At 61.4% G+C, this 52,625-nt stretch carries 44 protein-coding genes and 1 pseudogene; 24 read left to right on the forward strand and 21 right to left on the reverse strand.

What is annotated here, in order from left to right; all coding sequences use genetic code 11:
• Window positions 1-90: 90 nt before the first annotated feature.
• The 12 genes from N5D53_RS21600 to tssB all read right to left on the reverse strand — a co-directional run bounded on the left by N5D53_RS21600 (window position 91) and on the right by tssB (window position 12,693).
• Window positions 91-1,014 carry a DUF4123 domain-containing protein gene (locus N5D53_RS21600; protein ID WP_104961996.1) on the reverse strand — a complete coding sequence of 308 codons (924 nt, stop codon included), beginning with the start codon at window positions 1,012-1,014 and terminating at the stop codon, window positions 91-93.
• On the reverse strand, window positions 1,011-3,179 hold the full coding sequence (tssI, locus tag N5D53_RS21605) for a type VI secretion system tip protein TssI/VgrG (RefSeq protein ID WP_279840782.1): 2,169 nt from the start codon (window positions 3,177-3,179) through the stop codon (window positions 1,011-1,013). Before tssI ends, N5D53_RS21600 begins: the two co-directional genes overlap by 4 nt.
• A 74-nt stretch (window positions 3,180-3,253) precedes the next feature.
• Window positions 3,254-3,769 (reverse strand): Hcp family type VI secretion system effector, encoded by a 516-nt coding sequence (locus N5D53_RS21610; protein WP_064491555.1) that lies wholly within the window; start codon window positions 3,767-3,769, stop codon window positions 3,254-3,256.
• A gap of 131 nt (window positions 3,770-3,900) precedes the next feature.
• Window positions 3,901-4,770, reverse strand: coding sequence for a type IVB secretion system protein IcmH/DotU (icmH, locus tag N5D53_RS21615; RefSeq protein WP_279840784.1), 870 nt, complete (start codon window positions 4,768-4,770; stop codon window positions 3,901-3,903).
• A gap of 1 nt (window position 4,771) precedes the next feature.
• On the reverse strand, window positions 4,772-6,109 hold the full coding sequence (gene tssK / locus N5D53_RS21620; RefSeq protein WP_104961992.1) for a type VI secretion system baseplate subunit TssK: 1,338 nt from the start codon (window positions 6,107-6,109) through the stop codon (window positions 4,772-4,774).
• Between the two features lie 55 nt (window positions 6,110-6,164).
• Entirely contained in the window at window positions 6,165-6,962 is a 798-nt protein-coding gene (gene tssJ, locus N5D53_RS21625; RefSeq protein ID WP_190869453.1) for a type VI secretion system lipoprotein TssJ, read from the reverse strand.
• Entirely contained in the window at window positions 6,959-7,528 is a 570-nt protein-coding gene (locus N5D53_RS21630; RefSeq protein WP_064491558.1) for an FHA domain-containing protein, read from the reverse strand. The genes tssJ and N5D53_RS21630 overlap by 4 nt, the downstream gene beginning before the upstream one ends.
• Complete coding sequence (tssG, locus tag N5D53_RS21635; RefSeq protein WP_190869452.1) at window positions 7,525-8,541, reverse strand: type VI secretion system baseplate subunit TssG; 1,017 nt, start codon at window positions 8,539-8,541, stop codon at window positions 7,525-7,527. Before tssG ends, N5D53_RS21630 begins: the two co-directional genes overlap by 4 nt.
• Window positions 8,505-10,271, reverse strand: a complete 1,767-nt coding sequence (gene tssF / locus N5D53_RS21640) for a type VI secretion system baseplate subunit TssF (RefSeq protein ID WP_104961990.1) — start codon at window positions 10,269-10,271, stop codon at window positions 8,505-8,507. Before tssF ends, tssG begins: the two co-directional genes overlap by 37 nt.
• 3 nt (window positions 10,272-10,274) lie before the next feature.
• Window positions 10,275-10,685, reverse strand: coding sequence for a type VI secretion system baseplate subunit TssE (gene tssE / locus N5D53_RS21645; RefSeq protein ID WP_010953542.1), 411 nt, complete (start codon window positions 10,683-10,685; stop codon window positions 10,275-10,277).
• On the reverse strand, window positions 10,682-12,172 hold the full coding sequence (tssC, locus tag N5D53_RS21650; RefSeq protein WP_064491562.1) for a type VI secretion system contractile sheath large subunit: 1,491 nt from the start codon (window positions 12,170-12,172) through the stop codon (window positions 10,682-10,684). Before tssC ends, tssE begins: the two co-directional genes overlap by 4 nt.
• A 17-nt stretch (window positions 12,173-12,189) precedes the next feature.
• The gene (gene tssB / locus N5D53_RS21655; protein ID WP_104961989.1) at window positions 12,190-12,693 is read right to left on the reverse strand and encodes a type VI secretion system contractile sheath small subunit; all 504 of its coding nucleotides are present in this window, start codon (window positions 12,691-12,693) and stop codon (window positions 12,190-12,192) included.
• A 326-nt stretch (window positions 12,694-13,019) separates the two neighbouring features.
• Between tssB and vasI the strand changes: the two genes are divergently transcribed.
• From vasI to tssM, 3 genes are read left to right on the forward strand one after another with little or no spacing between them, the layout of a single operon-like run.
• Window positions 13,020-13,670, forward strand: coding sequence for a type VI secretion system-associated protein VasI (gene vasI, locus N5D53_RS21660; protein ID WP_177331243.1), 651 nt, complete (start codon window positions 13,020-13,022; stop codon window positions 13,668-13,670).
• Complete coding sequence (gene tssA, locus N5D53_RS21665) at window positions 13,658-15,121, forward strand: type VI secretion system protein TssA (protein ID WP_104961988.1); 1,464 nt, start codon at window positions 13,658-13,660, stop codon at window positions 15,119-15,121. The genes vasI and tssA overlap by 13 nt, the downstream gene beginning before the upstream one ends.
• Entirely contained in the window at window positions 15,118-18,738 is a 3,621-nt protein-coding gene (tssM, locus tag N5D53_RS21670; protein WP_190869451.1) for a type VI secretion system membrane subunit TssM, read from the forward strand. The genes tssA and tssM overlap by 4 nt, the downstream gene beginning before the upstream one ends.
• A 77-nt stretch (window positions 18,739-18,815) precedes the next feature.
• Here the strand turns inward: tssM and N5D53_RS21675 are convergent, their stop codons facing one another.
• Window positions 18,816-20,669, reverse strand: coding sequence for an ABC transporter ATP-binding protein (locus N5D53_RS21675; protein WP_190869450.1), 1,854 nt, complete (start codon window positions 20,667-20,669; stop codon window positions 18,816-18,818).
• Window positions 20,670-21,118: 449 nt separating this feature from the next.
• Here N5D53_RS21675 and dapA point away from each other — a divergent pair, with 449 nt between their 5' ends.
• Window positions 21,119-21,985: a 4-hydroxy-tetrahydrodipicolinate synthase gene (gene dapA / locus N5D53_RS21680; RefSeq protein ID WP_104961985.1), complete on the forward strand. Its 867-nt coding sequence runs from the start codon at window positions 21,119-21,121 to the stop codon at window positions 21,983-21,985.
• 153 nt (window positions 21,986-22,138) lie between these two features.
• Here the strand turns inward: dapA and N5D53_RS21685 are convergent, their stop codons facing one another.
• A complete protein-coding gene (locus tag N5D53_RS21685; RefSeq protein WP_104961984.1) occupies window positions 22,139-22,597 on the reverse strand; it encodes a GNAT family N-acetyltransferase in 459 nt (152 codons plus the stop codon).
• 72 nt (window positions 22,598-22,669) lie between these two features.
• Window positions 22,670-24,436, reverse strand: a complete 1,767-nt coding sequence (locus N5D53_RS21690) for an NAD(P)H dependent flavin oxidoreductase family protein (RefSeq protein ID WP_104961983.1) — start codon at window positions 24,434-24,436, stop codon at window positions 22,670-22,672.
• Here N5D53_RS21690 and N5D53_RS21695 point away from each other — a divergent pair.
• Both N5D53_RS21695 and N5D53_RS21700 read left to right on the forward strand, forming a co-directional pair.
• A pseudogene (locus N5D53_RS21695) lies at window positions 24,437-25,926 on the forward strand (PLP-dependent aminotransferase family protein).
• 248 nt (window positions 25,927-26,174) lie between these two features.
• Window positions 26,175-27,800: a methyl-accepting chemotaxis protein gene (locus N5D53_RS21700; protein WP_190869449.1), complete on the forward strand. Its 1,626-nt coding sequence runs from the start codon at window positions 26,175-26,177 to the stop codon at window positions 27,798-27,800.
• Between the two features lie 322 nt (window positions 27,801-28,122).
• Here the strand turns inward: N5D53_RS21700 and N5D53_RS21705 are convergent, their stop codons facing one another.
• Complete coding sequence (locus tag N5D53_RS21705) at window positions 28,123-28,245, reverse strand: hypothetical protein (RefSeq protein ID WP_254913451.1); 123 nt, start codon at window positions 28,243-28,245, stop codon at window positions 28,123-28,125.
• A 296-nt stretch (window positions 28,246-28,541) separates the two neighbouring features.
• On the opposite strand from N5D53_RS21705, the gene mgtA reads away from it, so the two are divergent.
• Window positions 28,542-31,256 carry a magnesium-translocating P-type ATPase gene (mgtA, locus tag N5D53_RS21710; RefSeq protein WP_279840787.1) on the forward strand — a complete coding sequence of 905 codons (2,715 nt, stop codon included), beginning with the start codon at window positions 28,542-28,544 and terminating at the stop codon, window positions 31,254-31,256.
• Window positions 31,257-31,277: 21 nt separating this feature from the next.
• A complete protein-coding gene (locus N5D53_RS21715; RefSeq protein WP_020192194.1) occupies window positions 31,278-31,655 on the forward strand; it encodes a DUF2493 domain-containing protein in 378 nt (125 codons plus the stop codon).
• A gap of 106 nt (window positions 31,656-31,761) precedes the next feature.
• On the opposite strand, the gene N5D53_RS21720 is transcribed toward N5D53_RS21715, so the two are convergent.
• Together N5D53_RS21720 and N5D53_RS21725 are read right to left on the reverse strand one after the other, a co-directional pair.
• A complete protein-coding gene (locus N5D53_RS21720) occupies window positions 31,762-32,988 on the reverse strand; it encodes an MFS transporter (protein WP_190869447.1) in 1,227 nt (408 codons plus the stop codon).
• 291 nt (window positions 32,989-33,279) lie between these two features.
• Entirely contained in the window at window positions 33,280-33,834 is a 555-nt protein-coding gene (locus tag N5D53_RS21725) for a GNAT family N-acetyltransferase (protein WP_104961978.1), read from the reverse strand.
• A gap of 151 nt (window positions 33,835-33,985) precedes the next feature.
• Here N5D53_RS21725 and N5D53_RS21730 point away from each other — a divergent pair, with 151 nt between their 5' ends.
• Window positions 33,986-34,840, forward strand: coding sequence for an AraC family transcriptional regulator (locus N5D53_RS21730; RefSeq protein ID WP_104962890.1), 855 nt, complete (start codon window positions 33,986-33,988; stop codon window positions 34,838-34,840).
• A gap of 59 nt (window positions 34,841-34,899) precedes the next feature.
• Here N5D53_RS21730 and N5D53_RS21735 read toward each other — a convergent pair whose 3' ends face one another.
• Together N5D53_RS21735 and N5D53_RS21740 are read right to left on the reverse strand one after the other, a co-directional pair.
• Window positions 34,900-35,775, reverse strand: coding sequence for a universal stress protein (locus tag N5D53_RS21735; protein ID WP_190869445.1), 876 nt, complete (start codon window positions 35,773-35,775; stop codon window positions 34,900-34,902).
• 288 nt (window positions 35,776-36,063) lie between these two features.
• Window positions 36,064-37,005: a LysR family transcriptional regulator gene (locus N5D53_RS21740; RefSeq protein ID WP_104961977.1), complete on the reverse strand. Its 942-nt coding sequence runs from the start codon at window positions 37,003-37,005 to the stop codon at window positions 36,064-36,066.
• Window positions 37,006-37,147: 142 nt separating this feature from the next.
• On the opposite strand from N5D53_RS21740, the gene N5D53_RS21745 reads away from it, so the two are divergent.
• The 3 genes from N5D53_RS21745 (at window position 37,148) to N5D53_RS21755 (ending at window position 40,602) form a co-directional block, all read left to right on the forward strand.
• Entirely contained in the window at window positions 37,148-38,290 is a 1,143-nt protein-coding gene (locus N5D53_RS21745) for an iron-containing alcohol dehydrogenase (RefSeq protein WP_190869444.1), read from the forward strand.
• 44 nt (window positions 38,291-38,334) lie between these two features.
• Window positions 38,335-39,678: an MFS transporter gene (locus N5D53_RS21750; RefSeq protein ID WP_064491585.1), complete on the forward strand. Its 1,344-nt coding sequence runs from the start codon at window positions 38,335-38,337 to the stop codon at window positions 39,676-39,678.
• A 138-nt stretch (window positions 39,679-39,816) separates the two neighbouring features.
• Window positions 39,817-40,602, forward strand: coding sequence for a fumarylacetoacetate hydrolase family protein (locus tag N5D53_RS21755; RefSeq protein ID WP_190869443.1), 786 nt, complete (start codon window positions 39,817-39,819; stop codon window positions 40,600-40,602).
• Here N5D53_RS21755 and N5D53_RS21760 read toward each other — a convergent pair.
• On the reverse strand, window positions 40,592-41,410 hold the full coding sequence (locus tag N5D53_RS21760; protein WP_010953573.1) for a helix-turn-helix domain-containing protein: 819 nt from the start codon (window positions 41,408-41,410) through the stop codon (window positions 40,592-40,594). The genes N5D53_RS21755 and N5D53_RS21760 overlap by 11 nt on opposite strands.
• A 106-nt stretch (window positions 41,411-41,516) precedes the next feature.
• Here N5D53_RS21760 and N5D53_RS21765 point away from each other — a divergent pair, with 106 nt between their 5' ends.
• The 12 genes from N5D53_RS21765 to N5D53_RS21820 all read left to right on the forward strand — a co-directional run.
• On the forward strand, window positions 41,517-41,831 hold the full coding sequence (locus N5D53_RS21765; RefSeq protein WP_279840790.1) for a DUF2834 domain-containing protein: 315 nt from the start codon (window positions 41,517-41,519) through the stop codon (window positions 41,829-41,831).
• The gene (locus N5D53_RS21770) at window positions 41,828-42,253 is read left to right on the forward strand and encodes an MAPEG family protein (RefSeq protein WP_279840791.1); all 426 of its coding nucleotides are present in this window, start codon (window positions 41,828-41,830) and stop codon (window positions 42,251-42,253) included. Before N5D53_RS21765 ends, N5D53_RS21770 begins: the two co-directional genes overlap by 4 nt.
• Window positions 42,254-42,324: 71 nt before the next feature.
• Complete coding sequence (locus N5D53_RS21775; protein ID WP_054889537.1) at window positions 42,325-42,558, forward strand: hypothetical protein; 234 nt, start codon at window positions 42,325-42,327, stop codon at window positions 42,556-42,558.
• 211 nt (window positions 42,559-42,769) lie between these two features.
• The gene (gene pstS, locus N5D53_RS21780) at window positions 42,770-43,801 is read left to right on the forward strand and encodes a phosphate ABC transporter substrate-binding protein PstS (protein ID WP_003254123.1); all 1,032 of its coding nucleotides are present in this window, start codon (window positions 42,770-42,772) and stop codon (window positions 43,799-43,801) included.
• A 70-nt stretch (window positions 43,802-43,871) separates the two neighbouring features.
• Window positions 43,872-44,840 carry a phosphate ABC transporter permease subunit PstC gene (gene pstC, locus N5D53_RS21785; RefSeq protein WP_004574212.1) on the forward strand — a complete coding sequence of 323 codons (969 nt, stop codon included), beginning with the start codon at window positions 43,872-43,874 and terminating at the stop codon, window positions 44,838-44,840.
• A complete protein-coding gene (gene pstA, locus N5D53_RS21790; protein ID WP_003254119.1) occupies window positions 44,837-45,730 on the forward strand; it encodes a phosphate ABC transporter permease PstA in 894 nt (297 codons plus the stop codon). Before pstC ends, pstA begins: the two co-directional genes overlap by 4 nt.
• 50 nt (window positions 45,731-45,780) lie before the next feature.
• On the forward strand, window positions 45,781-46,566 hold the full coding sequence (gene pstB / locus N5D53_RS21795) for a phosphate ABC transporter ATP-binding protein PstB (RefSeq protein ID WP_003254117.1): 786 nt from the start codon (window positions 45,781-45,783) through the stop codon (window positions 46,564-46,566).
• A 94-nt stretch (window positions 46,567-46,660) separates the two neighbouring features.
• The gene (locus N5D53_RS21800; protein ID WP_274140761.1) at window positions 46,661-47,359 is read left to right on the forward strand and encodes a hypothetical protein; all 699 of its coding nucleotides are present in this window, start codon (window positions 46,661-46,663) and stop codon (window positions 47,357-47,359) included.
• Window positions 47,359-47,958, forward strand: coding sequence for a hypothetical protein (locus N5D53_RS21805; RefSeq protein ID WP_104961971.1), 600 nt, complete (start codon window positions 47,359-47,361; stop codon window positions 47,956-47,958). Before N5D53_RS21800 ends, N5D53_RS21805 begins: the two co-directional genes overlap by 1 nt.
• Window positions 47,959-48,301: 343 nt before the next feature.
• Window positions 48,302-49,489: a porin gene (locus N5D53_RS21810; protein ID WP_274140758.1), complete on the forward strand. Its 1,188-nt coding sequence runs from the start codon at window positions 48,302-48,304 to the stop codon at window positions 49,487-49,489.
• A 140-nt stretch (window positions 49,490-49,629) separates the two neighbouring features.
• A complete protein-coding gene (nosP, locus tag N5D53_RS21815; RefSeq protein WP_014591394.1) occupies window positions 49,630-50,793 on the forward strand; it encodes a nitric oxide-sensing protein NosP in 1,164 nt (387 codons plus the stop codon).
• On the forward strand, window positions 50,762-52,625 hold a 1,864-nt coding region (locus N5D53_RS21820), incomplete at its 3' end, for a NahK/ErcS family hybrid sensor histidine kinase/response regulator (protein WP_279840792.1). The genes nosP and N5D53_RS21820, both read left to right, overlap by 32 nt.

Genomic DNA, 52,625 nt, shown 5'->3' on the forward strand with positions numbered 1-52,625 from the left:
GCGGTGCGGGGCACGATGGCGTAGCGCACCGGCAGGATGGGCACGCGTGCGCTGCAGGCAGGGCCGGAGGTGGCGCTGCTGACGGAGGCGTTAGTCATGGGCAGGCTCCTTGCTTTCGACCAGTGCCTGGAGCTCGCGAAGGCGGGCCTGGGGCGACTCTTCGAGGTTGGTATAGATTTTTCCCGCCTTGTCATTGCTCATCAGCCACATGTGCCCGGCTATCAGCCGAATGAATTGGCCCGCAACTTCCTCGCTCCGGAAATTGAGGGCTGTCAGTTGCGGCAGGAGTGTTTCTATCCATAGGCGTATGTCCGCCAAGGTATGGTTGGCATGGGGCGGCATGGCCAAGACCTCATGCGCCAATGAGAGGACAAAGTGCTCGTGCATGCCTGCTTGCAGCCGATCAAGTTCAAGCTGCTGGAGGGTCAAAGGCAGTTCTGATTTTGAGCGGGCAGCAATCGGCTTGTTTTCGTGTGTTTTCCACTCATGAGCCGGCCCCCAGTTGACTCGCCATGCCAACCGAGACACCGGGCCAAGCCAGGCCTTGCGATGGTCGTCGTCCAGCGCATTCAGCCAGGCTGCAAGATGGTCCGGTGTGACATGGTGAGTGGCAACGCTGTGGTCAGGGAGCACGACCTGCACCAGGCTGGTGAAGTGGTCTGCCAGCGCTGCCAGGCCAACCTCGGCATCCAGCGCGATGGCGCCACCGATAGGCATCCAGGTCGTGATTGCATGGGCAAGCAGCTCGTGAGCGTCTGCAACGTCCACCAGCAAAGGCCCAAACTCATGACGGTCATCCAGGGCGCTGTTCTTCCATAACCATGCCTTTTGAGTATTCCGGCTGACAGCGTTTATAAGGTCGAGTACCGATGGGGCATAAGCAGGAACCAGTTCACCCTCCTGCGGGATGGGCCGATAGGCCCAGTACTCGATTGCCCTGGTCATGAGCAGCAGAAAGCGGCAGTTATGAGCGAAGTCTTCGCTGCGCGGAGCAACTGATGACGGTGTAGTCATTGGACTGGCCCTCGGATACAGCGGCAATCGGGCAGGGGGCAGGAACCATCAGGGCGGCGCCCACACAAGCGCTCCAGAGGCTTGCCGGTGTTCGGTGCACTGCTGATGGAAAAGGGGCTTGTCGTCCCATTTGCCGACTTGAGCATCTGGCCGGTGATGCGAATCGTCGGGCTGTCCAGGGTGATGCCTGTTTCGTCGATTCGAATGGAGCCACCAGGGCCTTGGATGACCACGGCTTCCGATGCTCGAAGTTCATAACGGCGTGTACGTCTGCGGATATCCCCACGGGCTTCCAGATCGGCATGCCCTTCGACCCGTTGCTCGAAGTTGCCACCGATACGGGTGTGGTGATTGGCGGCGATCTGGTCGTGACGGTGATTGCCGATGTTTTCGACACGGTCCTTGGCGATCCTGATCGTGTGGTTTCTACCGATGTCGAGCGCGGCGTCCTGCCCAATGGTGACGCGCTCGTCATTGCCAACCGTTTCCGTACGGTCGTGGCCGATCAGGATCGATTCGTCGTGATCGACCTGCTCTTTGCGGTCATTGCCGACCTGCGTAGTCTCATCGTGCTTGACCACATTGTTCTGGTCCCTCTGGGCATGAATGAACACTTCCTCCTGGCCCAGTTCGTCTTCGAAGCGCAGCTCGTTGAAGCCATCGCCCTTGTGGGTCTGGCTCTTGATGGTCATGCGGGTCTTGTGGCGGGGAAGGTCGTAGGGTGGCAACTGGTTACCGCAGTAAGTACGGCCGGTGATCATCGGCTGATCGGGGTCGCCGTTGACGTAGTGGATGATCACGTCCTGGCCAATCCGTGGGATGGCCATCGAGCCCCAGCTGCCGCCGGCCCAGCCTTGGGATACGCGTACCCAGCAGGAGCTGAACGCGTTGTCCTGGCTTTCTCTGTCCCAGGGAAAGCTGACCTTGACCCGGCCCCATTCGTCGCAGTAGATCTCTTCACCGGGCGGCCCCACCACGGTGGCCATATGCGGGCCGTCAACGCGTGGTTTGGGCAATGGGGCTGGGCGCCACTCGGTTCTGCCTGGCACCAGTACCGCCTTTTGCTCGTAACGTGTGCCCTGGTCGGCCCCGGCAGTTTCTTCCTGCAGGCTGGTGAACTGGCTGCCTTCGTGGCGAACCGTGCTGACCCGCCAATGCACATTCAGGTCTTCGCGCGGGTGGCCGGTCAGGGTGAAGCTCAGGCCTGGTTGCAGGCGCACATCGTCGCCTTGGACTTGGGCAATACGCACGTCATGGCGCAAGCCGGTGATGCGGTTTTCGGTGAACGGCTTGCCAACGGCATCGCGTTTGTAACGGCCGGGGTAGTCGAAGCACTCATAGTCCGTGGACTGGTGCTCAAGATAGGGGCCCGAGGCCCTGTGTTCCTGACGATAGGCCGGGTGGGTGAAGGTGTAGTCGCGTTGAACCTGCCGTGCAGTACGCACTTGTTCGCTGTAGCGCAAGCGCCGTAGGCACGGTTGAGGCTGGTCGCCGCCGTGGTTGGAATGGTACAGCACGGTGTCCGGGGCTGACGGTTCACGCTCACGGTAGAAGCCTTCGGCGTCGTCCTCGTGTTTGATGACACCGTGACTTATCAGACCGAGTGACTGCAGTCTGTCGGTGATGATCAGCTTATGGCGTTTTTCGTTGTGCTCGAAGCGGTAGACAAAGCCTTCTTCGGCCGCGAGGCGGGCGATGAAGTCGAGGTCGGTTTCGCCGGCTTGTACGCAGAATTCGCGCACCTGGTGGTCCATGCTGGCGCGCAGTTCGTACTGGTCAATGCCCTGGCGCTTGAGCATCAGCTCGAGAATTTGCGGTACGGTCTTGTGCTGGAAGATGCGCCAGTTCGAGCGCAGGTTGGCCCGTGCCAGTTGGGGCTCGACCAGCGCGTGGTAGTAGGTGCGGTAGAAGCCGCTTTCAGCCTGGCTGAAACGGCTGACAAGGCCGTGCACGTACCGTACCGGGCGTTCGCCCTCCAGGATGGTGAAGAGCACGGGCTTGTCGAGCAAATGGCCGAAGTCGATGTCGTTTTCGAAGCTGATCAGTTTCAGCTCCAGTTCAAAGGGTGCGCTGATGCCCTCTCGGAGTTCGAACGACACCACCTCGAATTCAGCTTTGCCAACGAGTGCCTCAAAGCTGTAGCGCAAATCAGATTGGCTAGGCATAAAAGATCCTTGTCCGCCGTCTGAATCAACACAAAGCCTGGGCGGGCATGGCCTGCCCAGGGCATTTGCACAGGTCAGGCGGCAGGTGCGCGCCAGTCGTCAGAGCCTTCGGTATTGGCTACATCGTGAGCCCACGTGATCTTTCGATACGCCAGCGATACTTCAACCAGTTGGGTGTAGTTTTCATTGTCTTTGTCGAGTGCGTGGGGAAGCACGGTATTGATGCTGACGATGGTGGCGTCTTCGAGCGTGGTGGTGAAAAAATGCTCTTGTTTGCCTTCCGACGAGGTGCGATACCAGCTGACCTCGACCGTTGGCAGCATTTCGCCGTTGGCAAGTGCCTGATACATCAGGGGTGTAGCTTTATTCAGCGAGCTGGTGAATATGAAAGGCTTATGCACGCGCTGGCCACTCGGTTGACCGCTCTGGGGGTCAGTGGGCGTAGTCACCTCATGCTTGATTTCCTGAACCAGAATTTGATCTTCATGGCCTTGTTGGAACACGTTGCCGACGGATTCAGCGGTAAATGCATTTTCGGTGATGTTGCCTTGGGTCTGGCCTATGATCTTGATATAAGCAGGTGTTGGCATGGCAGTTTCTCCTACATCCATATGGATAAATCACGCCACCACGGGCGGCGTGGCCATCAGGAACGATGGGCTTGTCAACGAGGCAGGTACCTCGTCAATTCAATGAATCAGCTGCGCCGTGGATCGACGCGCTACTGCTGCAAAATGCCGTTGAGCGACTCCAGCACCTCGGTGGTAATCAGGTGCAGGCGATAGCTGTAGATGCTGTAAGCCACCGCCATGGCGATGGCGGAAATCACCAAGGGGCTCCACCAGGGCCATTGCCGGCTCATGCGGAAGTTGCGTGGGGCCACATTGGTGTAGGGGTCGCAGACTTCTTCGGGGGTGGGGCCGCGCAGTTCGCGGATGATCCCGTGCAGTTGGTGAATCAGTGCGTTGAGTGTTTCTTCGCCTTTCGGCGCGAGCGCGTACTTGCCCTTCAGCCCAAGGCACAGGGCGTAGTACATGAACTCAAGTACGTCCTGATAACGCTTGGGCTCCTGCATCAGGCGGGTGATCACCGTGAAGATTTTTTCCCCACCCCAGGTCTCGTCGTGGAAGATGCTGAGCAGCGGCTCCTGACTCCAGCAGCTGCTCTTGCCCCAGGGCCGCTCCATTACGGCCTCGTCTATGAACAGGCACAGACCGTAGGAGTACGCCAGCAACTGAGCGGGTTCGTAACCGTGCTGGCGCATTTCTTCCTGAATGTTGTCGATCTGGCTGCGTACTTGCTGGTGCACGTCCTGGATGTTCGGCAGCTCGTCCAGCGTACGCAGGCGTATGACCAAGCCGAACAACGGTGATGCGGCATCCAGCATCAGGTTGGCGAAGCCGCCCCGCAGCTGAAATTCCGGGTCAGCGGGGTAGCCTTCGGGAACGGGCTCTGGCTCAGGTTTGTCCGTGGATATTTGCGCATTGGTTGCCGCAGCCCGGGGGGCGGGTACTGGCTGTTCAAGGGTTGAATCAAGCGCGTTGACTGCAGCGTTGTTTTCATCGGTGGGCGTATTGTTGTCTTTTCCCATGTCACTCACTCCTGATCGCCCAGAACTGCAGTTCAAGCCCTGGGAAGTCGCCCGCAATGTGGATGCCGAAGCCATTCGCCTTGCTCATGCACGCCCAGGCCGGATCACGTCGGTCCAGCTCGAAGTAGCTGAAGCCCGCATGGAAGGGCAGGTCGCGGGGCGCCACGGGTAATGGCAACAAAGGGATGCCCGGCAATTGCAGCGGCACCAGGTCATTCAATGACTCAAGTGAGGTGATCTTGGCTTTCTGGATGAACATCTGGCGCAACGCCTGTGGTGGCAGGTCGGCGCGCACGGCGAGGATGAAGTCGGCTTCGTCGATCAGCCGCCGGTCTTCCAGCGTGGTCGTCATCACGCCGAATTGTTCGCTCTCCAGCGGCAGTGAAACAGCGCGCGGCCGCAAGACGGTGCTCAGAGACCGGCGCAAGGTGTCTTCCAGCGGTTTGAAGGAGGTGCGCAGTGCGGTGTGGTGATAGGCGGGGTACTCCTGCGGCAGCCTGTTCTGGTCGGTGAAGGTGACGAATTCGCCACAGGCCTGGCTCATGCACAGGTACAGCTGCTCGGGGTGCGTTTGCGCTTGCCTGGCCAGATGCTGGAAGCATGGCCACCAACGGTTCATGGCCTGCAGCAGGTTGAAGTCGCGAATGTCGGCGATCCCGGACTGGCCCGAGGCACCAATCCGCGTGGCGAGGCCGCGCGCCCGCTCGCGCAAGGTATGGGTGATTTCTTCAAGAAACCGCTGCAGCGCTGGCACCGCCCGCACCGAAACGCTGGTGGGGTAGAACGCTTCGTCCAGTTGCAGGCTGCCGTCGGGGCGCCGTTCCAGAATACGTGCCAGGGCCAGGCGGGTGTAGGCGCTGCTGTCTTCGGTCTTGCGTTTGAGCTGCAGGTTGGGCACCGCAAGGTCTACCTGCACCAGGTCACCGTCAGCGGTGTGGGTATCCTTGATTTCCTGTGCCTGGGCGGTATAGCGGAAATTGGCTGCATTGTCGGGCCAGCTCACTTCGCGGCCGCCATCGGTACGCAGCGGCAGGCACAGATACACCTCACTGTCTTGGCACGCGTCGTCGCCGATTTCCAGCGGCGGCGGTGGCGGAAGGTCGGCGGGAATGTCGAACACCGTGCCGTCCGGCATCACACCTCGCGCCCGGGTGATGGCGACTTTGCCCAGGCTCAGGTATTCGTCGTTCAACTGAAGTTCGCTGAAGCCGTAGAAGGCTGCATTGAGGCTGGCGAGGCGCTGGTGCAGGGCTGCTTCGCTGGCCCTGGCCGCCTGTTGGAAATGCTGTGGTTTGACGAACAGGCCTTCGGGCCAGAGAACGGGATTGCGTGAACTCATGGGCGCTCCGTGTCAGCGTGAGTAAGCAGGAAGGGCAAAGGGTGTTGAGGCGCCATCAGTCTTCTTCCTTGAGCACGATGTGCGTGTCGTTGACCAACACCGACAGCATGATCTGGCGGCCACGCGGCGGAATGCGCAGTACTTGTCGCCAACTGGCGTTTTCATGGCCTCGGTAGTCGGCAATCACCGCGACGAAGCGGGTTTCGGCGTGGATGGGTTCGAACGGGATGTACTTGAACTGGCCAGGGCGCAGCAGGTAGTCGTCACTACGGATATAGGTACTGCGCAGCGCCTTGGCCGGGTCCTGCTCCAGTAGCTGGTACACGGTGTTGCGCAGCAGTGAGTCGTCGCGCAGTTGCAGGATCGTGATGGCAATGGGCGTGGCGACCAGCGCTGAGGCAACGCTTGTGGTGCGCGGCAAGGTCAACGCCACTTGAGGGTCGTCGTAGCTGCCGGGGCCGCTTTCTTCCAGGGGCGAGCGAGCCGGGTCGCTTTCGTCTCCTTCGTCCAGCTCGACGGGGGACATGGCCGGGAATTGCGCTTGCAGGTATTCGAACAGAACCCCGATTTTTTCGGTCAACGCATAGGGGTCGCCAGCACTCAGGGTCACAGCGTAGGGGCTGGGCTCCAGGGCGCGATCCTGATCGGCTGCTACGCCAAGGCTGTCCGGATTGCCGTTGAGGGTAGGGCTGGCATTGATGCTGAATGCGACCTCGGTCGGGTGATCCTTGGGCGGCCCGATGGGCAACGAGTGGTCCATGGCCACCTGGCTCATTCTGCTCAAAGAGGTGCAGCCGGCGGGGCCGACCAGCGCAAGCAGCAGGGGGGCGAGCAGAAGTGGATGAGGCTTCATGGGTATGCTCCGGCAATCAGGCGCTGCAGCGGGTTTTCTCGGAGTGCCCCTTCACCGTCTGCTGCGTCCAGCGCTGCCAGAGGGTCGTTCCCCATGGCTGCTTTGAAGACCGAGCAGATCTCGACGGCTGGTTGGGGGGCAGAAGGCTGTGCCGGCCAAGCGGGTGCAGGCGCTTCGGCTATCAGGCGGTCGAGCACCCTCGGGTCCGGGTTGAACAGGTCCTCCAGCGAGCGTGTGCAGGCCTGATCCTGGGAGTACTGAACCTGTAGGCGATAGGCACCAATGAGAAGCTGGTCACCCTCAACCAGGCGCCTGGGTGGAAGCGGCCCCAGGCTGTTGGCACTGCCATTGACGTAGGTGCGGTGGCAGTGGTCGATCACACAGAAGCTGCCCTCGATCCAGCGGATTTCGCAGTGGATGGGCGCAACGGCCTGATCGCGGTCATTGATTCGCCAGTTTGCTCGCCCGCTGCCGATGGTGCCGCCCTTGCAGTCGAACAGGTGCCGAGCAGTAACGCCGTGCTGCAGTTGGTCGAGGTTGGTGATGCTCAAGGTGACTGTGCTCATGAGCGCCCCCGGAAGCGTACAACCGGGCTGATCTGGCCATGCCGGTCGTCGACGAAGCTGGTCCAGCCCAGATAGGCACCCTGGCTGCGGTGCAAGCAGAAGGGTGACAACGCGCTCTGCTTGAGGCGCAGCTCCAGGTCATAGGCCAGCCCGTCACGCAGCAGAAAGTCGATCAGTGCGCGCAAACGGCCGAAGTTGATGCCGCTGGGCAGCAAGTCCCGCAGCTGCTTCTGGTCGAGTTCGCTGATCACGATGGTGAACTTGCTGCTGCGGGTGCGCGTGCGGCTGCCAATCATGAACGTGCTGCCCAGCTGGCCGTTGGTCCGCCCCAGGCTTGCAAGCTGCCTGGACGGCGTGACGACTGATCGCGTCTCGAACTCGCGGATGTGCACCTGCTTGAGGTCGAAGCAGTGCGCAATGATGCCGGCCACAGTGCCCGGCGCACGGCTGCGGCTGGCGATTACGCCGGCAAAACTGAGCAGGCGGCTCCAGGGCAGCGCCGTGTCCCCTCGCAACTGCTTGTCGTTAAGCCCCAGCAGGGCAAACATGTACTGCGAGAACCCGTCACTGGCACCTGGCTGGAAGCGGATGTAATAGCGGTACTTGCGCCAGATACGGTGCAACAGGCTGAGCAGGTAGTGGTTGAAGAAGTCGAAGAAGGCCGGCCGTACACCGATGCCATGCGCATGTTCATACGCCACCTGTTCCAGATAATAGGTGGGCAATGGCGAATCGGTGCCGTGCAACCCCAGGAACGTGGCAACGACGCGGTAGCGCTCGTCCTCAGCGGGCATTCGCTGGGCTTTGTACACGTCCGATACAGGGAAGGTCAGCCGTGTGTCGCAGGCCAGGCGCACGCGCAGCCGGGTGGCCTTGTCCGGCCAACGCGGTTCCAGGTTATCGCCATGCAGCCCGTGCAACCGCTCCAGCAACTGGAAGAAGTTGTACTGGTGCGCTTTGCAGAGCAGCTTGTCGGCTAGATCAGCGGTTGCTTGCCGGTCTGTATTGGCCATGTGTAGTGCTCGTTATTGGTGGTGTTGATCACTTCCAGCTGGTGGAAGGAATTGATGCTGGCGTACAGGGCGAAGAAATGAGCGAGCACACAGCTGAACAGGTACAAGTCGCCTTCGCAGAGGAAGGCGGACTGGTCCAGTTTCAGCAGGGTGTGCAGGCCGCGAATGGGTTGCCCCTTGATCAGCCAATCCATGGGCTGCGTATGAATGTCGCGCATACCCTCCAGGCGTTTACGGGTGGTGCGAGCCTGCTGGATGTCGTGCAGGGCCATGAAGTCATAGGCGCGGATCACCGCTTTCAGCGGCTCTACCGAGAGCATGGACAGGTAGTTGAGCGACATGTTGGAGATCAACGCCCACTGCAACTGGCCGTCCAGCACCGGGCGACAGGGGCGGGTGGGGGTACAGAGATTGGTGTAGGTGGCCAGCGGCGGCGTAAGTTCGCTCAGGACGTTGATGTCATCCACGCCTAGCGCCAGCGGTAGGTCCCGATTGGTGCAGGTGAGGTCGATGGACGCGGTTTCCAGCTCGCCTATGTAGCTGTTGGCGTCGGCGCGGACGAAGGCGATTCGATGCATGACGCCATTGCCGTGCAGGCACTCTTCCAGCTGGCAGCGGTAATACAGCGCCGTGCGCCCCTGGACGTGCTCGATTTCATGGGCGAAGGACTCGAAGGGACGGAAGGTCCGAAGGTGCTCACCGGTGTTACCGTCAGTCGTCGTTCGGGTGCTGATCACCTGGTCGACACTGAAGATTTCGTAGCCGTGCGGCGCTGTGCCCTTGGGCTTCAGTGGAACCATGGCGTCCTTGCCGGACAGGTCGATGGGCTCGGCGCTGTGCTGGAACAGGTTGACCGCAGGTGCGCAGAACAGGTTGAAATCTGCTTTGCCGACACGCAGCGAGTCGGGTAGCTGGCGCGTGAAGTGAAATTCAAGGTTTACCTGCTGGCTGTCATGAGCTGGCCAGATCTTTTCCAGGCCGGTAACGCTGAAAAAGTGGAAGCGTTGAGGGAACGCGAAGTACTCCTGCAGGATGCGATAGCCATCAAAGACGTTCTGTGGGTAAGGCAGCAAGGCGTCGTTGGGGCTGAACCCTGGGAATGTGATGCTGTTTGCCGGCAGCCGACGAACCTCGCCATTGATGGTCACGCTGACATCCTTGAGGTATTGAGAAACCCACAGATAAAGCGTGCGCGCGGTTCGAGCATCGCCGCTGAGGTAAAAGTCGAGGCTGGTACAGCCCAGGCTGTTCAACGGCCGCTCGACCAGTGATTGCAGGCTGATGCAGATCACAGAACTATCGGATGTCTGGGTGGCTGCGACCGTGTCGATCTCGAACGGATGAATGTTGACCGCTGTACAGGTGCGGAACTCGCAGGCCACGCCGTCTACCGGTTTCGAGAACAGCCGCGACCCCTTTGGGATGCGCTGTGACTGGCTGAGGGATTGCCTCACCGGGCTGAACTTGATGATCGTCGCGCTGGGCAGCGGCCGCAGGTAGTTCGGCCACAGCAACTGCAGCATGGGATGGGTCAGCTCTGGCAAGTCGTCTTCCAGCTTCAGCCGTAGCTTGGCGGTCAGGAACGCAAAGGCTTCCATCAGGCGTTCGACATCGGGGTCGCTGGCACCTTTGCCAAGCAACCGCGCGAGTTGTGGGTTTTCCTTGGCAAAGTCGTTCCCCAGTTCGTGCAGGTAACGCAGTTCTTCGCTGAAACTGTCTCTCAGTGACATCGGTCACCTCACTCGCGTGTAGCGATTGTGGCCATCGACCAGCAGCTCGAGTTGCAGCTGCTCTGCGTGGTTGTTGACCTGTACCAGGCAGTCCAGCCTGAAATGCAGCTCCAGCGGGGCATGGGTATCGGGCACTGCGTTGAGCGTGCGTACCTGTATGCGCGGCTCGAAGCGCTGGAGGGTGCGACGGATATCCGCGCTCACCTGCACAAGCAAGTCGCCGTTGCTCACGTCATGCCCATTGAAGTCGCGCAGGCCCAGCTCAGGGCTGCTCTGGGAGCACCCCTGGCGGGCATTCAGCAGCGTTTCGAGGTGGCGCTTGATGGCGGCGAACTTGTGGGAAGCGCTCTCGCGTCGGGAGGCCTCCCGGCGGGTGCACTGGTCCACCATCAGGCGATCAAAAAGACCACTCATTGCGTATCGAGCCGCCCGACCAGAGAAATCTCGAAGTTCGCGCCCATGTACTTGAAGTGCGGGCGTACGGCGAGCGAAACCTGGTACCAGCCCGGGTCACCCGCAACATCCGAGACCTCAATACGGGCGGCACGCAGCGGCCGGCGGCTGCGAACGTCGGCAGACGGGTTCTCCTGGTCGGCGACGTACTGCTTGATCCATTTGTTCAGCTCGGACTCAAGGTCACGGCGCTCTTTCCAACTGCCGATCTGCTCGCGCTGCAGCACCTTGATGTAGTGGGCGAGCCGGTTGACGATGAACAGGTAGGGCAACTGGGTACCCAGCTTGTAGTTGGTCTGTGCCTGAAGCCCCTCAGGGGTTTTCGGGAAGTGCTTGGGCTTTTGTACCGAGTTGGCGGAGAAGAACGCGGCGTTGTCGCTGTCTTTGCGCATGGTCAGGGCGATGAAGCCCTCTTCGGCCAGTTCGAATTCCTTGCGGTCGGATATCAGCACCTCGGTAGGGATCTTGGCCTGCAACTGGCCCAGGGATTCGTACAGGTGGACCGGCAAGTCTTCGACGGCACCGCCCGATTGGGGGCCGATGATGTTCGGGCACCAGCGGTAGCGGGCGAAGCTGTCGTTGATGCAACTGGCTAACAGAAAAGCAGAATTGCCCCACAGGTAGTTGTCGTGCTGCCCGGCGATGTCTTCGTTGTAGTTGAAGCTCTCGATCGGTTGTTCCTGCGGGTGGTAAGCGGAGCGAAGCATGAAGCGTGGCCCGGTCAGGGCGACGTGGCGGGCGTCTTCGCTTTCACGAAAAGCGCGCCACTTGGCATGCCGAGGGCCGGCGAAGAGGTCTTTTATTTCCTTGAGGTTAGGCAGCTCCTCGAAGCTGTTCAAATTGAAGAATTCGGGGGCAGGTGCAGCAAGAAAAGGGGCATGGGACATGGCGCCAACGGAGGCCATGTAACTTAGCAACTTGATGTCAGGGGAAGAGGGGCCGAAGTTGTAGTTGCCTACCATGGCCGCAACCGGCTCTCCCCCGAATTGGCCATAACCCGCGGTGTAAACATGCTTGTAGATACCGCTGCAGGTAATGTCAGCAGCATTTTCGAAGTCGTCGAGCAGGTCCTCTTTAGTGACATGCAAGACTTCAAGCTTGATGTTCTCCCTGAAGTCCGTGCGGTCGACCAGAAGTTTCAGGCTGCGCCATGATGATTCAAGCTGCTGGAACTCAGGCTGATGCAGAATGGCATCCATCTGTTTGCCGAGCATTCGGTCGATCTCGGCAATCATCTGGTCGGCTCGGTGTTTGTTGATCAGTTGATCCGGGTCATTGCTCTTGAGGATTTCGGCGATGAAGGCAGATACGCCCTGCCTGGCAATCTGGTAGCCCTCCTGAGCAGGCACCAGCTTGGTTTCTGCCATGATCTGGTCGAGCAAGGTGGCATTGCTCAATGTGTCGGCCGTTGCGTCTGTGGTGATGGCGGTGCTGCTTGGCTTGGGCATGGGGACGCTCCGTTGTCTCAATTTTTTTCTGGCGCCTCGAGCACCAGGTCCAATTCTTGGGCGAGCTGCTTACGCGCCTGCTCGTTGTTAAGCAGGTGCTGCAATTGCTTGCGGAAGGCCGGGACGTTACCCAGCGGGCCTTTCAGGGCGACCAGTGCTTCGCGCAGCGCCAGCAGCTTGTTCAGCTCGGGCACCTGGCGCGCGATCCGGTCCGGCCCGAAATCGTTGATGGACCTGAACTGCAGGTGGACGGCCAGCTCGGTATCCGGGGCGGTGCCAAGCCTGGACGGTACCGTTACGTCCAGGCTCACGTTGGCGTCGTTCAACACGCTGTTGAATGTATGTTTATCGATGCGCATGACCTGACGGTCCTCAAGCGCACGGTTGTCATCCAGGCCGAAGTCGCCCAGCACCAGCATCTTGTGCGGCAGCTCCACCTCAGCCTGCTCATCGCTGGTAGCGGGGACATACTTGATATTGACGCGTTCTTTCGGCGCAACGGATCCCGTATTGTTAGACATCGGTACGCAACTCCCTGTTGGGCTGTAGGATGTTCAGGTGCTAGTTGTGTTTATTGTTGTCTCGGTCTTGTAGGAAGATTCCCACATATGATTAATGGGTTGGGTTATTTGTCCGTTCCCTATGAAAACGATGCGCGGAAGAGTGGTCTTTGGTCGAGCATTAAGATGTAAATAAATATTTGTTTGTGTGCATTCGGTACTGTGTAATAGGCTTCTGCTGGATTTGTTTTAATTGGTCGCGCGGACGCATAGGCATTGCTATCTATTTGTAGGAAAGTTCTTTGCGCCATATAGGCCATTTGTACTATTCAGAGAGTAAATTCAGGATGATTAACCGCTGTGCATATGGCGCCGGTCTCTCGTTGCTGTTTTGTCTGCAGCCGGTGCTGGCAGGCTCCACGCGGGACTGTCCCCGGATCGTGTCCAACGTCGAGCGACTGGCCTGTTTCGATCAGGCTGCTGGCACCCCGGCGTACACGCCAAAGCGGCAGTGGTCTGCACCGGAGCAGCAGGCCCCCACTGTGTTACGGGTGATGGCAAATGAAGCTGAACGGGCACCGGATGACCTGACGTTTCGCATCGGGAGCCAGCCCCAGGACGGGGCAGGCGCACCAGCGCTTGTGATTTCGGCGCCCGCCATCGCATCGGGTGATGAACGTGCCTACATGGCAATCAGTTGCATCCAGGCCATCTCCCGGCTACAGCTGATTGCCAGGCGTCCGATCGAAGCAAGCTGGGTCAAGGTACGCCTGAGCGGGGAGGGCTGGTCTACCCGTGAGACCCCCTGGCAGGTGATGGAGAACGGTCAAGTGCTCGATGCCGGGCGGGGCCTGCCCGCCATAGAGCAGATCAGGAAGCTGATCGGTGCCCAGCGTATCGAGGTTGTGAGTGATCACGGCGAGGTCGACGGGCTGACCTTCGATGCGCAAGGCCTGGACCCCTTGATCAGCCGAGCGCGAAGCACATGCCGGTGGTAGCGCAGGTATCCAGGGAAGAGGTCACTCGGTTGCTCGCGCCGATTGATCCGGCAGTTCCGGCTGGCCTGTTCGATGTCGAGGACGAAACCTATCAGGCCATTGATCAGGAGATGGTCAAGCTGGGTGGGCTGCAGGAAGCCTCGATCGACTGGGTGTACATCGAAGACGCGTCCCGTCAGTACCTGAGCCAGCAATGCAAGCACTTGCGAATCGTTGCGCACCTGAGTGCCGCATGGTTGCGTAGCGGCTGCTGGGAGCAGTGGGGATGCACCTTGGCGTTGCTGGCCGGCATGCTCGAGTGCTATTGGGAAGCCGCTCATCCCAAGCCGGGACCGAAAGGCTTCCTGGGCAAACGCAAGCTGGTTGCCCTGGTGATCGATCGCTTGGCCGAGGCGCTACCGCGTCTTGATCGTTTTACCTACACCCCGACCCACGCAGCGGCAGCGCAGGCTGCCTTGAAACGCCTGCAACAACAGGAAACGGTGCAGCTGGACACGGCAGCACTGGGCGAACTTGAGCGCCTGCTAGGCAAGTACTCGGAACTTGCCAACGGTGTTGGTGAGGCTGCTGTGCCCAAAGCGGCGGCTGCAACCGAGAAGCCTGCGCCGTTGGCCGATGTCATCGTCACACCCGTGTCACGCATGTCGATGGGCAATGAGCGTGAGACACGGCGGGCTGTGCTGTCCATGGCCGAGCTCATCAACCAGCAGGACCCTTACGACGCTACCGGCTACCAGTTACGGCGTTTCGGTTTGTGGGCGCACATTCAGGTTGCTCCCCAAGTCAGGCAGGGCAACCGTACGGAATTGATGGCGGTTCCGCTGGATATCACGCGGGTCTATGAAGAGGCCATAGCCAGTCAGGTGGTTGACCCCGCCTTGCTGCAGCGCATTGAAAAGAGCCTGACGGCTTGCCCCTTCTGGATTCGCGGCAGCTTTCTGGCTGCGACCGTCGCCACACAGCTGGCGATGTGCGAGGTGGCCGAGGCCATCCGTTGTGCCACCGCCCGGTTTGTACAGCGTATGCCTTCGCTGCAGCAGTTGTGCTTCAGCGACGGGCTGGTATTTGTCGACGACCAGTGCCTGGCCTGGCTCAAGGGCACGCAAGGGCCGTCAGGCCAAGGTGCAACCCCCCAGGAGTTCAGCGGCCTGCGCGAGGAGCTGGTCAGCCAGCTGGAAACGGGTGGCGTAGAACCGCTGCTCCTTCGGCTGCAAGGGCTGCAAGCGGGCTTTCGTGCTCCCCGTGAGCGTTGCCACACCACGGTGATTGCAGCCGATCTGCTGGCCGCGCGGGGCGTGTCCTGGCTGGCCCAGGACCTGTGCGCCAGCGTTGCCCGAACCATGCAGCAAACCACCGCCAGTGCGTGGGAGCCCGAGGTATTTCAGCGGCTTCAGCAGTACGCCTCATCCCCAGCGCTGGCAGTTCAAGACAAGGATCAAGAGCCTCGATGAATCAAATATGGACGCAACTCAAACGTTGGGGCTGGCCGTGGGTAACGCGCATTGGCCTGGCGCTGCCGCTGCTGCTAGGGCTTGGCGCCTTGCTGATGCTGGTCGCTATCTGGTGGCTTGGCCCGCAATGGACGTGGCGGGAGCAGCAGCCGCTGGCAAGTGTGGCTCATCGCAGCGTGGCAAGCCTGGTGCTCGTGCTGGTGCCGCTTCTGTGCTGGCTTGGGGTGCTGCGCACGCGCTTTCGCCGCCTGCAAGCGGAGCGCCGCCAGGCACTGGCCGCCGAACAGGATGTCGCGATACCGTTCGTGCAGGCGCAAGAGCGGGCCTTGAGCCAGGGGCTTGAGCGGTACCTCGACAATGCAGGTGGGCGACGCGCGTTGTACCGGCTGCCCTGGTACCTGGTGTTGGGCGACGAACAGTCCGGTAAAAGCAGCTTCATCGACCGCACCGATCAGCGCTTTACCCTGACGCGTATCGACCAGGCCCAGGCACGGGGCCGACAGGCTGAAGCACTGGCCTACCCGGTAGGCTGGTGGGTGAGCGATGATGCCGTGATCATCGACCCGCCCGGTGTTTTCATCAGTCAAAAACCGCCGGCGGGCTCGGCGGCCAACGCCCCCTCCGAAGCCTTCGCGCCGCCCGGCATCCAGGCCCGGTTGTGGGAGCACCTGTTGGGCTGGCTGCAGCGTAAGCGAAGCCAGCGGGCGCTCAATGGTGTGTTGCTGGTGGTCGACCTGCCGGCGCTGCTGCATGGCAAGCCCGAGCAGCGCGTCGCACTGGCCCATGGGTTGCGCACACGCCTTTACGAAGTGAGCAGTCAGTTGGGGGCGCGCCTGCCGCTGTACGTGGTACTGACCAAATTCGATCTGCTGGACGGCTTCGACCAGTTCTACAGCCAGCTTCCGGCCGCCAAGCGTGAAAGCCTGTTGGGGTTCACCTTCAAGCTAGATGCGGTTGACGCGTTCGACGCCTGGCTGGATGAGTATGACGAGCACTACGGGCGGCTTCTCACCCAATTGCAGGAGCAGGTCATCGACCGGCTGGATGTACTGGGCAAGACAGCGCCGTGCGGGCGCCTGTTCTCACTGCATGCACAGTTGATCGGGTTGCGCCCCATACTGCAGGCATTCCTGCGCGAAACCTTGGCGAGTGACCGGTTCACCACGCCACCCTTGGTACGTGGTGTGTACTGGTCGTCAGTGGTACAGCAAGGCGACATGCGCAATGCCTTTGTCCGAGAAGCGGCTCAGCCCTACACGACGAAGCTGCCCCTGCGTGAAGGTAAGGCACAGGGGAAGGCGTTGGTCTATTTCATCCAGCAAGCATTCAGGCGGGTTATCTATCAGGAAGCCGGGCTGGCGGGTGACAATGTTCGGGTTGCGCGCAGCAAGCGCCACTTGCTGTGGGTGGGCTCTGGTGTAGGCATCCTGGCGTTCAGTATCGCCGTTGCCAGCTGGCAGCGTTACGCCGACATCAATGGCGCCAAGGCTGCCAGTGTGCTCGCCAAAAGCCAGGAGTACAGCGGTCACGAAGTCGATATGCGTCTTGATCCGACCGGGCGCAACCTGCTGGCGCCACTGGACCAGATTCGCGATGCGGTGGCGGTGTTTGGCGACTATCGTGCGGCCTGGCCGGTGGTTGCCGATTTTGGCTTGTATCAAGGGCGCAACATTGGTCCCTTGGTTGATGAGGCGTACCTCAGCTTGTTGTCTAAACGTTTCTTGCCGGCCTTGGCCAGTGGTGTGATCGATGCCATGAATGCAGCACCACCTGGCAGCGAGCAACAAATGGCCGCGCTCAGGGTTTACCGGATGATCGAGGACCGTAACAGCCGCCGGCCCGAATGGGTCGAGGACTGGATGGCCCGTCAGTGGCAGCGGGCCTTTCCTGGCCAGGGGCAGTTGCAGCGTGACCTCATGCAGCACCTGAAATACGCCTTGGCCTATGCCGATACCGATTTGCCGCAGTACCGCCAGCGGGTCAGCGAAGTGCAGCAGGCGCTGCGCAAATTGCCGTTGCCACAGCGGGTCTATGCAGGGCTGAAACAACAATCGTACCAGCAGTTGCACGCCGGGCTGGACCTGCGCCACCAGGTAGGGCCTGCGTTCGATGTGGTGTACCAGCCGTCTTCCGGGGCCAGGCAAGGGGATGAGGATGTACGGCTGGCCGCCATGCTCACCGCCAAAGGCTTCAGGGAATACTTCGAGCCGCACAGCCAACGCTTCGCTGAAATGGCGATGGTTGATCAATGGGCATTGGGGGAGCGCAGTCAACTCGACTATTCGGACGTTGACCGCGATGCGCTGACCGAGCGGCTGTATAACCTCTACAGCGCCGATTACATTGACAGCTGGCGGCGCGCCCTGAACGCTTTTACGGTGGCTGACTTCCGTGATCTGGACCATGGTGTCGCGATCCTGGAGCAGTTGACCGGCCCCGCAGCACCGTTGCAGCGGCTGCTGGACACGGTCAGGGATAACACCTCGCTTGCGTCTTCAGCAGCTGTTGAATCCCCAGGTGAGCTGAGTACGCTGCGGGTAGCAACCGGAAAACCCGAGCAACAGCAAGCGTTGGCCATCCAGCGGGCGTTTGCAGGCTTGGGCGCCATGCTGCAGGCGACAGGAGAAAAGCCGAGCTACTACGATGAAACCCTTGGCGCTGTTGCGGCCGTGCTGGACTACGCCAAGGCCGTACAAGACAGCCCGGACCGCGGCAAGGCCGCGTTGCAAGCCGTGCATCAGCGCTTTGCGATGACAGGGCAGGACCCGATCGGCACCCTGCAACGTATTGCCACAGGTTTACCGGAGCCTATCAGCCACCAGGTCAGAAAGCTCGCCGACCAGACTGCCCAGGTGCTGAACGTTGAAGCACTGCGCGAACTGGAGCGACGTTGGGATGCTGACGTGTACAGTTTTTTCCAGCAACGCCTGGCAGGCCGCTACCCCTTTGTGGTGAAGGCACCCGATGCTTCTTTGGATGACTTCGAGGCGTTCTTCGGGCCGAAAGGACGCCTGCAGCAGTTTAATGATCGGTATCTCAAGGTTTTCCTGAAGGACAACCTTGAGGCCTTGCAGTCCGCTCAGCACGGGCAATCCCTGATTCGTGCCGACGTGATCGAGCAGCTCGAGCTGGCGGATCGCATCCGCGAAACCTTCTTCGATCAGCGTGGCAAGCTGAGTGTGCAGTTCAGCATCGAGCCCTTGGGGCTCAGTGCGAACCAGCGTACCAGCCTGCTGGACCTGGATGGCCAGTTGATTGCCTACACCCATGGGCCAAGCCATATCACGGGTATTGTCTGGCCCAATACCTTGGGGCAGCAGGTCCGCAGCAATCTCACCTTGCTAAGGCAAAATGGCAACAGCAGCAGCCTGGAGTACCGTGGCCCGTGGTCGATGTTTCGCTTGCTCAGCCGCGGCGCGCTCAATGGCCGGACGGCGACCAGCGTGGACCTGAGCTTCAGGACCGGAGATGGCGTGATGCGCTATCGGCTTAACGCTGAAAAAGCCTTCAATCCCATTACCCAGCAACCTTTCAAAGGCTTCCGCTTGCCCCGAGGCTTGTTGCAACAGCCAGCCAGTGTGGTGCAGGCGGTGCTACCGGATGGGCAGCGACCATGAGCATCGTCAGGGGCGCAGTTCATTGACTGGGTAGGCTTTCGAAGCCTGGGTATGCCCTGGCTGCCCCCGGCCTCTGCTTACTCCACAGCCTCGGCCACGCCCTGATCCTCACCCAGGAACCCGCCACTCTGATGCTGCCACAACCGTGCATAGGTACCCTTTTTCGCCAACAGTTCGGCATGGGTGCCTTGCTCGATGATGCGCCCTTCATCCATCACGATCAGCCGGTCCATGGCGGCGATCGTCGACAACCGGTGGGCGATGGCAATAACGGTCTTGCCTTGCATCATTTCATCCAGGCTCTCCTGAATGGCCACCTCCACCTCCGAGTCCAGCGCGCTGGTGGCTTCGTCAAGCAGGAGGATCGGTGCGTTCTTCAGCATCACCCGGGCAATTGCAATGCGCTGGCGTTGGCCGCCAGACAGCTTGATGCCGCGTTCACCCACCAGGGTGTCGTAACCGCTGTTGCCCTGGCGGTCGCTGAGCTGGCTGATGAAACCATCGGCCTGGGCACTGGCCGCAGCGGCACGGATCTGTGCTTCGGTAGCATCGGGGCGGCCATAGGCAATGTTGTCGCGAATCGAACGGTGCAACAGCGAGGTGTCCTGAGTGACCATGCCGATGGCGCTGCGCAGGCTATCCTGCGTGACCTTGGCGACGTTCTGGCCGTCGATGCGTATTTCCCCCTTGTCCACGTCGTAGAAGCGCAGCAGCAGGTTGATCAAGGTGGACTTGCCGGCGCCGGAGCGGCCGACAAGGCCGACTTTTTCGCCCGGACGGATGTGCAGCGTCAGCTCATTGAGCACCTGGCGCTCGCCGTTGTAGTTGAAGCTGACCTTGTCGAAACTCACCGCGCCACCCGTGGTTACCAGCTCTGCAGCACCCGGCACATCCTGCACCTTGGGGCCGCGGGTGAGGGTGGCCATACCGTCCTGCACGGTGCCGATGTTTTCGAACAGCGAGGTAATTTCCCACATGATCCAGTGCGACATACCGTTGACGCGCAAGGCCATGGCGGTGATTGCCGCCACGGCCCCGGTGCCAACCTGGCCCTGGTGCCACAGCCACAGTGCGTAGCCACCGGCACCAAAGATCAAGCCCACCACCAACGCCTGGTTGACGATTTCGAACTGGCTCACCAGGCGCATCTGGCGAAAACCGGTCTGCTTGAAATCTTCCATGGCTGCGCGCGCAAAGTGCGCTTCGCGGTTGGAGTGCGAAAACAGTTTTACCGTGGTGATGTTGGTGTAAGCGTCAGAAACCCGCCCGGTCATCGACGACCGGGCATTGGCCTGCTCCTGCCCGACCTTGCCCAGCCGGGGGACGAAATACAGCATGGCCAAGCCGAACAGCACGACCCAAGCAATGAAGGGCAGCATCAGTTTCAGGGCAAAGCCGCCGGCCAGGGCAATGATCGCGATGAAATACACGCCAATCCCAGGCAGGATTTCAATGAGTGTAAACAGCACATCGCGTACTGCCAGCGCCGTCTGCATCACCTTGGTAGTGACCCGGCCAGAAAACTCGTCAGAAAAGAACGATAAGCTCTGGCGCAACATCAGGCGGTGAAAATCCCAACGCAGCCGCAGCGGCATGTTGATCGCCAGCACCTGGTGCTGAACCATGGTGCGCAGCGCCACCAGCCCGATGCTGACCACCAGGACGATGCCGATCCCCCACAGCACACGGCTTTCCTCGGGGCCAACAGTACCGCCTGCCTGCCAGGACGCGAGCAGGTCGACCACCTGGCCCAGGAACGCGAATAGCCAGGCTTCGTATATCGACACCCCGGCACTGAGCAGCGCCAGCGCCAGGATGTAGCCACGGGCGCCGCGGGTACAAGCCCACATGAAGCGCAACAGGCCAACGGGCGGCGGTGGTACCTCGTCGGGTGGGAAGGGGTCGAGCCGACGTTCAAAGATACGCAGCATGCTTGTCTCCGGAAAACGGTTTTTGCTTAACCGGTAACCATACAGCACATCACAGCATTCGCCTGTAGGTAGACGCCGCCGAAGCAGGTTCGTGTGGCTGGCGCCTGAAACCCACTGCATTGCTATAGCGGTGAAGCAAGGCCTGATTTGAAGCGTGCGACTGCGGGCTTGCCTGTGGCGACTTTTCCCGCCATTATCCAGCCATACCTACGCAACGGGCTTGCCAGCATGTCCACATCCAACCACGCCATTTCCGCTTCGGGCTTCATCGCTCAGGCAGACGCGTGCGTTGCCGTTGCCAAGAAATCCAAGAAACAGCCGCTCATCTGACCGAGGCGCGCTGTCTCGTCAGGTGGGCTGACGAGACAGAAGGCGCCAGGTATCCCTGCCACCACTTCCACTCTTCGCCCTGCTGACGCTGACTTTCGGTCAACATCAGGAGTTTTTGCATGTCGAATTTCCGTGGTATCTGGATCGCCCTCGTCACGCCAATGCGCGCCAATGAAATCGACTTCCCAGGCCTGGAAAAGCTGGTGAAGAAGCTGCTCAAAGACGGTGTGGCCGGTTTTGTGGTGTGCGGTACCACGGGTGAGGCAGCGGCGTTGTCCAAGGCCGAGCAACTGGCAGTGCTGGATGCCGTGCTGGCCTGGGTGGAGCCTGGCAGGGTGGTGATGGGCCTGTCAGGTTACAACCTGGGTGAGTTGCTGGCCTTCCAGGCTGAAATCCAGCAACGTGACATTGGCGGGCTGCTGGTGCCCGCACCTTGCTATATCCGCCCTTCGCAGGCTGGCATCGAAGCCTTCTTCGCCACCGTGGCCGATGCGGCCAGCGTGCCAGTGATCGTCTACGATATTCCCTACCGCACTGGCGTACGCATCGAACGTGAAACCCTGCGCCGTATCGTGCGCCATCCACGTATTGCGGCGGTGAAAGACTGTGGCGGTGACAACGAGACGACCATGGCCCTGATCGAGGACGGCCACGCTCAGGTGCTGGCCGGTGAAGACCTGCAGATCTTCAATAACCTGTGCCTGGGTGGGGCTGGCGCCATTTCGGCCTCCGCGCATGTGCGCGCCGACCTGTACGTACGCATGGTGCAGCAGGTCGACAGCGGCGACTGGGCCGCCGCGCGTGGTACGTTCTACCAGTTGCTGCCCTGGATCAAAGTGGCCTTTGCCGAGCCCAACCCGGCCGTGGTCAAGGCGGCATTGCAGCTGCAAAGCCTGATTGCAGACGAGCTGCGCGAGCCCATGCAGGCGTGCACGAACACCACCCGAGACAAGCTGCAAAGCGTGCTGTGTTCACTCGGCGCCTGAAGCGGCAACGGTTGATGGCGGGTTGACAAGCCGCCACACCCTTGGTCGGTTCGGGGTCGGCGGGTGCCTCGCGAGCGGATTTCTGCCAGCTACGCGCTGAGACAGAGTATTGCCAGGGCCGCTTTGCGGCCCTGTCGCGACCCCAGGTTGCTCCTACGCTGGCTGGGTCGGCAGGCGCTTTTCCATCGGCTGATACACCAGCCCGGCAAACTCACCCACGTCGCCTGCCAGGGTGAAGCCGTAGCGTTGGTAAGCGGGTACAGAAGACAATGATGCCTTTACCGTCACCACCTCAGTTCTGGCATGCTCCAGTGCTGCGTTCATCAGGCGCTTGCCTATACCCCGGCGTTGCAGGCTTGGTGCAATGAACAACATCGCAACGTGACGGCCTTCCTTGAGCTCGATCAGCCCCGCGATAGCGCCTTCGAAAAAACAGGCCAGCATGAGGTTGTCACCCTGCATGCGCTCGGCAAACGCCTGGGGTGCTGACACCTGGGTAAAGGTCTCGATACCTTGCGCCGATAGCGTGGGCGCGACTGCCTGCATGAAGGCATCCATGCACAAGGCGCAGGCTTGGGGGAGGTCGTCAGGGGTGAGCGTGCGTACTTGCATGGTAATCGTCCTTGTCGGGTGTCCTTCTGTTGCCCACTTTAACCTGTTACGGGTTCAAGGGCCGATGCGGTATCAAGCAGCCCTGGCAGCGCCCGGCTTGCGCTCGCCAATCAGGATGTCTTCGAAGAATGCCCCGACAGGTTCGGTAGGGTGGCACAGCTGTATCTCCAGCACCCACACCACCTCGCTCGGGACAATCTCCACCTCGGCCAGCTTGTCCTGGCCATACAACACATGCGGGAAGTCGGCGATGCGATGCCCGGCCAGGTTGCGCTCCAGCTGCCAACCTTTGGCCTGGGCACTGCGCTCGGCGAAGTCGTACAGTTCACGCCCGGTCAACCCGCGGCCCCAGGCCTGGCGGGTCTCGTCGAACACTTCATGCAGTGCCTTCACGCAGGCGTGGTGCAGGGCGTGCTGGCCAAACACGAACGTATCGCCATAGTCACCTTCATAGCCATCCCATACCGGGCCAACGTCGACCACGACGATGTCCGTGGCGCGTAGCGCACGTTGAAGGTCAATGCCTTGCCGTGGCGTACGCACGGTATCGTCGCCAAATCGGATGTAGGTGGGGTGCCAAGTGTGTGAGGCGCCCATCGCCTGCAGGGTATGCGCGGCCATCTCCAGGGCCTGGGCAGTGGTCATGCCGACCTGCAGTTGGCTGGCAATGGCAGCCACGGCCCGCACCGACTGTTCGCGGGCCGCGAGCATGCCGTCCAGCGAATAACGTGGGCCGACCTTTTCCAGCTCAGGGTGCAGTGTGCTGGCTGCTGAAGCCTGCGTTGTCAGTGCACCACTGGCGACAAAGGCCTCGGCCACAAAACGATGGGGCTGTACCCCTGCCGCAAGGCATTGCTCGCGAGTCTGGCTGATCATATTGGCATTGCCACAGGCGTAGACCTGGGCTTCGCCCCAGCGATGCGTCTGGCTGAGCGCCACCTGCTGTATACGGGCCTGGGCCGAGAGTACCGGTTGCCAGCGAAAGTGCGGGTGCACACGGCTGGACACATCGAGAAATTCGCGATCATAAAAATCCGCCGGCGAAGAGCCGCCCCAGTACAGCGTGACGTCGGCATCGCCGGCCAAGGCCGTCAGCAGCAGCGGCTTGATGCCGGCGTAACCTGTGCCGGTGGCGAAAAGGATCAGCGGGCGTTGGTCATCGTGCTGCCAGGTACAGGCGCCCAGCGGGCCTTCGAGCTTTACCGTTGCACCTGCTTGCAGGGTGGGCAGCAAACCTTCGGTGAACAGCCCACCGCTGACCTTGCGAATGTGAAACACCAGTTGCCCTTGTTCCTGGGCAGGCAGGTTGGCAATGGAGAAACAGCGGCTGTCGCCGTTGTCCAGCTGGAACCGCATGTACTGGCCCGCCCGCACCTCCAGCGGCTGAGCAGGCTGCAACACCAGCTCGACGATATCTGCGCTCAGCGCGCGCTTGCCAACAACCTGTGCCTGGGTTTCCAGTGCCGGGGCGTCCAGTGACCAGCCGGGTATTTCCAGGCGCATGTCGCTGCAGGCGTGGCTCTGGCACAGCAACATCTCGTCGGCGGCCAAGGGGTAGGAAGGCGGCGGTGTGTCCGCATCCCGCTGCTTGTCCTGATGCTGCCCTGAGACCACCTTGACCTTGCACGAGCCGCAGGCGCCGCGGCGGCATGAAAAGGGTACCGGCAGGCCGCTGGCGAGCATGGCATCGAGCAGCAGCTCCTGGCTGGCTTCGAAGGTTTTGCCCGAGGGCGATAATTCAATGACGTGGCGGCTTTGCATGAGCACCTCGGGGCAAATGGAGGTTCGATTGTTGCTATAGTCCAGGACCAGCAGAACCTCCAGTTTTGGATATTTCATATGGTCCAGCTTCGTAAATGGCAGCCACTGCTCAGGCTCGATGGGGCACAGGCTTCGTACCGGCAGATCGTCGAAGGGCTGGTGGCCGCAATCAGCGAGGGTCGCCTGCGCCCTGGCACGCCGTTGCCGGGCACGCGGGAGATGGCGCAATTGCTGAACGTCAATCGCAAGACCGTGATCCTTGCTTATGAGGAAGCCGAAACCAAAGGCTGGCTGCAAAGCGTGCAACGCCGGGGCACCTTCGTCAGCCAGCAGCTGGCGCCTGGCACAGCGGCCGTTTCCGGTGCCGTGCGGCCTTTTGCCCTGGCGCTGCCAGAGGAACCTGCCGTTGCCTACTTCAAGGCGAACGAACAGGCTGTAGCGCAGCAAGGGCGGCCGGGGGCCTTGTTCTTCGACAACGGCGCCTGTGACCATCGCCTGCTGCCACAGGCTGTACTGCATCGCTATTACCGCAATGCCTTGCGCAGCAGCTTCACCAGCAACAGCGTGCGCCACGGCAGTGAGTGCAGCAGCCGCAATCTGCGCAGCGCCCTGGCCGACATGCTGCGACACAACCGCAGCCTGAACGTTGGTGCCGAGCATATCTGCCTGACCCAGGGGGTGCAGATGTCACTATCCCTGGTGGCCAGTGTGTTGCTCAAGCCGGGTGACGTTGTGCTGGTCGAGCGCCTGAGTTACCCCCTGCCTGGGAGATCTTCCGTCAGCTGGGTGCCCGCCTGGTGACCGTGGAGCTGGACCATGAGGGTTGCCGGGTCGACCAGCTCGATGCCCTGTGCCGGCAGCACAAGGTGCGGATGATGTACATAACGCCCCATCACCAGTTCCCGACCACGGTCAGCCTGCCAGCCGGGCGCAGGCAACAGCTGCTGGAGCTGGCGCGCCAGCATGCCTTTTGCGTGGTCGAAGAAGATTACGACTACGAATACCACTTTGCCGGGCGGCCCTATCTGCCGTTGGCCAGCGACCGCCAGCAGCGGCACGTGATTTACATTGGCTCACTGTCCAAGCCTTTGGGCAGCACGTTTCGTTGCAGCTATATCGTGGCACCGGTGGAAGTGACAACCGCGCTGGAACGCAGGGCCATGCTGACCCTGGGGCAGGGCGATGCAGTCATGCAGCAGATGTTGGCGGACCTGATCAATGATGGGGAGCTGAAGAAGCACTTGCGCCGGGTCAACCGCGAGTACCGGCGCCGGCGTGAGACCTTGTTGGGGTGTTTGCGCGATGCGTTCGGTGAGCAGATCAGCGTGCAGGCGCCAGAAGGTGGTCTGGCGTTGTGGGTGAGGTTTGCCGATGAGATCAACGTGGATCAGTTGGTCGACAAAGCGCTGGAACGGGACCTGGTGGTGCGCAGTGGGCGACAGTTTTCACCGTTTGGCCATGCCGAGAACGCCTTGCGCCTGGGGTTTGCTTCGCTGGATGCCGATGAGATCCGGCAGGCGACCCAACGCCTGGCAGACGCAGCGAAAGCGATTGGCAAGGCGCGGTAGCGGATGGCACGGGCTTCGCCCGTGTTCGCGGGCAAGCCCGCTCCCACAGTGATCGCGCTGGCCTCAGGATTTATGCAAAAGGGTTATGCCCTCAAGGGTTTCGAGGCCTCTGGGTCTCAACGCATTCCGTTCGGTTACCGCACATAACCGCATCGCGGCGCCTCAAGCCTGCGCCAGTACCTCCGATAGCAGCACACCCACCCTCGAATCATCGATCAGAAGTGGTGCCAACAAGGAGTACTGCCCGCATGCTTGCAAACCTGAAAATTCGCACCGGAATGTTCTGGGTGTTGTCGCTGTTCAGCCTGACCCTGCTGTTTTCGACCGCCAGTGCCTGGTGGGCTGCCTTGGGTAGCGACCAGCAGATCACTGAACTGGACCAGACTGCGCACCAGTCGGACCGTTTGAACAATGCGTTGCTGATGGCGATTCGTTCCAGCGCCAACGTGTCTTCGGGTTTTATCGAGCAGTTGGGTGGCCATGACGAGAGTGCAGGCAAACGCATGGCGCTGTCGGTGGAGCTGAACAACAAGAGCCAGGCGCTGGTCGACGAATTTGTCGAAAACGCCCGCGAACCCGCCCTTCGCGTGCTGGCAACCGAGCTGCAGGCTACCTTTGCCGAATACGCCAAGGCGGTGGCTGGGCAGCGTGAAGCGACCCGCCAGCGTTCGCTGGAGCAGTATTTCAAGGTCAACAGCGATGCCGGTAATGCCATGGGGCGGTTGCAAACCCTGCGCCAGCAGCTGGTGACCACACTGAGCGAACGTGGCCAGCAAATCATGCTCGAGTCCGACCGGCGTCTGGCCCGGGCACAATTGCTGAGCCTGTGCCTGCTGGGCGTGACCGTGGTGCTGGCGGTGCTGTGCTGGGCGTTCATTGCCCAGCGTGTGTTGCACCCCCTGCGTGAAGCCGGTGGGCATTTCCAGCGCATTGCCAGTGGCGACCTGAGTGTGCCGGTGCAAGGGCAGGGCAACAACGAGATCGGCCAACTGTTCCATGAGCTGCAGCGCATGCAGCAGAGCCAGCGCGACACCCTTGGGCAGATCAACAACTGTGCCCGGCAGCTGGACGCCGCCGCCACGGCGTTGAACGCGGTCACCGAGGAAAGCGCCAACAACCTGCGTCAGCAGGGGCAGGAGCTGGAGCAGGCCGCGACTGCCGTGACCGAAATGACCACGGCAGTGGAGGAGGTTGCGCGCAACGCGATCACCACCTCGCAAACCACCAGTGAATCCAACCAGCTGGCCGCGCAAAGCCGCCGGCAAGTCAGTGAAAATATCGACGGCACCGAAGCCATGACCCGCGAAATCCAGACCAGCAGTGCGCACCTGCAGCAGTTGGTGGGGCAGGTGCGGGACATCGGCAAGGTGCTGGAAGTGATCCGCTCGGTGTCCGAGCAGACCAACCTGCTGGCGCTCAATGCTGCCATCGAGGCGGCCCGTGCCGGTGAGGCCGGGCGCGGCTTTGCGGTGGTGGCGGATGAGGTGCGCACACTGGCCTACCGCACGCAACAGTCGACCCAGGAAATCGAGCAGATGATCGGCAGCGTGCAGGCGGGGACCGAAGCTGCGGTGGCTTCCATGCAGGCCAGCACCAACCGCGCCCAGTCGACACTGGACGTGACCCTGGCCTCGGGGCAAGTGCTGGAGGGCATCTACAGTGCGATCGGCGAAATCAACGAGCGCAATCTGGTCATTGCCAGTGCGGCCGAAGAGCAGGCTCAGGTGGCGCGGGAAGTAGACCGCAACTTGCTGAACATCCGCGAACTGTCCAACCATTCCGCTGCGGGTGCGCAGCAGACCAGCGAGGCGAGCAAGGCGTTGTCGGGGCTGGTGGGGGAGATGACGGCGTTGGTGGGGCGGTTCAAGGTTTGAGGCGCTGCGCCTGCGTGGAACATTAAGATAAGGTTAAACTTATTTAAAGTTTCCCTTGCGGGTTGACTTCGATACTACGCTTGAATAAAGTTCGACCGCCCCGAGCGCGGGGCCTTTTTTCCCTTCACTGAAGAATTCAATGGACACAGTATCTCGTCGCTGCCTGATCTCTGCCGAATGGCCTGGTCAGGCACTTGAACCGGAACACCGGTCCCGACACCCTGGTCGGGCAAGCCGCGCCAGAGCCTGATGCTCCGCCGTGACTTGCCGCCGCCGGTGTTGGCCGGTTGGAGGCAAGCTCATGAACCTCACTTCATTCGTTTCACATCGCCAGCCTGCGTGCCTTGCGCCGCAGCAGGCCGGCGCCTGGCCGCGGCGTCTGCACGGCTACCTTGACCACCACCAGCACCCCCCAAGTAGTTGCGGGGTGCTGGTGCGTGTTCATGCACGCTTGAGCCCCCGCACTGCTCACTGAATAAAAGATATTGAACGGTATCTTTGTGCTCGAACTTTTTACCTTAAAAGTTCGCGGGATGACTATTGCCCTGTGTTTATTAAAAGGAATCAAACCATGGATTGCGCGAGTAGAAAGTTCGCTGCCGAAACAACTTCCGACTCTCGGCAGCGGACAGACAACTGTCGGAAAGAACCAGCATTATTCAGCGACCCGACATGCCTTCGTTCACCGCCTGAGTGAAACGTCTGTGTGTCGTGCCGCCGCAGCGGCAGGAGCACAGCAACATGACTGTCAAACACCGTAACACCTCATCGGCCAAAGCCGAACGCGAAACCCGCCTGTCCACCCGCGCCGCCCGTGAAGCGCGCAATGGCCTGGCGGTCACCCTCGCCAACCTCGATGCCAGCGAACAGGGCTTGACCGAGCACGAAGCCGCCAAGCGCCTGGTGCGCGATGGGGCCAACCAGGTTGCCCACGACCCGCAACCCCACGCCCTGGTGCAGTTGCTCAAGGCCCTGAACAACCCGTTCATCTATGTACTGCTGACCCTGGCCGGGATCAGCTTTGTCACCGACTACTGGCTGCCGGTCAGCGCAGGCGAAGCAGACGATGCCGACCTGACCAAGGTCATCATCATCATGACCATGGTCAGCCTCAGCAGCCTGCTGCGCTTCTGGCAGGAGTACCGCTCGAACAAGGCTGCCGACGCGCTCAAGGCAATGGTGCGCAGTACTGCCACGGTGTTGCGCCGCGAGCAGATCGGGCAAGCCCCGCGCCTGCGCGAAGTGCCCATGGACGAACTGGTGGCCGGCGACATCGTGCAGCTTTCTGCAGGTGACATGATTCCCGCCGATATCCGCCTGCTCGAAGCGCGTGACCTGTTTATCAGCCAGGCCGTGCTCACCGGCGAGGCGTTGCCGGTCGAAAAGTATGACACCTTGGGTAATGTCGCGCAGAAGTCCGCCGCCGAGCATGGCGCACATCAGGACAACCTGCTCGAGTTGCCGAACATCTGCTTCATGGGTACCAATGTGGTCAGTGGCCGCGCCCGCGCCGTGGTGGTCGCCACCGGCCGACGCACCTATTTTGGCTCGCTGGCCAAGGCCATTGCCGGTTCGCGCAGCCAGACCGCTTTTGACCGCGGCGTGAACAGCGTCAGCAGCCTGCTGATCCGCTTCATGCTGGTGATGGTGCCGGTGGTGTTCATGATCAACGGTTTGGTGAAAGGCGACTGGGGTGATGCCTTCCTCTTCGCGCTTGCCGTGGCAGTGGGCCTGACCCCGGAAATGCTGCCGATGATCGTCAGCGCCAACCTGGCCAAGGGCGCCGTGGCCATGGCCCGGCGCAAGGTGGTGGTCAAACGCCTGAACGCCATCCAGAACCTGGGCTCCATGGATGTACTGTGCACCGACAAGACCGGCACGCTCACCCAGGATCGGATCATCCTTGAGCACCATGTGCGCTTCGACGGCCAAACCGACAAGCACATCCTAGAGCTGGCCTGGCTCAACAGCCATCACCAAAGCGGCATCCGCAACCTGATGGACCAGGCCGTGCTGCATTTCGCCGGCCAGGGCCAACAGTTCCAGGCGCCTTACGCCTACGTAAAGGTCGACGAACTGCCGTTCGACTTCATCCGCCGCCGCCTGTCAGTGGTGGTGAAGAATGCCTTGGGCGATCACCTGCTGGTAAGCAAAGGGGCGGTCGAGGAGATGCTCGCCATCGCCACCCATGTGCAGGAAGGCGACAAGGTCGTTGCCCTTGATCCGTGCCGTCGCCAGCAGCTGATGGCCAGGGTCGATGCCTTCAACCAGGACGGCTTCCGCGTGCTGGTGGTTGCCACCCGGCAGATCCCGGCGGCCGAAGGCAAGGCGCAGTATCACACCGAAGATGAACGCGATCTGGTCATCCAGGGCTTGCTGACCTTCCTCGACCCGCCCAAGGAAACGGCCGGCCCGGCCATCGCCGCCTTGCGCGACATGGGCGTGCAGGTAAAGGTACTGACCGGCGACAACCCGGTGGTCACGTCCAAGGTGTGCCGGGAAGTAGGCCTGGCGCCAGGCCAGCCGTTGCTCGGCCAGGACATCGAGGGCATGGACGACACCACCCTGAAGCTTCAGGTGGAGGAGCGCACCGTCTTCGCCAAGCTCACCCCGTTGCAGAAATCGCGCGTGCTCAAGGCCCTGCAAGCCAATGGTCACACCGTGGGCTTTCTTGGCGACGGCATCAACGATGCCGCCGCCCTGCGCGATGCTGACGTCGGTATCTCGGTGGACAGCGGCACCGACATCGCCAAGGAATCGGCCGACATCATTTTGCTGGAAAAGAGCCTGATGGTGCTCGAGGAGGGCGTGCTCAAAGGCCGCGAAACCTTCGGCAACATCATGAAGTACCTGTGCATGACTGCCAGTTCCAATTTCGGCAACGTGTTCTCGGTCCTGGTGGCCAGTGCGTTTATCCCGTTCCTGCCGATGCTGGCGATCCACTTGTTGCTGCAAAACCTGATGTATGACTTTTCCCAGCTGTCGCTGCCCTGGGACCGCATGGACAAGGCGTTCCTCAGCAAGCCACGCAAATGGGATGCCCGCAACATCGGCCGCTTCATGTTGTGGATAGGTCCTACGTCGTCGATCTTCGACATCACCACGTTCGCCCTGATGTGGTACGTGTTCGCCGCCAACAGCGTCGAAATGCAGGCGCTGTTCCAGTCTGGCTGGTTCATCGAGGGCTTGCTGTCACAGACGCTGGTAGTGCACATGCTGCGCACTCGCAAGGTACCGTTCTTCCAGAGCACCGCTGCATTGCCGGTGGTATTGGCAACGGGGCTGGTCATGGCATTGGGTATCTACATCCCGTTCTCCCCGGTGGGCGCGATGGTCGGCCTGGTGCCGCTGCCGTGGGAGTACTTCCCTTGGCTGGCCGCCACCCTGCTGGGCTACTGCGTGGTCGCCCAGGCCATGAAGACCCTCTATATCCGCCGTTTCGGCCAGTGGTTCTGAGCGATGCAAGGAGAGCAGACCATGCGAGTACTGATTTGTGCAGGGCGCAACTACGCCGATACCCGACGCTGCCGCCAGGCCCTGGACGACGTCCAGCGCCAGCGGCCGATCCGGGTGTTGATTCACGGTGGCAGCCAGTTTCTTGGTGGGGAAATCGAAAGCTGGGCGCGCGAGCATGGCGCCGATCTGGTGCGTTACCCGCCAAACTGGCAGCTGCACGGCAAGCAGGCCGAACGCCTGCGCAACCTGTTCATGCTCAATGACAGCCGCCCTGACCTGTTGCTTGCCTTGCCCGGTGGCGATGACACCGAGGAGCTGCTGGCCAGGGCCCGTGGCGCCGAACTTCAGGTGGTGTACGCCAGGCAACCACGCCAGCCCGAGCGGGACGATTGCAGCTAATGCAAGCGCCTGGAGCCGTACGGTACCTGTGGGAGCGGGCGTGCCCGCAAAGCAGGCGCCTCGGTTTCACGGCCTCAAGCTTTGTGCAGCCGTCCTGGGCGGCTGCTCAGCCTGGCTGCACTGCCAGATCGTTGCTGACGTTGCGCCCCAGCACCAGCACGGTGACAAAGCCACAGCCCACCAGCGCCGTGGCCAGGCTCAGCAGTACCGCAGTGCCCATATGGTCCACGACTTGCCCGCCGAAGAACGAGCCCACGGCAATGATCACCTGGAACATGGCCACGAACAGCGGCATGCCACGCTCGACATCCTTGGGCGCCACGACAAACATCCAGATATTGGCGCAAGCCGGGAGCGCACCGAAGGCAAAGCCCCACAGCGCGATCAGCATCGCGGCACCCGTCATGCCGGTGGCGAAGTGCGGGAACAGGGCGGTGCTGACTGCGATCATGAGCGCGACCAGCATCAGGGTATGCCGCACGCTGCGGTTGGCAGCAAAGCCGGCGAAGATGTTGCCCATGAAGCCGGCCACGCCATACAGCAGCAACAATGAACCGATCGTAGGCCCGTCAAAGCCGGCATTCTGTTTGAAGAACGGTGCGACATAGGTGTACGCAGCAAAGTGCGCCAGGCCGATCAGCAACACGGCGATCAGACCGACCCGTGCTTGCGGGTTGATGAACAACGCCGGCAGGTCGCGGATGCGGATGGCCTTTTCCGGCATCAGCCGCGGCAGCAGGAACACCTGTGCCAGCAGCACCGGTACGCCTACCAGTGCAGTGACCAGGAACGTCATGCGCCAGCCCATCAGGCCACTCAGCCAGGTGCCGACAGGCACGCCCACTACCGTCGCCAGGGTTACGCCAGCCATGATGATGGAGTTGGCTTTGGCTACGCCCATTCCGTCAGGTGCCAGGCGGCCGCTGAGGGCGATGGCTGTCGCCCAGAAGCCGCCAATACTGATACCCAGTAGCACACGGCCGACCAACAGCAGGTTGAAGTCACCGGCATAGGCCACGATGGCGTTGGCGATGATCATGATCAGCGTCAGGCCGATCAGCAGGTAGCGCCGGTCCAGTGCGCCGACGCCTACGGAAATCAACGGGGCGGCTAACGCAGCCATGATGCCGGGCAGGGTCACCATCAGGCCGGCAAGGCCTGCACTGATGCCCAGGTCGCTGGCCACATCGTTGAGCACCCCCACCGGGAGGAATTCACTGGTGACCAGGGCGAAAGCGCCCACGGCTACCGAGAGGATTGCCAGCCATTGCTGGGTCACGCTTTGTTGGCTGTGTTCGGGAAGGCCGCGAGGGGCCTGGCTGTTGCTTGGCATGGGTTAGGTTCCATGAGGGATCTCGCCTGTAGCAGGCGCAGGAGCGGGGGGATTTGCAGGGGATTGTAGAGGCGGCCGTGCCCGACCGACAGGCAGGCCGCTCGATAGTAATCATCAGTGCAATCGATGAAACGCCTTGTGTAGAGCGCCCTGGCAGCGATTACGCCCTACCGGTGCCGCACCGGTGCAGGCCATGGCGATTTGCAGCCTGCAGCGTCAGCTTCTCTTTCCTGCGTCGTATACCGGGGGGCCAGCGAGTGATCGAACGCACCGTACGGGCTTCGCCGTCGGCTAGGTATGCTGTTGCTCACCCTCCACCCACTGCTGGTAGGTGATGCGGCTGATGTGCTCAGTACGATAGTCGTCGAGGAAGCGGTTGTGCTTGTTTTCTTCGGTGTGATGATGACGGAAGCCACACTTCGCCTGGGCAGCCTGTGACTGGCTGTTGTCAGTGTAGTAGCCACACCACAGTGCCTGCAGTTTCAGGGTTTCGAAGGCGTGGCGCATGACTTCCCGCACAGCCTCCGGAACCAGGCCTTTGCCCCAGTAGGGAACCCCGATCCAGTAGGAAATTTCACCTTCTTGTTCACTGATCTCGAAGTTGCTGTTACTGCCAGTCAGCAGGCCGACACAGCCTACGGCACGTTGATTCTGCTTGAGCTCAAGGGCGTACACTTCGGGGTGGTTGAACACTTCGCGAATGACCTCGCGGCTTTGCTCCACACTGGTGTGCACAGGCCAGCCCGCAACGGGGCCGACGCGCTCGTCCTTGGCATATTCGTACAAATCAGCAGCGTCGCTCTCCAGCCAAGGGCGAAGCAGCAAACGTTCGGTTTCCAATTTCATGTCCTGTACTCGTGTCTGGTCCGTTGGGCCAGCGTATGGCCGACTGGCCACGCGGTAAACGTCACTACCTTGGCATTATCGGTACTTTTCGAAACTGGACGGGTGCTTGATGCTAGGCTGTTGGCTCTATCTGGCGGTGGTACCGAGTGCGATGCATCACATTCCGAAACTTTACGCGGCTGGTGATCCGATCCAGACAGGTGAAAGCACGCTTGCCGATGGGCAGGGGGCGCCACTGTCGTTCGGTCATGCCTATCTGACACTGCTTGTGTGCCTGTCCGGGGCTGCCCGTTTCACGCTGAACTTCAAAGAACATGCTGTCAGGCGCGCAGATGTGCTGGTGCTGGCCGAAGACACCATAGCCTTGCTCAAATGTCGCTCACGATGCTTCAAGGTGTTTTTCTGCCTGATACCACAAGCACTTGCTGCCGAGGTCGCCTACCCACTGCCCAATTCATTGTTCGTCTTTCTGCACGACCATCCGCACTGTGTACTTGCCGAAAGCGAGAGGCCGCTGCTGGAAGGGTGGCTGATGCAGATGCGCGATATTGTGCGGTGCTGTGCCACTTATCAGCACATCATGCTGCGCAACCAGCTACAGAACCTTTTCCTGAAGATTGCCGAGCAGCTTCCTGTGTTACCGACAGCAGGCAGGGCGTTCAGCCGCAAGGAAGCGCTGAGTTGGCGATTCTGGGAGCTGGTAGGCAAACACAGCACCCGGCAGCGCGAGGTTAAGTTCTATGCCGACGCGCTTAACATCACCCCGTTCTATCTGTCGCAACTGACAAAGGTGTATTTCAATTCCAGCCCGAAAGGTTTGATCGATCGGCAGGTGACCCTGGAAATCAAGGCACTGCTTTCTTACAGTAATCACGCTGTCGGGCAAATTGCCGATGCGCTCAATTTTGCCGACGCGTCTTACCTGTGCCGCTATTTCAAGCGTCAGACCGGTTTTTCGCTTTCCAGCTACCGCAGGCAAGCGCAGAACGTGCAAGGGCAGGGCTGACGCTTGCACAGCGGCGCCTGCCGAGGGCGCTTATCAGCGTGCTCGGCAGGCACGGTACGCTATGGCGAGACCAGCACATCACACTGCGATTCGTTCAGTACATGCTTGGTGACGCTGCCCACCAGCAGTTCCTCCAGCGCGCTTGCCCCTTGCTTGCCGACCACGATCAGGTCGCACTCCAGCTCCTGTTCCTGCTCGGCAATGCGCCAGCCAGGGTCACCGTGCACCAGGATCTGCCGTGCATCGGCCAGGCCGGCAGCCTCACTCAGCGCCGCGAGCTGTACTTGTGCATCCTTGCGGATGACATTGCGGTAGTGGGTGAGGGTGTCGTGGTCGAGATGGGCGAAGCGCACGCTGGCTTCGAACGGGGCTTCGTACGCATGCAGCAGAATGATCTCTGCTTGCGGGGCAATGGCCTTGGCCAATTCGATCGTGCGCAGTGAAACGGACGAAAAATCGACTGGCACCAGCACGGTGCGGTAGGCATCACGAGGTGCCGGCTTGACCACCAGCAAAGGGCAGGGCATGCGGTTGAGCAGTTTCTGCACAGTTGAACCCAGCAGCAGGCGCCGCGCTACGTTCTGGCCCTTGGCCCCACACACCAGCAGGTCGCTGTGCTTGTCCTGCACCACCCGGTTGATCTCCGTGATCACCGAGCCGCTGGCGACCTGCACGCCAGCGGAGATACCGTAACGCTGGAACAGCAGCGCTGCCAGTGCGTGGGTTTTCTCGCCTGCGCTATCCAGTACGCGTTTCAACAGATCGTCATCAGGCGTCACCAACTGTTTGAGGCGCTCGAAGGGTGCCGGGTTGGCAACGTAGAGCAGGTCCAGCGAGGCCTGTTGCGCATCGCTCAAGTAGGCAGCCCGCTCAGCGGCGTTGCGGGCATGTGGGGAAAGGTCGGTGGCAACCAGTATGTGTTTCAGCGGGTTCATGTGGGGCTCCTTGGTCAAGGCGCGCACAGCGATCAAGCGGTAAACCTTGCGCACTGTGCACCTGTCGGTACTTGAGTCATTCCTTGCGTGCAGCCATCGTCGCGCGAACCCGGCGCGAGGGCTTGATTTGGGTCAATGGCGTGCAGGTGTAGCGGCAGGTCATGCCTGCCAACAGCACTGCCGGTGTAGCTGCAAGGCTGATTACCCTGGGCTGGCGGGCTGCCTCATTACTGTCTTGACCCTCAGCCTTTCCGCCCGGATTTCCCAGTGGCCTGCCATGAAACCGCATTAACTGTCGCAGCGCTGTCGGCCCTGCAACAGCAGCAGTTCGGTGAGCGTGTCCATGGCCGGTGTTGCCTGGCTGCCTTTACGGGTCACCAACTCGTAGGGGTCGCTGACCGAGCCCATGCTCAAGGGCAGTATGCTGACCTGCTGATTCATCGCACATTGCCGGGCCACGTCGATCGACACCAGCGCAACGAAGTCAGGACGGTTTTGCAACAGCGACAAGGTCGCCAGGATCGAAGTGGTTTCAACCAGGTGCAGCGGGAAGCGCAGCCCGGCATCGTGAAATTCGCGCTCCAGTTGCACGCGCATGGGCATGTTGGCCCGGTAGACGATCCAGCGGCTCTCGGCCAGGTCGGCAAGGCTCAGGCTTGGCGCATGCTTCAGCGGGTGGTCGATGTTGGCGATGACCGCCAGTGTCTCATCCTGGACAAAGGTGCTGGCGAACAGCTGCGGCGTATTGCTGACACTGGTGCGGCACAGGGCGATGTCCAGGCGGCCGCTCTCGATCTGCGTCAGCAGCGACTGGCTGGTGTCTTCGATGATTTCGAACGACATCTGTGGCTGGATGCTGGCCAGCTCTGACACCGCCTTCATCAGCAACGGTACCGCCCCCATGATCGCCCCCACAGCCAGCCGGCCGCCGACCCCACGCAGGATTGCATCCAGATCGTGCCGCAGGTTGGCGATATCGGTCTGCAACAGGCGTGCGTAGCGGATGGCGCAGTGCCCGGCGGCCGTGGGCTCCAGGCCTCGGTTGGTGCGGTTGAACAGCACGGTGCCGAAGGTGGTTTCGATTTCCTGCAAGGCCTTGCTGGCACCAGGCTGGGTAAGCCCGACGCTGCTTGCTGCACCGAGCAGCGAGCGGTGCTCGTCCAACTCGATCAACAAGCGCAGGTGGCGGGCGTGCAGGCGGGACATGATCGAATTGAGCGATGGGGTCATCTGGTATTCGTCCTGGTTATACCGATATGGATTGTTCTCAATACCATGGCCAGCCGCGCATTCCTATACTGGCGCTGCACAGTGTCGCATCCAGTGCGGCTGAAACGCCCAGAACAATAAAGCCAGGAGCCTGCCAAGCCTTATGTCCCTGATCAACTACATCACCCAGATCCAATTCGATATCGGTGCCATTGCATGCCTGCCTGCCGAATGTGAGCGCATTGGTATAACCAGGCCTTTGATCGTGACCGACCGTGGCGTGCGTGCCGCCGGTATCGTCGATACGGCGTTGAACACCTTCGGCAGCACCACCGCACAACTGCCGATCTACGACGGTACGCCACCCAACCCCAACGAGCATGCCGTGCGTGAGGCCGTGGCCATGTTCAAGGCGTATGGCTGTGATGGCATCATCGCCATTGGCGGTGGCTCGGCGATCGACCTGGCCAAGGGGGTGGCCGTGTGTGCCCGGCACGACGGCCCGTTGAAGGGCTTTGCGGTGATCGAGGGCGGCCTGGCCCGGATCACCCCGGCAACCGCGCCGGTGATTGCGGTGCCGACCACGGCCGGCACGGGAAGCGAGGTCGGGCGCGGAGCCATCCTGATACTCGAGGACGGGCGCAAGGTGGGGGTGATCTCGCCCCATGTGGTGCCCAAGGTGGCCATCTGTGACCCGGCACTGACGCTCGGGCTGCCAGCACAACTCACGGCTGCCACCGGCATGGATGCGATTGCCCACTGCCTGGAAACCTTCATGGCACCTGCGTTCAACCCGCCTGCCGACGGCATTGCCCTGGACGGCCTGTGGCGGGCCTGGCGCTTCATCGAACGAGCCACCCGCGAGCCGGGCAACCTGGACGGGCGCATCAACATGATGAGCGCATCGCTGCAAGGTGCGCTGGCCTTCCAGAAAGGCCTGGGCTGCGTGCACAGCCTTAGCCATGCGTTGGGCGGGATCAACCCGCGCCTGCACCACGGCACCCTCAATGCGATCTTCCTGCCTGCCGTCATCAGCTTCAACCGCACGGCCGAAACGGTGGTGAGTGAACACAAGATGCAACGCATCGCCCAGGCGATGGGGCTGGCCGATGACAGCCAGATCGAAGATGCCATTCGCCACATGACCCGTACGCTGGGCTTGCCGACTGGCCTTGGCGAACTGGATGTCAACCCGGACCTGTTCCCGCGCATCGTCCAGGGCGCGTTGGCCGATCACAGCCACCGCACCAACCCACGTGAGGCATCTGCCGAGGACTACCAGTGGCTGCTTGAAGCGTCCATGTAAGCCGTTACCTGCTGTTCAACCAATAACAACAAAAGTGAACGCCCATGAATACCAAATATGCGCAACCCGGGCTTGCCCGCGAACCTGAAGCGGTCGCCAGCTCGAACCCGTTCAGAAAGTACCAGGTCATCACCGTCAGCCTGTTGCTGGTGATCGGCATCATCAACTACGTCGACCGCAGTGCGCTGTCGATTGCCAATACCTCCATCCAGCGCGACATGGGCATCACGCCGTCACAGATGGGCATTCTGCTGTCGGCGTTTTCCCTGGCGTATGCCTTTTCGCAACTGCCCTTGGGCATGATCATCGACCGCCTGGGCAGCAAGATTTCGCTGGGGGCGGCCCTGTTGGGCTGGTCGGTGGCACAGACGGCTTCGGGCCTGATCAACAGTTTTTCTGCATTCATCGGGCTCAGGGTGGTGCTGGGAATTGGCGAGGCGCCGATGTTCCCGTCGGCGGCCAAGGCGCTGGCAGAGTGGTTCGAGGCCGAGAAGCGGGGGACGCCGACCGGCATCGTGCTGTCATCGACCTGCATCGGGCCGTGTCTGGCGCCGCCGTTGCTGACGCTGCTGATGGTCACCTGGGGCTGGCGCGGCATGTTCATCGTCACCGGAGTGTTCGGCATTCTGCTTGCCGCCTGCTGGTTCGCCTTCTACAAAAGCAAGGCGCGGTACCTGGCCGAACTGCCTGCCGAGGAGCGTGAGCAACTGCTGGCGGCCCAGGCGCATAAACAGGCGGTGCCAAGCGCCAGGCCCAGTGTGCAGGCACAACTGGCGGCGTGGGCCGAGCTGTTCCGCCACAAGAGCACCTGGGGCGCAGTGTTGGGCTTCATGGGGGTGATCTACATGCTGTGGCTGCACCTGACCTGGCTGCCGGGCTACTTCGAGCGCGAGCATGGCTTGAGCCTGTACCAGACCGCCTGGGTGGTTTCACTGGCCTATGTGTTCGGCGCGTTGGGCACCATTGTCGCGGGCCGTATCTGCGACCGCCTGGTGAAGAACGGTGCCAGTGTGCTGGGTAGCCGCAAGCGGGTTGTCGTGACTGCGTTGCTCGCGGCGGCCGCATTCACCGTTCCCCTGTCGTTCGGTAGCGGCTTTCTGCTCAGTGTGGCGCTGCTGTGTTGCGCACTGTTCAGCGTGAACATGGCCAGCTCTACCGCATGGATGATCGCCAACACCGTGGTCGATAGCCAGCGCGTGGCCTCGTTTGGCTCGATCCAGAACTTCGGCGGCTACCTGGCAGGCTCTGTGGCGCCCATCGTGACCGGGTTCAGCATTCAGCAGACCGGGTCCTTCGCTTCGGCATTCCTGATCAGTGCCGCCGTGGCCGCGGTTGCTGCGATGGCTTATGTGTTGTTGTTGAAGCAGCCGGTTTCCACTGATCGCTGAGCATGCACCTGCAGGCGGGTTTCATCAGGCAGTTCAATAACAATTTGTGATGATTGGCATCATGACAATATATTTATCATTATCAATTTCAGGTCATAGCATCTGTTGCCTGCCATCGCCTATCTCAATGAGGTCTTGATGAACCGTTCGCTCTTCGTACACCAACGCACTGCAGCCTTGCTACTGCAACACTGGCGCAGCGGTGACCTGCTGACGGAACTGCCCGCCAGCCTCAAGCCCGAGACATTGAAACAAGGCTATGACAGCCAGGACCAGTTGTTTGCCGCTGCCGCAGGCCAGCGCGCCGGGTGGAAGCTGGGCGTCGGCAGCCCGGCAGGCATGCGTGCCGGTAAGTTGTCGCGGCCCTTGATTGGCCAACTGGAAGCGGGGCGTTGCCATGCCGATGGCGCACATATCCAGCTGCCAGCGGTTACGCCGGTGACCATCGAATGCGAAATTGCCTTCGTGCTGGACCGGGATATTCCTCCGCAAGCCGGGCGCGTACCGGTGAGTGAGGATATTCGCGCCACGTGCGTCACCTTTGAAGTGGTGCGTTCGCGCTTTGTCGACCGAAAGGCTGTCGGCTGGCCAAGTTTTGTGGCTGACAACGTGGGGTTTGAAGCATTGGTGGTCGGCAATAGCCTGGGCGCCGGTATCAATGTGCCGTTGCTCGCCGACCTGGCCGAAACCACCGAGGTGCATGTGGATGGTCAATGGCGCGTCGGTGGCTTGTCTGGCGATGCGGCCACCGACCCGCTGGTGTCGCTGGCTCACCTGTACGCGCACGCTGCCGAGCGTGGCCAGACCCTGAAGGCCGGGGATGTCGTGACCACCGGGGCCATGTGCCAGCCGTTCGACCTGCATGAAACCGGCCACCAGGTCAGCGCCAGGTTCCTTGGCCAGACCCTGACGTTTACGCTGTAACGGCCGACCATTGCTCGAACGCTGCCTGCATTCTTTGCCGGGTCTGAGGGTCGGCGGGGATCAGGTGTTCGATGCGCAGTGACTGCACGGTGACATCCTGCGGCATGCCAAAGGTGGTGAACGTGGACAGGAACCGCAGCTCACCATACGGGGTGTTCACGCGGGTCAGCAGCAGAGGGGTGGCTGTCGTCATCTGGCACGGGCTTGCCGGGGCCGGCAAGTCGCGCAAGCGCGCTGCCAGTGCCGGATTGCCTGCGGCCTCCCTGGAGGCACGTTGCCAGGCAGCAGCGCGGATTTCCGGCGCGTTGGCCAGGTGATCACCCAGACCACCGGGGCACAGCAGTGTCTGCAGCAGGTTGAGGCCGGTTGCCGGCTGTGCGCTGACACCGGCCATCGCCAGCAGCAGCCCGGTACTGGCGTTGGCGGCGATGACGTCCCAGTGGCTGTCGATGACGATCGCCGGAGCGGGGTTGTTCACCTGCAGAATATGCTCGATGGCAGTATTCACCAAGGCCAGTTCAGGCGCATCGAGCGGCGTGGCGGCGTAGCGGGGTGCGTATCCTGCAGCAACGAACACTTCGTTGCACCGCTCCAGCGGCGCATCCAGGGCCGAGAGGAGGGCATGCAACGTGCCTGGGCTGGCTTTGGCGCGTCCTGTTTCCACGCAGCTCAGATGACGCTGCGACAGCCCCGTCAGCAGCGCCAGTTCCAGCTGGCTGAGGTTGGCCTGACGGCGCAGTTCGCGAAGATGCTGGCCCGCTGAGATATGCGGGGCAGGGGTGCTGCGATGGAACAGATGCTGATTCATGCGTTGCCCTGATCGTCCTTGAGTGCAATGTCCATGACCTCACGGGTCATTGAGTGCAAGCAACCCTATCACTACTGTGCCGGCAAACCCTATCAAGGAGAGCTATATGGGCTTGCGTATCTGCGCGCTGGCAATACTGGTGCTGTTTTCGCTGTATACCGGCTGGACCATGCTGATTGCCGAGCAATCGCTGCTGGCATTCGGGCTGGCACTGCTGGCGCAGCCGGACACGGCCCAGGTGGTCATCGACCTGTACCTGATGGCCGGGCTGGCCGGTTGCTGGATGGTGAGAGACAACCGCATGCGCGGCAGCGCCGGGATCGCGGTGCTGCCTTACCTGCTGCTGACCGTCGTGTTCGTTTCGCTGGGGCCGTTGCTGTACCTGGTGATCAGAGGCGTTGCCGAGGGGCACCAGCCATGAGCAGTGCCTTGCAGGCCTATGCGCTGTGTGTGGTGGTGCTGTTCCTCAAGATGTTCCTGGTTTCCTGCTATCAGGGCTATCACCGCTTGCGCTTCGTCGCGTTCACCAACCCGGAGGACGCTGCCGTGTTCAGGCGCATCGCCCAGGCCGCAGAACGCCCGCAGGTGATACGTGCTGCCAAGGTTTGGGCCAACGACCTGGAGAACATTCCCATGTTCTTTGCCCTCGGCGGGCTGGCTGTTGCGCTGGAAGCCGCCACGCTACCGGTGCTGTGGCTGAGTGTGGTGTTCACGGTTGCCAGGGTCCTGCACACGCTGGCCTACCTACGGGGTTTGCAGCCCTGGAGAACGTTGTTCTATGGCATCGGGGTCATTTGCCTGCTGGGATTCTGCTTACTCATCACCGCGAGAATAGGCGGCTGAACCAAAATATTGCATGAGTCATCTTGATGCTTTCACATAGCAGTACTAATACTTAAGCACTGCCGAAGGGGATGATCATGCAGACACGCTTCGTTGTGGTTCCCGCAGTGCCACTCAAGAAAGAGGCTTATCCTCGGCGGCTTGGCTTTCCTGCCGCACTGGGGGAGGGTTACGACCTCTACGACACCCAGGACAAGATGCGTCTGAGCCTGAACTTTTCCACCCGTGCCCAGGCTGAGTTCGAATGTGCATGCCGCAACCGCTGTGGGGATGGCGGTGATACAGGTCTCGCCGGTATCGGTTGATCGCCTGCAGTGGCCAGGTTCCTGATGCTGCGTTGCATGGTCTATCGACACCTTCAAGCGTTTGCGTCGAGGCTGGAGCCGTTTCAGGGTTCCGGCTGGGCGCGTGATGGCACAGTCAATAAGCTCTACCGCGCGGCCTGCCATTCAATAGTCACAAAGTTGTAACACAGCTGATGCAAAGTGTGCCGGCCATCACATGGAGCACATTTTGATGAAACGCCTGATGAAGTCTGCTGCACTCGCCGTTGCCGTTTCCCTTTGCGCCACCTCGGCAGCCTTTGCTGCAGAAAACGTTCGGTTGACCGGTTCGGGCGCCAGCTTCCCTGCACCGATCTACCTGACCTGGTTCAAGGACTTCAGCAAGAACACGGCTGGCGTCACCGTCGATTACCAGTCCAAGGGCAGCGGCGCGGGCGTTCAGGACTTCCTGAACAAGACCGTCGACTTCGCCGCCAGCGACTCGGCCATGAGCGAAGCAGACATTGCCAAGGTTGGCGAAGGCGTGCAGTTGCTGCCAATGACCGCCGGTGAAATCGTCCTGGCTTACAACCTGCCGGGTAACCCTAAAGGGCTGAAGCTGCCGCGCGACGTCTACTCCAATATCTTCCTCGGCAAGATCACCCAGTGGAACGACCCGCAAATCGCGGCGGCCAACCCTGACCTGAAGCTGCCTGCCACCCCGATCACCGTGGTCGTGCGTGCCGACTCCAGCGGCACCACTGCCGTCTTCACCAAGCACCTGTCGGCCATCAACGCTGACTTCAAGCAAGGGCTGGGCGAAGGCAACACCGTCAACTGGCCGGCCACCGACAAGTTCATCAAGTCGCCGAAGAACGACGGCGTAACCGCCACCGTCCGCCAGACCCCGGGCGCCATCGGCTACATCGAATACGGCTTCGCCAAGCTGGCCAAGGTCGACTTCGCCATGTTGCAGAACAAGGCTGGCCAATACGTCGTGCCGAATGCCGAGAGCGGTGCCGAAGCACTGGCTGCGGTGAACATGCCGGAAAACCTGGTGGCCTGGCTGCCTGACCCGGACGGTGCCAAGTCCTACCCGATCACTTCCTATACCTGGATGATTTTCCGCAAGGACAACGGCAACCCGGAAAAAGCCAAGGCCATGCGTGAAATGGTCGAGTACAGCCTGACCAAAGGCCAGACCATCGCCGACTCGATGGGTTACATCCCGCTGCCGCCGTCGGTAGTCGACCAGGTGCGTAAAGCGTCCGCCAACATCCAGTAATACCCAGGCGCTCCCGGTATTGGCATGAAGCCATGCCGGGGGTGTTTGTCCCTTGTCCCGGAACTCGCCAATGAACACTCCTTTTGCCATACCGGATAACCCCGACTCCGCGTGCCAGCCACCGTCTGCGAAAGACTTTCTGGTCGATCGCACCTTTCGTGCGCTTGCGCGCATTGGCGTGGTGCTGGTGCTGGCGCTGGTCTTCGCGCTGGTCTACGAAGTCGGCCGCAAGGCACTGCCTGGGATTGAAAAGCACGGTTTTGACGTGTTGTTCGGCAGCGTCTGGGACGTTAACCAAGGCAAGTACGGTATTCTGCCAGCGATCTGGGGTACGCTTTACAGCGCCTTGATCGCCCTGTTGATCGCCGGTTTCTTCGGCGTCAGCATGGCCATTTTCCTGACCCAGGATTTCCTTCCGGCCAAGCTTGCCGCGGTGTTTCGCACCATCGTCGAGTTGCTCGCCGCCATCCCCAGCGTGGTGTACGGCCTGTGGGGCATCTATGTGGTCATCCCGGCGATTCGCCCGTTGACCGCCTGGCTGAACAGCGAGCTGGGCTGGATCCCGTTTTTCGGCACCTCCCTCAGTGGCCCAGGCCTGCTGCCTGCGGCGCTGGTGCTGGCGATCATGATCCTGCCGACCATCGCGGCGGTTTCCCAGGATGCGCTGACCAGCGTACCGATGAAAACCAAGCAGGCTGCCTACGGCATGGGTACTACCCACTGGGAAGCCATCCTCAAGGTGATGGTGCCCTCGGCGGCTACCGGCATCTTCGGTTCGCTGGTGCTGGGCCTTGGCCGTGCACTCGGTGAAACCATGGCGCTGGCCATGCTGGTCGGCAACGCCAACACCATTTCCCTGTCCTTGTTCGCACCGGCTAACACCCTGGCGGCGCTGCTGGCGCTGAACTTCCCGGAAGCCGGCCCGAACGAGGTCGAAGTGCTGATGTACGCGGCACTGGTACTGATGTTCATCACCCTGCTGGTGAACGTCCTCGGCTCGATGATCATGCTCTACGCCCAGCGTGGTAACAAACAATGACTGACCTGACGACCCCTGTAGCCGCGTTGCCCAGCCTGCAGCGCAAGCTGGAAGGCCGGGCCCTGCGCAGCCTGGTATTGACCACCCTGGCATGGTTCGCGGCACTGGTGGCCAGCGTGCCGCTGATTTCCGTGCTGTACATGCTGATCACTCGCGGCGGGGCACGCCTTAACCTGGAAGTGTTCACCGAGCTGCCGCCGACCGGCTTCGAGATGGGCGGTGGTTTCGGTAACGCCATGGCCGGTACCTTCGTCATGGTCGGCATTGCCGCCGCCATCGCTGTGCCGGTCGGTATCCTGGCAGCGGTGTTCCTGGCCGAGCTAGGACCCGACAGCAAGCTGGCCAACGCTGCGCGCTTTGCCGCCAAGATGCTCACTGGCCTGCCATCGATCCTGGCCGGGGTGTTCGCCTACGCCCTGGTGGTGATGACCACCGGTACCTACTCGGCACCTGCAGGCGGCGTGGCGCTGGCGGTGCTGATGCTGCCGATCGTGGTGCTGACTGCCGAAGAGTCGATGAAGATGGTGCCCAAGATCATGAAGGATGCTGCCTACGGCATGGGCTGCACCCGTGCCCAGGTGATCTGGAAGATCGTCCTGCCCACCGGCCTGCCGGCCATCCTTACCGGGGTGATGCTGGCCGTGGCCCGCGCGGCTGGCGAAACCGCGCCACTGCTGTTCACCGCATTGTTCAGCAACTACTGGATCTACCACGACGGCGACCTGGCGGTGATGAACCCCACAGCCTCGCTTGCGGTACTGATCTACAACTTCTCCGGCATGCCGTTCGACAACCAGCTGGAGCTCGCCTGGGCGGCCTCGCTGGTGCTGGTAATGATCGTGCTGGTCATCAACATTTTGAGCCGAGTCTTCGGCAAGCCCAAGTATTGAGAAAGGGAGCATCCAACTTGAACGTATCCACTGCGCAAAGAGCCGCTCCCATGGTCAGCGAAGCCCCCATCGTCATGGACTGCAAGCTCGACAAGATTTTCTACGGTAACTTCATGGCCGTGCGTGACAGCCATGTGCCGATCAGGAAAAACGAGATCACCGGTTTCATCGGCCCTTCGGGCTGCGGCAAGAGTACCGTGCTGCGTAGCTTGAACCGTATGAATGACCTGGTGAAGGGCTTCCGTTTCGAAGGCCATGTGCACTTTCTTGGGCAGGATGTCTACGGCAAGGGCGTCGACCCTGTTGTAGTGCGCCGCTATATCGGCATGGTGTTCCAGCAGCCCAACCCGTTCTCGATGAGCATCTTCGACAATGTGGCCTTCGGCCTGCGCCTGAACCGCTACAAAGGCGACTTGGGCGATCGCGTGAAGCACGCCTTGCAAGGCGCCGCGCTGTGGGACGAAGTGAAGGACAAGCTCAAGGTCAGCGGGCTGTCGCTGTCCGGTGGCCAGCAGCAGCGCCTGTGCATCGCCCGTGCCATCGCCACCGAGCCGGAAGTGCTGTTGCTGGACGAGCCCTGCTCGGCACTCGACCCGATTGCCACCCGCCGCGTGGAGGAGCTGATGGTCGAGCTGAAAAAGGACTACACCATCGCCCTGGTGACCCATAACATGCAGCAGGCGATTCGTGTGGCCGACACCACCGCTTTCTTCTCGGTGGATATTTCCCAGGGCACCCGCACCGGCTACCTGGTCGAGATGGGCCCGACCGCGCAGATTTTCCAGAACCCGCGCGAGCAGCTGACCAGCGACTACATCAGCGGCAAGTTCAGCTAAACCCTGCAAGCTCAAGGTGGGCGGGTGTTGCAGCCAGGAAGGTTGCAACACCCGGCCGCGTTACCTTCCGTTAAAGTGTTACCCGGGATTACCAATGCGAGCGATGCGTCGTCTTGATCTGTCAGCGGTAGAGCGCGCACTGCGCGAGGTGCAGGGCCGTTTTGCCGAACTCAGCCAGCATTTCACCGAACCGCGGGACCCGTTTACCGACGAGGTGCTGCTGAATGTGGTTGAAGGCTATGCGCTGATTGACGACTATGTCGCTCGCGGTATCGACCTGTTCGACCTGCAACAGCTGAACCTGATGCTGGAAATCAATGCCACCGTGCTATGCGGCAGCGATCCGGCCCGTCGCCTGGAATTCGCCCCGCACCTTGCGGCAACCGAAGCGCACTTTTTCAACAACGTGGAAGGTGGCATCAAGGATTTGTACAACTGGTACTGCGCGTACCGCAGCGATTCCATCTGGAAGCGGGCAGCGGGTGTGTATGTACGGATCCTCAGCAAGCCGCAGCTGTTCATCGAAGGCAACAACCGCACGGGTTCGCTTATTGTCAGCTATTTGTTGATGCGTGCCGGGCTGCCGCCATTCGTGCTGTCGCTGGACAACGCCGAGGGTTACTTCAACCCGTCCTCGGTCATACGCAACTCCGCCAAACACGGTGTCAAGGCTTTGTACGAACTCCCCAAGATCAAGAAAAAGTACGCCGCGTTCCTGGAAGCGACGGCGCCTGAGCCCGGCAAGTTCTTCCTGAACGGCGCGCCTGTGCCTGCCTGCGAGGGGAGCCGCTGATGCAAGGTTCATCCCTGTTCGCACGAGGGCGGCAAGCCATCGAACGCAAGCTCAAGCGTGGCCAGGTACGCATTTCGTTCGATATCGACGACACGCTGGCCTGCCTGCCCGAACACGCCGCCGTCGAGGACAGCAAGCTGCCGGGTTTCGTCCATCGCTGGCTGGGTGAGCCCCTGCGCAGCGGCACCCGCGAACTGATCCGCGACCTGCGCCGCCAGGGCTGCAGCATCTGGATCTACACCTCCTCGGGGCGTACCCCGGCTTACATCCGCCGCTGGCTGATGCTTTACGGCATTCATGTCGATGGTGTGGTCAACAGCGGTCGGCACCAGCACATCCTGGCCCAGCGCGGGCTGGAAAACTCACCCTCCAAGCTGCCTTCGGCTTTTGATATCGACCTGCACGTGGATGATTCCGAAGGTGTGCGCCTGGAAGGTGTCGACCACGGTTTCCGCGTGGTGGTGGTGTGCCCGAAGGATGAGCACTGGGCGCAGAAGGTGAAGGATGCGGTGGTGGATGTGCAGGCACGGCTGGCCTGGCAGCAACCGCACCGCTATGAGATGCCCGCTTGCCAGCGTCCGCAGGCACTGGCTTCCTGAAGCCAGGAGATTCCGCTCAGACAATGTAATGGGGGCTGCTTTGCAGCCCTTCGCGGGCTCGCCCGCTCCCACAGGGGTCGTGGATATCCTGAAATTGGGAGCGGGCGAGCCCGCGAAGGGCCGCAAGGCGGCCCCGGTTCATTCAATCGTATTGATACCCGCCTAGCACTCCTACCTGAGCCATAAGTCTCGAACCAGGACCCAAGCAGGTACCGGGACCAAATCACCGGGCCGCACCCTCCCGCCCCAAAGCACTCGCCACCCCACGCCAAAGCAGCGTTCCTGGCAATTTGCCGCCTTCTGATAATCGCCTCCGACATCCCGTCCCCGTTTGGAGCGCGCCATGCACAACAACAATAAGCACCTGCCGCCTCGTTTTCTCGCAGCCGCCATCGCCAGCTTTTCTGCGCTTGGCCTGAGCAGCGTCGCCGAAGCCGAGATCATGCTGTACGACAAGGACCAGACGACGTTTTCCACCGATGGCTATATCAACGCCTTCTACGTCAACAGCGAGGTCGACCGTGAGGGCGAGCAGTTTGACCGCCGCCAGTCGCGTGTGAAGATGGGCTTCTTGCCCAACTACCTCGGCTTCAACATGGGCAAGCAGGTGGATGACCTGAAGCTCGGCGCCCGTGCCTCGTTCTGGGTAACCATCAACGACAGTGAAACCAACGGCACCGACACCGCCATCGACGTGCGCCAGTTCTATGGCACGGTGGCCAACCCCGAGTGGGGCGAGGTGCTGATCGGCAAGGACTTCGGGCTGTTCGCCCGTTCCAACATCCTGCTCGACGAACTGCTGGCCGGCTATGGCCAGGTCAGCGACACCCTGGGGCTGGTGGACGGCGGCGGGGTGTCGTTCGGCAACATTGGCAGCGGTTACCCATACCCGTTCCCTACCTCGCAGATCACCTACCGTACGCCCGTGATGGAGGGCCTGCGGGTGGCGGTGGGCATCATGGACCCGGTCGACACCAACGACAGCAGCCCGACCGGAAAGGCCTACCAGGAAAACCCACGCACCGAGAGCGAGATCACCTACCAGTTCGACCTGGGTGGGGCGCGGATCTACAGCTGGGTCAACGGCAGTTACCAGACCTCGGACAATACTGACTCCACGGTAGAAACGATCACTTCCAAGGGGGTGGGTTACGGGGTGCAGGCAAAGATGGGCGGCTGGTCGCTGACCGGCTCGGGGTTCCAGGCCAAAGGCATCAACCCGTTCTTCACCAACAATGCCGGCGAACCGGTTTTGCGCAACGTCGACAGTGATGGCTACCTGCTGCAGGGCTCGTACAAGTTCGGCAAGAACCGCGTGGCGCTGTCCTATGGCAAGACCAAGGACGATGGCAACGGTGCGGTTGGCAGCGGCGCGGACTACGAGACCCGGGGTGTGGCGCTGTTCCATGACATCAACGACAACCTGAAACTGGTTGCCGAGTACAACCAGTTTTCCATCGACGGGCATGACACCAGTGCGCAGAACGAAGACACCGATACCTTTGCGGTGGGCGCGGTGTTGACCTGGTAAGCGGCCGGGGCCGCAAGGCGGCCCCGAATGACACGGTCTTTTACGCCCATGGAACCGCCCACCCGCTACCCAAGTAGCATTCGTCACCCACCACCCGCTCCTTAAACTGATCACTCAGCCACCCCGTGCCGGAGACCACGATGCAGCAGGCTCATAACGACGGTGTGGTCAGTGCCATGTCTCAGGCTACCGACGCACGGCTGGCCGCTCAGGACCTGGCGCGGCAGTTGCTGCACCCGCACCTGGGTTTCGTGTTGTTCTTCTGCTCCGCCGAATACGACTTGCAGGCTTTGGGCGAAGCATTGGAACAGGACTTTGGCGGCATACGCCTGGTCGGCTGCACCAGCGCCGGTGAAATCACCCCGCTGGGCTACGGCCGCAATTGCGTGACGGCGGTGGGCTTCGATCACCGGCACTTTTCGATCGCCACCGCGTTGATCGATGAAATGGAGCGCTTCAGCTTGATCGACGCGCAGCAGATGGTCGAGCGGCTGGTCGGCACCTGCCGCAGCAATACCCTGGCGCCAATCAAGGGCCACAGCTTTGCACTCACGCTGCTCGATGGCTTGTCCAGCCGCGAGGAGATGGTGCTTGCCGCACTCAGCGCAGCACTGGGGGATATCCCGCACTTCGGCGGCTCGGCCGGTGACGACAACTACCTGAACCGCACCCATGTGTATTACGGCGGTGCATTCCACAACGGCGCAGCCGTGGTGGTGCTGGTCAACACCTGGCTCGACTTCGAAGTGTTCACCACGCATCACATCCTGCCGCGCCAGGAAAAGCTGGTGGTAACCGGTGCCGACAGCGCCCAGCGCCGGGTTTTCGAACTGAATGCCGAGCCGGCGGCCGAGGAATATGCCCGCCACATCGGTGTGCCCGTGGCTGCGCTCGATCACCGGGTGTTCGCCGCCCACCCGCTGGCCGTGCGCATTCATGATCAGTACTACGTGCGGGCGATTCAGCAAATGCACCCTGACCTCAGCTTGAGCTTCTACTGCGCGGTGGAGAACGGCATCGTGCTCACGGCCATGACCCCGGGCCCGCTGTTGCCGAACCTGCACCAGCTGTTCGATGGCCTGCACCAGCGTCTCGGACCATTGTTGCTGACCATCGGTTGTGATTGTTTCCTGCGGCGGCTGGAACTGGAGGCCCACCACGGCCTGGAGCCGGTCGGCGCGTTCCTGCGCGAGCAACGGGTGATTGGCTTCAACACCTACGGAGAACAGTTCAATGGCATGCACATCAACCAGACCTTCACCGGGGTCGCCATTGCCCGCAACCGGCCTCCTGTCGGTCGCTGAACTGCAGGCCGAGCTGACCCGGCTGCAGCATCAGAACCACAAGCTGCAGCGCATCAATGACGCACTGATCGAGCGCATCGAGTCGGGCGTGACCCGGGGCAACGACCCATACGCCGCGTTCCAGCATTCGGTGGTGCTGGCCGAGCAGGTGCGCGAACGCACCGATGCGTTGAACCAGGCCATGGCCGAGCTCAAGGCCGTCAACCGCCTGCTCAGCGAGGCCCGGCAGCGGGCCGAGACGGCCCACCAGCACCAGATTCGCCTGATTACCGACAACGTACCGGCACTGATCGCCTACCTGAACGCCGATCTGGTCTACGAATTCACCAACAAGGTTTACGAAGAGTGGTATTGCTGGCCGCATGGCGTGATGCTGGGCCAGAGCCTGCGCGAGGCCCACAGCGAGCAGCATTACCAGCGCCTGGAAGGCTACGTGGCGCGGGCGCTGGCGGGGGAGAGCGTGACGTTCGAGTTCGCCGAGACCAATATCAACGGGCAGGAACGCTACATGCTGCGTTCCTACGTGCCGAACCGCCTGGCCAGTGGCGAAGTGGTGGGTATCTTCGTGCTGATCCGCGACATCACCGAGCGCCGCAACACCGCACAGGCGTTGCACCAGGCGTATCAGCACCTGGAGCAACGGGTGCGCGAGCGCACTGCCGAACTGACCAGCCTCAACGACCAGTTGCTGCGCGAAATCGAAGAGCGCAGCCAGGCCGAGTCGCGTCTGCGCGAGGCCAAGCGCGAGGCCGAGCAGGCCAACCTGTCGAAAACCAAGTTCCTTGCTGCGGTCAGCCATGACCTGCTGCAACCGCTGAACGCGGCGCGGCTGTTCACCAGTGCGTTGCTCGAGCGCGACGAGCCGCAAAACGCTGCCCACCTGGTGCGTAATGTCAGCAATTCGCTGGAGGATGTAGAAAACCTGTTAGGCACGCTGGTGGATATTTCCAAGCTGGATGCTGGCGTGATCAAGGCCGATGTCGCCCCGTTCGCCCTCCACGAACTGATGGACAACCTGGCTGCCGAATACGCCCAGGTGGCGCGTAGCGAAGGGTTAGAGCTGCATTTTGTGGGGTGTTCTGCCGTCGTGCGCAGTGACATCCAGCTGCTGGCGCGTATCTTGCGCAACCTGCTCAGCAATGCCATCCGCTACACCCGCAGCGGGCGCGTGGTGCTGGGGTGTCGGCGCCTGCGCGGTGGCGTGCGGATTGAAGTTTGGGACAGCGGCATCGGCATTGCCGAAGAACACCTGGAAGACATGTTCCTGGAGTTCAAGCGGGGTGATGTGCAGCGCCCGGACCAGGACCGTGGCCTGGGCCTGGGCCTGGCAATCGTGGAGAAGATCGCCGGCATCCTCGGCCACCGGATCCGCGTGCGTTCATGGCTGGGCAAAGGCTCGGTGTTCGCTGTCGAGGTGCCGCTGAGCGCCACTGCACCCAAGGCCCAGCCGAGCCAGGCGATCTGCGAGCCAATGCTCGAACGCCTGCGCGGGGCGCGGGTGTGGGTGCTGGATAACGATGCGGCGATTTGCGCGGGCATGCGCACCTTGCTGGAAGGTTGGGGCTGCTGGGTGGTCACTGCGCTGTCGGAGGAAGACCTGGCGCGCCAGGTGGACAACTACCACGCCGAGGCCGACCTGCTGATTGCCGACTACCACCTGGACAATGACTGCAATGGTGTCGACGCCGTAGCGCGGATCAATGCCCGCCGTGCCCAGCCGCTACCGGCGCTGATGATCACTGCCAACTACAGCAACGATCTCAAGCAGCAGATCCGCGAGCTGGGTCACACGCTGATGCACAAGCCCGTACGGCCAATGAAGCTCAAGACGG

It is taken from the genome of Pseudomonas sp. GD03862, assembly GCF_029840855.1.
Lineage (GTDB): Bacteria > Pseudomonadota > Gammaproteobacteria > Pseudomonadales > Pseudomonadaceae > Aquipseudomonas > Aquipseudomonas alloputida.

What these genes read in the sequence shown, in the direction of transcription:
- N5D53_RS21600 (WP_104961996.1), bottom strand. Translation starts at nt 1,014, where the DNA reads ATGACTACACCGTCATCAGTTGCTCCGCGCAGCGAAGACTTCGCTCAT.
- tssI (WP_279840782.1), bottom strand. Translation starts at nt 3,179, where the DNA reads ATGCCTAGCCAATCTGATTTGCGCTACAGCTTTGAGGCACTCGTTGGC.
- N5D53_RS21610 (WP_064491555.1), bottom strand. Translation starts at nt 3,769, where the DNA reads ATGCCAACACCTGCTTATATCAAGATCATAGGCCAGACCCAAGGCAAC.
- icmH (WP_279840784.1), bottom strand. Translation starts at nt 4,770, where the DNA reads ATGGGAAAAGACAACAATACGCCCACCGATGAAAACAACGCTGCAGTC.
- tssK (WP_104961992.1), bottom strand. Translation starts at nt 6,109, where the DNA reads ATGAGTTCACGCAATCCCGTTCTCTGGCCCGAAGGCCTGTTCGTCAAA.
- tssJ (WP_190869453.1), bottom strand. Translation starts at nt 6,962, where the DNA reads ATGAAGCCTCATCCACTTCTGCTCGCCCCCCTGCTGCTTGCGCTGGTC.
- N5D53_RS21630 (WP_064491558.1), bottom strand. Translation starts at nt 7,528, where the DNA reads ATGAGCACAGTCACCTTGAGCATCACCAACCTCGACCAACTGCAGCAC.
- tssG (WP_190869452.1), bottom strand. Translation starts at nt 8,541, where the DNA reads ATGGCCAATACAGACCGGCAAGCAACCGCTGATCTAGCCGACAAGCTG.
- tssF (WP_104961990.1), bottom strand. Translation starts at nt 10,271, where the DNA reads ATGTCACTGAGAGACAGTTTCAGCGAAGAACTGCGTTACCTGCACGAA.
- tssE (WP_010953542.1), bottom strand. Translation starts at nt 10,685, where the DNA reads ATGAGTGGTCTTTTTGATCGCCTGATGGTGGACCAGTGCACCCGCCGG.
- tssC (WP_064491562.1), bottom strand. Translation starts at nt 12,172, where the DNA reads ATGCCCAAGCCAAGCAGCACCGCCATCACCACAGACGCAACGGCCGAC.
- tssB (WP_104961989.1), bottom strand. Translation starts at nt 12,693, where the DNA reads ATGTCTAACAATACGGGATCCGTTGCGCCGAAAGAACGCGTCAATATC.
- vasI (WP_177331243.1), top strand. Translation starts at nt 13,020, where the DNA reads ATGATTAACCGCTGTGCATATGGCGCCGGTCTCTCGTTGCTGTTTTGT.
- tssA (WP_104961988.1), top strand. Translation starts at nt 13,658, where the DNA reads ATGCCGGTGGTAGCGCAGGTATCCAGGGAAGAGGTCACTCGGTTGCTC.
- tssM (WP_190869451.1), top strand. Translation starts at nt 15,118, where the DNA reads ATGAATCAAATATGGACGCAACTCAAACGTTGGGGCTGGCCGTGGGTA.
- N5D53_RS21675 (WP_190869450.1), bottom strand. Translation starts at nt 20,669, where the DNA reads ATGCTGCGTATCTTTGAACGTCGGCTCGACCCCTTCCCACCCGACGAG.
- dapA (WP_104961985.1), top strand. Translation starts at nt 21,119, where the DNA reads ATGTCGAATTTCCGTGGTATCTGGATCGCCCTCGTCACGCCAATGCGC.
- N5D53_RS21685 (WP_104961984.1), bottom strand. Translation starts at nt 22,597, where the DNA reads ATGCAAGTACGCACGCTCACCCCTGACGACCTCCCCCAAGCCTGCGCC.
- N5D53_RS21690 (WP_104961983.1), bottom strand. Translation starts at nt 24,436, where the DNA reads ATGAAATATCCAAAACTGGAGGTTCTGCTGGTCCTGGACTATAGCAAC.
- N5D53_RS21700 (WP_190869449.1), top strand. Translation starts at nt 26,175, where the DNA reads ATGCTTGCAAACCTGAAAATTCGCACCGGAATGTTCTGGGTGTTGTCG.
- N5D53_RS21705 (WP_254913451.1), bottom strand. Translation starts at nt 28,245, where the DNA reads ATGAACACGCACCAGCACCCCGCAACTACTTGGGGGGTGCTGGTGGTG.
- mgtA (WP_279840787.1), top strand. Translation starts at nt 28,542, where the DNA reads ATGACTGTCAAACACCGTAACACCTCATCGGCCAAAGCCGAACGCGAA.
- N5D53_RS21715 (WP_020192194.1), top strand. Translation starts at nt 31,278, where the DNA reads ATGCGAGTACTGATTTGTGCAGGGCGCAACTACGCCGATACCCGACGC.
- N5D53_RS21720 (WP_190869447.1), bottom strand. Translation starts at nt 32,988, where the DNA reads ATGCCAAGCAACAGCCAGGCCCCTCGCGGCCTTCCCGAACACAGCCAA.
- N5D53_RS21725 (WP_104961978.1), bottom strand. Translation starts at nt 33,834, where the DNA reads ATGAAATTGGAAACCGAACGTTTGCTGCTTCGCCCTTGGCTGGAGAGC.
- N5D53_RS21730 (WP_104962890.1), top strand. Translation starts at nt 33,986, where the DNA reads ATGCATCACATTCCGAAACTTTACGCGGCTGGTGATCCGATCCAGACA.
- N5D53_RS21735 (WP_190869445.1), bottom strand. Translation starts at nt 35,775, where the DNA reads ATGAACCCGCTGAAACACATACTGGTTGCCACCGACCTTTCCCCACAT.
- N5D53_RS21740 (WP_104961977.1), bottom strand. Translation starts at nt 37,005, where the DNA reads ATGACCCCATCGCTCAATTCGATCATGTCCCGCCTGCACGCCCGCCAC.
- N5D53_RS21745 (WP_190869444.1), top strand. Translation starts at nt 37,148, where the DNA reads ATGTCCCTGATCAACTACATCACCCAGATCCAATTCGATATCGGTGCC.
- N5D53_RS21750 (WP_064491585.1), top strand. Translation starts at nt 38,335, where the DNA reads ATGAATACCAAATATGCGCAACCCGGGCTTGCCCGCGAACCTGAAGCG.
- N5D53_RS21755 (WP_190869443.1), top strand. Translation starts at nt 39,817, where the DNA reads ATGAACCGTTCGCTCTTCGTACACCAACGCACTGCAGCCTTGCTACTG.
- N5D53_RS21760 (WP_010953573.1), bottom strand. Translation starts at nt 41,410, where the DNA reads ATGAATCAGCATCTGTTCCATCGCAGCACCCCTGCCCCGCATATCTCA.
- N5D53_RS21765 (WP_279840790.1), top strand. Translation starts at nt 41,517, where the DNA reads ATGGGCTTGCGTATCTGCGCGCTGGCAATACTGGTGCTGTTTTCGCTG.
- N5D53_RS21770 (WP_279840791.1), top strand. Translation starts at nt 41,828, where the DNA reads ATGAGCAGTGCCTTGCAGGCCTATGCGCTGTGTGTGGTGGTGCTGTTC.
- N5D53_RS21775 (WP_054889537.1), top strand. Translation starts at nt 42,325, where the DNA reads ATGATCATGCAGACACGCTTCGTTGTGGTTCCCGCAGTGCCACTCAAG.
- pstS (WP_003254123.1), top strand. Translation starts at nt 42,770, where the DNA reads ATGAAACGCCTGATGAAGTCTGCTGCACTCGCCGTTGCCGTTTCCCTT.
- pstC (WP_004574212.1), top strand. Translation starts at nt 43,872, where the DNA reads ATGAACACTCCTTTTGCCATACCGGATAACCCCGACTCCGCGTGCCAG.
- pstA (WP_003254119.1), top strand. Translation starts at nt 44,837, where the DNA reads ATGACTGACCTGACGACCCCTGTAGCCGCGTTGCCCAGCCTGCAGCGC.
- pstB (WP_003254117.1), top strand. Translation starts at nt 45,781, where the DNA reads ATGGTCAGCGAAGCCCCCATCGTCATGGACTGCAAGCTCGACAAGATT.
- N5D53_RS21800 (WP_274140761.1), top strand. Translation starts at nt 46,661, where the DNA reads ATGCGAGCGATGCGTCGTCTTGATCTGTCAGCGGTAGAGCGCGCACTG.
- N5D53_RS21805 (WP_104961971.1), top strand. Translation starts at nt 47,359, where the DNA reads ATGCAAGGTTCATCCCTGTTCGCACGAGGGCGGCAAGCCATCGAACGC.
- N5D53_RS21810 (WP_274140758.1), top strand. Translation starts at nt 48,302, where the DNA reads ATGCACAACAACAATAAGCACCTGCCGCCTCGTTTTCTCGCAGCCGCC.
- nosP (WP_014591394.1), top strand. Translation starts at nt 49,630, where the DNA reads ATGCAGCAGGCTCATAACGACGGTGTGGTCAGTGCCATGTCTCAGGCT.